Origin of the sequence: Streptomyces sp. NPDC014991 (genome assembly GCF_043080665.1) — a bacterium.
GTDB lineage: Bacteria > Actinomycetota > Actinomycetes > Streptomycetales > Streptomycetaceae > Streptomyces.
In genome coordinates, this window is sequence record NZ_JBIBVY010000014.1 from 128,040 (window position 1) to 184,650 (window position 56,611).

The 56,611-nt window shown below is 72.8% G+C and carries 46 protein-coding genes and 5 pseudogenes (1 of these 51 running past the window's edge); 17 read left to right on the forward strand and 34 right to left on the reverse strand.

Annotation, left to right across the window (positions count from 1 at the left end; all coding sequences use genetic code 11):
* From ACF1BE_RS22480 to ACF1BE_RS22490, 3 genes are all read right to left on the reverse strand, one after another.
* Positions 1-776 carry the 5' portion of an AAA family ATPase gene (locus ACF1BE_RS22480; RefSeq protein ID WP_392200780.1) on the reverse strand. It extends 1,240 nt beyond the left edge of the window, so only the first 776 of its 2,016 coding nucleotides appear in the window; it begins with the start codon at positions 774-776; its stop codon lies off the left edge, out of view.
* Positions 777-928: 152 nt separating this feature from the next.
* Positions 929-2,557, reverse strand: a complete 1,629-nt coding sequence (locus ACF1BE_RS22485) for a hypothetical protein (protein ID WP_392200781.1) — start codon at positions 2,555-2,557, stop codon at positions 929-931.
* Positions 2,554-5,082, reverse strand: a complete 2,529-nt coding sequence (locus tag ACF1BE_RS22490; RefSeq protein ID WP_392200782.1) for a protein kinase — start codon at positions 5,080-5,082, stop codon at positions 2,554-2,556. Before ACF1BE_RS22490 ends, ACF1BE_RS22485 begins: the two co-directional genes overlap by 4 nt.
* A 167-nt stretch (positions 5,083-5,249) precedes the next feature.
* Here ACF1BE_RS22490 and ACF1BE_RS22495 point away from each other — a divergent pair, with 167 nt between their 5' ends.
* Complete coding sequence (locus ACF1BE_RS22495) at positions 5,250-6,428, forward strand: macro domain-containing protein (protein ID WP_392200783.1); 1,179 nt, start codon at positions 5,250-5,252, stop codon at positions 6,426-6,428.
* Here the strand turns inward: ACF1BE_RS22495 and ACF1BE_RS22500 are convergent.
* A complete protein-coding gene (locus tag ACF1BE_RS22500; protein WP_392200784.1) occupies positions 6,403-7,080 on the reverse strand; it encodes a 4Fe-4S cluster-binding domain-containing protein in 678 nt (225 codons plus the stop codon). The genes ACF1BE_RS22495 and ACF1BE_RS22500 overlap by 26 nt on opposite strands.
* 237 nt (positions 7,081-7,317) lie before the next feature.
* Between ACF1BE_RS22500 and ACF1BE_RS22505 the strand changes: the two genes are divergently transcribed.
* The 3 genes from ACF1BE_RS22505 to ACF1BE_RS22515 all read left to right on the forward strand — a co-directional run bounded on the left by ACF1BE_RS22505 (position 7,318) and on the right by ACF1BE_RS22515 (position 10,398).
* Positions 7,318-8,001: a hypothetical protein gene (locus tag ACF1BE_RS22505; RefSeq protein ID WP_392200785.1), complete on the forward strand. Its 684-nt coding sequence runs from the start codon at positions 7,318-7,320 to the stop codon at positions 7,999-8,001.
* 71 nt (positions 8,002-8,072) lie between these two features.
* Positions 8,073-8,828: a hypothetical protein gene (locus ACF1BE_RS22510; RefSeq protein WP_392200786.1), complete on the forward strand. Its 756-nt coding sequence runs from the start codon at positions 8,073-8,075 to the stop codon at positions 8,826-8,828.
* The gene (locus tag ACF1BE_RS22515; RefSeq protein ID WP_392200787.1) at positions 8,803-10,398 is read left to right on the forward strand and encodes a hypothetical protein; all 1,596 of its coding nucleotides are present in this window, start codon (positions 8,803-8,805) and stop codon (positions 10,396-10,398) included. Before ACF1BE_RS22510 ends, ACF1BE_RS22515 begins: the two co-directional genes overlap by 26 nt.
* A 60-nt stretch (positions 10,399-10,458) precedes the next feature.
* Here ACF1BE_RS22515 and ACF1BE_RS22520 read toward each other — a convergent pair whose 3' ends face one another.
* From ACF1BE_RS22520 to ACF1BE_RS22560, 9 genes are all read right to left on the reverse strand, one after another.
* Positions 10,459-11,109, reverse strand: a complete 651-nt coding sequence (locus ACF1BE_RS22520; RefSeq protein WP_392200788.1) for an RES family NAD+ phosphorylase — start codon at positions 11,107-11,109, stop codon at positions 10,459-10,461.
* Complete coding sequence (locus tag ACF1BE_RS22525) at positions 11,109-11,774, reverse strand: hypothetical protein (RefSeq protein WP_392200789.1); 666 nt, start codon at positions 11,772-11,774, stop codon at positions 11,109-11,111. Before ACF1BE_RS22525 ends, ACF1BE_RS22520 begins: the two co-directional genes overlap by 1 nt.
* A complete protein-coding gene (locus tag ACF1BE_RS22530) occupies positions 11,771-15,469 on the reverse strand; it encodes a CHAT domain-containing protein (protein WP_392200790.1) in 3,699 nt (1,232 codons plus the stop codon). The genes ACF1BE_RS22525 and ACF1BE_RS22530 overlap by 4 nt, the downstream gene beginning before the upstream one ends.
* A gap of 207 nt (positions 15,470-15,676) precedes the next feature.
* Positions 15,677-17,200: an NCS1 family nucleobase:cation symporter-1 gene (locus tag ACF1BE_RS22535; protein ID WP_392200791.1), complete on the reverse strand. Its 1,524-nt coding sequence runs from the start codon at positions 17,198-17,200 to the stop codon at positions 15,677-15,679.
* 105 nt (positions 17,201-17,305) lie between these two features.
* Positions 17,306-18,325 carry a TIGR03842 family LLM class F420-dependent oxidoreductase gene (locus ACF1BE_RS22540; protein WP_392200792.1) on the reverse strand — a complete coding sequence of 340 codons (1,020 nt, stop codon included), beginning with the start codon at positions 18,323-18,325 and terminating at the stop codon, positions 17,306-17,308.
* Positions 18,326-18,336: 11 nt separating this feature from the next.
* Positions 18,337-19,779, reverse strand: a complete 1,443-nt coding sequence (gene hydA / locus ACF1BE_RS22545) for a dihydropyrimidinase (protein WP_392200793.1) — start codon at positions 19,777-19,779, stop codon at positions 18,337-18,339.
* 105 nt (positions 19,780-19,884) lie between these two features.
* Positions 19,885-21,177, reverse strand: a complete 1,293-nt coding sequence (locus tag ACF1BE_RS22550; protein ID WP_392200794.1) for an aspartate aminotransferase family protein — start codon at positions 21,175-21,177, stop codon at positions 19,885-19,887.
* Positions 21,174-22,016: a nitrilase-related carbon-nitrogen hydrolase gene (locus tag ACF1BE_RS22555; RefSeq protein WP_392200795.1), complete on the reverse strand. Its 843-nt coding sequence runs from the start codon at positions 22,014-22,016 to the stop codon at positions 21,174-21,176. The genes ACF1BE_RS22550 and ACF1BE_RS22555 overlap by 4 nt, the downstream gene beginning before the upstream one ends.
* A gap of 204 nt (positions 22,017-22,220) precedes the next feature.
* The gene (locus ACF1BE_RS22560) at positions 22,221-23,657 is read right to left on the reverse strand and encodes a hypothetical protein (protein ID WP_392200796.1); all 1,437 of its coding nucleotides are present in this window, start codon (positions 23,655-23,657) and stop codon (positions 22,221-22,223) included.
* 196 nt (positions 23,658-23,853) lie between these two features.
* On the opposite strand from ACF1BE_RS22560, the gene ACF1BE_RS22565 reads away from it, so the two are divergent.
* Both ACF1BE_RS22565 and ACF1BE_RS22570 read left to right on the forward strand, forming a co-directional pair.
* A complete protein-coding gene (locus tag ACF1BE_RS22565; protein ID WP_392200846.1) occupies positions 23,854-24,642 on the forward strand; it encodes a M24 family metallopeptidase in 789 nt (262 codons plus the stop codon).
* A 55-nt stretch (positions 24,643-24,697) separates the two neighbouring features.
* The gene (locus ACF1BE_RS22570; RefSeq protein ID WP_392200797.1) at positions 24,698-27,235 is read left to right on the forward strand and encodes an ATP-dependent Clp protease ATP-binding subunit; all 2,538 of its coding nucleotides are present in this window, start codon (positions 24,698-24,700) and stop codon (positions 27,233-27,235) included.
* A 43-nt stretch (positions 27,236-27,278) separates the two neighbouring features.
* On the opposite strand, the gene ggt is transcribed toward ACF1BE_RS22570, so the two are convergent.
* Positions 27,279-29,081 (reverse strand): gamma-glutamyltransferase, encoded by a 1,803-nt coding sequence (ggt, locus tag ACF1BE_RS22575; RefSeq protein WP_392200798.1) that lies wholly within the window; start codon positions 29,079-29,081, stop codon positions 27,279-27,281.
* Positions 29,082-29,224: 143 nt separating this feature from the next.
* Here ggt and ACF1BE_RS22580 point away from each other — a divergent pair, with 143 nt between their 5' ends.
* Entirely contained in the window at positions 29,225-29,971 is a 747-nt protein-coding gene (locus ACF1BE_RS22580) for a hypothetical protein (RefSeq protein WP_392200799.1), read from the forward strand.
* Between the two features lie 108 nt (positions 29,972-30,079).
* Positions 30,080-31,645 (forward strand): CocE/NonD family hydrolase, encoded by a 1,566-nt coding sequence (locus ACF1BE_RS22585; protein WP_392200800.1) that lies wholly within the window; start codon positions 30,080-30,082, stop codon positions 31,643-31,645.
* Positions 31,646-31,724: 79 nt separating this feature from the next.
* Here the strand turns inward: ACF1BE_RS22585 and ACF1BE_RS22590 are convergent.
* The 6 genes and pseudogenes from ACF1BE_RS22590 to ACF1BE_RS22615 all read right to left on the reverse strand — a co-directional run.
* Positions 31,725-31,933, reverse strand: a pseudogene (locus ACF1BE_RS22590) (amino acid ABC transporter permease); the annotation flags it as partial.
* Positions 31,934-32,144: 211 nt separating this feature from the next.
* Positions 32,145-32,564 carry a DUF6278 family protein gene (locus ACF1BE_RS22595; protein ID WP_392200801.1) on the reverse strand — a complete coding sequence of 140 codons (420 nt, stop codon included), beginning with the start codon at positions 32,562-32,564 and terminating at the stop codon, positions 32,145-32,147.
* Positions 32,565-32,579: 15 nt separating this feature from the next.
* Positions 32,580-33,359 (reverse strand): exodeoxyribonuclease III, encoded by a 780-nt coding sequence (locus ACF1BE_RS22600; protein ID WP_392200802.1) that lies wholly within the window; start codon positions 33,357-33,359, stop codon positions 32,580-32,582.
* Between the two features lie 40 nt (positions 33,360-33,399).
* The gene (locus tag ACF1BE_RS22605; protein ID WP_392200803.1) at positions 33,400-34,035 is read right to left on the reverse strand and encodes an MBL fold metallo-hydrolase; all 636 of its coding nucleotides are present in this window, start codon (positions 34,033-34,035) and stop codon (positions 33,400-33,402) included.
* Positions 34,036-34,074: 39 nt separating this feature from the next.
* Positions 34,075-35,364 (reverse strand): 4-carboxymuconolactone decarboxylase, encoded by a 1,290-nt coding sequence (pcaC, locus tag ACF1BE_RS22610; protein ID WP_392200804.1) that lies wholly within the window; start codon positions 35,362-35,364, stop codon positions 34,075-34,077.
* A gap of 245 nt (positions 35,365-35,609) precedes the next feature.
* Positions 35,610-35,840: a transposase gene (locus ACF1BE_RS22615; RefSeq protein WP_392200805.1), complete on the reverse strand. Its 231-nt coding sequence runs from the start codon at positions 35,838-35,840 to the stop codon at positions 35,610-35,612.
* Between the two features lie 78 nt (positions 35,841-35,918).
* Between ACF1BE_RS22615 and ACF1BE_RS22620 the strand changes: the two genes are divergently transcribed.
* Positions 35,919-37,139, forward strand: coding sequence for a metallophosphoesterase (locus tag ACF1BE_RS22620; RefSeq protein WP_392200806.1), 1,221 nt, complete (start codon positions 35,919-35,921; stop codon positions 37,137-37,139).
* 292 nt (positions 37,140-37,431) lie between these two features.
* Here the strand turns inward: ACF1BE_RS22620 and ACF1BE_RS22625 are convergent, their stop codons facing one another.
* Positions 37,432-37,920: a GNAT family N-acetyltransferase gene (locus ACF1BE_RS22625; RefSeq protein ID WP_392200807.1), complete on the reverse strand. Its 489-nt coding sequence runs from the start codon at positions 37,918-37,920 to the stop codon at positions 37,432-37,434.
* A gap of 161 nt (positions 37,921-38,081) precedes the next feature.
* Between ACF1BE_RS22625 and ACF1BE_RS22630 the strand changes: the two genes are divergently transcribed.
* From ACF1BE_RS22630 to ACF1BE_RS22640, 3 genes are all read left to right on the forward strand, one after another.
* On the forward strand, positions 38,082-38,606 hold the full coding sequence (locus ACF1BE_RS22630; protein WP_392200808.1) for a PadR family transcriptional regulator: 525 nt from the start codon (positions 38,082-38,084) through the stop codon (positions 38,604-38,606).
* Positions 38,603-39,295: an ABC transporter ATP-binding protein gene (locus tag ACF1BE_RS22635; protein ID WP_392200809.1), complete on the forward strand. Its 693-nt coding sequence runs from the start codon at positions 38,603-38,605 to the stop codon at positions 39,293-39,295. Before ACF1BE_RS22630 ends, ACF1BE_RS22635 begins: the two co-directional genes overlap by 4 nt.
* Before the next feature lie 65 nt (positions 39,296-39,360).
* Positions 39,361-41,676, forward strand: coding sequence for an ABC transporter permease (locus ACF1BE_RS22640; protein WP_392200810.1), 2,316 nt, complete (start codon positions 39,361-39,363; stop codon positions 41,674-41,676).
* Between the two features lie 56 nt (positions 41,677-41,732).
* Here the strand turns inward: ACF1BE_RS22640 and ACF1BE_RS22645 are convergent.
* The 6 genes and pseudogenes from ACF1BE_RS22645 to ACF1BE_RS22670 form a co-directional block, all read right to left on the reverse strand.
* Positions 41,733-42,111: pseudogene (locus tag ACF1BE_RS22645) on the reverse strand (flavoprotein); the annotation flags it as partial.
* A gap of 7 nt (positions 42,112-42,118) precedes the next feature.
* The gene (locus ACF1BE_RS22650; protein ID WP_392200811.1) at positions 42,119-43,315 is read right to left on the reverse strand and encodes an MFS transporter; all 1,197 of its coding nucleotides are present in this window, start codon (positions 43,313-43,315) and stop codon (positions 42,119-42,121) included.
* Positions 43,312-43,686 (reverse strand): fluoride efflux transporter CrcB, encoded by a 375-nt coding sequence (crcB, locus tag ACF1BE_RS22655; RefSeq protein WP_392200812.1) that lies wholly within the window; start codon positions 43,684-43,686, stop codon positions 43,312-43,314. The genes ACF1BE_RS22650 and crcB (ACF1BE_RS22655) overlap by 4 nt, the downstream gene beginning before the upstream one ends.
* Positions 43,683-44,030, reverse strand: a complete 348-nt coding sequence (locus ACF1BE_RS22660) for a DUF190 domain-containing protein (RefSeq protein ID WP_392200813.1) — start codon at positions 44,028-44,030, stop codon at positions 43,683-43,685. Before ACF1BE_RS22660 ends, crcB (ACF1BE_RS22655) begins: the two co-directional genes overlap by 4 nt.
* Positions 44,027-44,512 (reverse strand): fluoride efflux transporter CrcB, encoded by a 486-nt coding sequence (gene crcB, locus ACF1BE_RS22665; protein WP_392200814.1) that lies wholly within the window; start codon positions 44,510-44,512, stop codon positions 44,027-44,029. Before crcB (ACF1BE_RS22665) ends, ACF1BE_RS22660 begins: the two co-directional genes overlap by 4 nt.
* Positions 44,513-45,021: 509 nt before the next feature.
* The gene (locus ACF1BE_RS22670; RefSeq protein WP_392200815.1) at positions 45,022-45,678 is read right to left on the reverse strand and encodes a hypothetical protein; all 657 of its coding nucleotides are present in this window, start codon (positions 45,676-45,678) and stop codon (positions 45,022-45,024) included.
* Between the two features lie 211 nt (positions 45,679-45,889).
* Here ACF1BE_RS22670 and ACF1BE_RS22675 point away from each other — a divergent pair.
* From ACF1BE_RS22675 to ACF1BE_RS22685, 3 genes and pseudogenes are all read left to right on the forward strand, one after another.
* Positions 45,890-46,621: pseudogene (locus tag ACF1BE_RS22675) on the forward strand (substrate-binding domain-containing protein); the annotation flags it as partial.
* 340 nt (positions 46,622-46,961) lie between these two features.
* Positions 46,962-48,647, forward strand: a complete 1,686-nt coding sequence (locus tag ACF1BE_RS22680) for a ribonuclease J (protein WP_392200816.1) — start codon at positions 46,962-46,964, stop codon at positions 48,645-48,647.
* A gap of 364 nt (positions 48,648-49,011) precedes the next feature.
* On the forward strand, positions 49,012-50,250 hold the full coding sequence (locus ACF1BE_RS22685; RefSeq protein WP_392200817.1) for a PP2C family protein-serine/threonine phosphatase: 1,239 nt from the start codon (positions 49,012-49,014) through the stop codon (positions 50,248-50,250).
* 53 nt (positions 50,251-50,303) lie between these two features.
* Here the strand turns inward: ACF1BE_RS22685 and ACF1BE_RS22690 are convergent.
* The 3 genes and pseudogenes from ACF1BE_RS22690 to ACF1BE_RS22700 all read right to left on the reverse strand — a co-directional run bounded on the left by ACF1BE_RS22690 (position 50,304) and on the right by ACF1BE_RS22700 (position 51,677).
* A pseudogene (locus ACF1BE_RS22690) lies at positions 50,304-50,853 on the reverse strand (hemolysin III family protein).
* Positions 50,854-50,888: 35 nt separating this feature from the next.
* Complete coding sequence (locus ACF1BE_RS22695; RefSeq protein ID WP_392200818.1) at positions 50,889-51,092, reverse strand: cold-shock protein; 204 nt, start codon at positions 51,090-51,092, stop codon at positions 50,889-50,891.
* Between the two features lie 246 nt (positions 51,093-51,338).
* A complete protein-coding gene (locus tag ACF1BE_RS22700; RefSeq protein WP_392200819.1) occupies positions 51,339-51,677 on the reverse strand; it encodes a MerR family transcriptional regulator in 339 nt (112 codons plus the stop codon).
* A 1,067-nt stretch (positions 51,678-52,744) separates the two neighbouring features.
* On the opposite strand from ACF1BE_RS22700, the gene ACF1BE_RS22705 reads away from it, so the two are divergent.
* Positions 52,745-53,104, forward strand: coding sequence for a hypothetical protein (locus ACF1BE_RS22705; protein ID WP_392200820.1), 360 nt, complete (start codon positions 52,745-52,747; stop codon positions 53,102-53,104).
* Positions 53,105-53,260: 156 nt separating this feature from the next.
* Here ACF1BE_RS22705 and ACF1BE_RS22710 read toward each other — a convergent pair whose 3' ends face one another.
* The 4 genes from ACF1BE_RS22710 to ACF1BE_RS22725 all read right to left on the reverse strand — a co-directional run bounded on the left by ACF1BE_RS22710 (position 53,261) and on the right by ACF1BE_RS22725 (position 55,815).
* Entirely contained in the window at positions 53,261-53,515 is a 255-nt protein-coding gene (locus tag ACF1BE_RS22710; RefSeq protein WP_392200821.1) for an SCO5918 family protein, read from the reverse strand.
* 49 nt (positions 53,516-53,564) lie between these two features.
* Entirely contained in the window at positions 53,565-53,723 is a 159-nt protein-coding gene (locus ACF1BE_RS22715) for a hypothetical protein (RefSeq protein ID WP_392200822.1), read from the reverse strand.
* Between the two features lie 61 nt (positions 53,724-53,784).
* Positions 53,785-55,272, reverse strand: coding sequence for a DEAD/DEAH box helicase (locus tag ACF1BE_RS22720; RefSeq protein WP_392200823.1), 1,488 nt, complete (start codon positions 55,270-55,272; stop codon positions 53,785-53,787).
* Between the two features lie 339 nt (positions 55,273-55,611).
* Positions 55,612-55,815, reverse strand: a complete 204-nt coding sequence (locus ACF1BE_RS22725; RefSeq protein ID WP_073934532.1) for a cold-shock protein — start codon at positions 55,813-55,815, stop codon at positions 55,612-55,614.
* 487 nt (positions 55,816-56,302) lie between these two features.
* Here ACF1BE_RS22725 and ACF1BE_RS22730 point away from each other — a divergent pair.
* Positions 56,303-56,536: pseudogene (locus ACF1BE_RS22730) on the forward strand (arabinofuranosidase catalytic domain-containing protein); the annotation flags it as partial.
* Between the last annotated feature and the right edge of the window lie 75 nt (positions 56,537-56,611).

Below are 56,611 nucleotides of genomic sequence, written 5' to 3' on the forward strand. Positions count from 1 at the left end.
TCGCCGCCGGGGGGCGCGGCGGATCCGTCGCGGGTGCCGTGTCCGGCGTACCGCTCGTAACGCTCGTGGAGGAGCCCGGCCATCGTGGTGCGTTCGTCCGCGTCCGGCGCCGGCACGGCCACCGCGCGGATCCGCTCGCTGCCGGAGATGAGCCAGGCGGGTACGTCCCGCTCCCCTTCGGCGAGCCAGATCACCGGGTTGAACAGGCCCGGCCGGCGCGGTACCAGGGTGGCGCCGTCCCGAGGCGGCAACGGCTGCGCCTCATGAGCCAGTTTGAGACAGGCGAGGAAGAAGTCCCTCTCGTCGGGGGTCACTCGGGACGGGTCCGTGAGGAGGCGCGAGGCGTGGTCGATCACCAGGGCGACACGCAGCGGCCGTTGCCGGCGGCCGTCGCGCACCGTCTCGTCCCGCTGCTGGGCCCAGCCGTTGGTGATGTTCCGCAGCTGCTCCAGAACCGCCTGCCGCTGCGGCGCGGTCTGGCCGGGGAAGTCCAGGGCCCCTCGCAGGAGTTCCTCGACGGCCGCCCGGGCCTCGCCCTCGCCGGCCACCACCCGGAAGCCGCTCACCTGGTCGCAGAGCACCATCGCCTCGTAGCCGTGTTCCCGCAGCGGGTTCCACAGCACGTCGAGCAGCGGGTGGAACCGGTCCCGGCCGCGCCGGTGCACCAGGTGCAGGTCACGGGTGTTGCCGTGCAGGACGTACTGCGCGTGCACACCGAGCGTTCCGATCAGCTCCTCCACGAAGAGCGGGAGCCGGTCGTCCTTGGACAGGTCCATCGTTCCTCCCGATGCGCGCTGTTCGGGGCCGCGCGCCGGCCATGGGTGGGGCGGTGTACTCGGTGCTGCCCGGCTCTCCCGGTGGTGCCCGGCTCTCCTGCGGTGCCGGGTGTCCTCTTCGACGTCCGGTGGGGTCCACGGTGTTCCGCGTCTCAACGGCGTCGGTCGCCGTCGACGGTCCGGTGCCGGGGGGCCTCCCCGGGTACGTCCCGCCGCACGTCGGCCGGCCGGGTCACGGCCTCGTCCAGCAGTCCGTCGAGCACCCAGGCGTCCTCCCCCAGTACCCCCGGCAGGGCCCCCTCGGTGTGTTCCGCCGTGAACGCGAGGTCCAGGCCCAGCCCGCCGGCGATCTCCTCGAACCGGGTGAGCCGCTCCCGTGTCTCGGCGCAGCGCAGGTCGTCCACGGCGCGCTCTTCGCAGGTCCGCTCCCCCGGTGTGCCCCGGTACATGGTCGCCACCCGGAGGGCGCCGTCGACCAGGGTCGCCCGGAGCCAGTGGCCGGGCTCCCAGCCCTCGGGGGTCCAGTCGAGGCGGATCTCCTGCCCGTCGGGCCGTCCGGCCCCGGCCCGGCCGCCGAACGTCCTGGCCAGCTCGGCGACGGCATCCGCGCACTGCTGGCGGACGTAGACGGCTTCCAGGGCGTGCAGACGTTCCTCGACCCGGCGTTCGACCAGCGCGCGTTCGTCCGGGGTCAGCGGGTCGCCGTTGTCCAGGGTCCGGCGCAGCAGCGTCACGGCGTCCGGCGCGGGGGCGAGGTCCTCGGCGCCCTCCGGAGTCTCGTACACGAGGAAGTCGTGGTGCAGCGCGGCGCGTTCCTGCGCCTCCCGGGTCTCCCGCGCCCGCTTGTTGGCGTCCCGGACGAACTTGCGTGCCTCGGTGAGGTGGATGCGTGCCCGGCGGGGGTCGTCGGCGGCGCGGCGCACGGCGTGCCGGACGGCGTCGGCGGCGAGTTCGGCGGTCTCGACGGCGGCGTACGGGTCCAGGGTGCCGAGGATGTCCGCCCCGGTGCGGCGGACCTCGTCCGGGTCGAGCGCGGCGGGGGTGCGGCGGTCGGTGGTCTGCCGGGGCATCTGCCGTGCCTCGGTTTCGGCGGTGCGCTCGGCGGAGAACCGCTGGAGCGTCCGTTGCCGGCTCTCGCGCAGGCCGCGCCGCCAGTCGTCTTCCTGCTCGTCGTCCAGCCGCAGTTCGGCGGTGAGCCGCTGCTGCTCCCACGCGGCCTGCCGGGCCTCCGCGCGGCGCAGCGCCTCCTCGGCGTGGGCCGTCCGCTGCCGCAGGTCGCCCAGCCGTTCCCCGACGGGGGCGAGCGGCGGGGGCACGTCGGGGCGGGGCGGGGGTCCCGGCGGTCCGCCGTGGGCCGCGGCCCGTGCCACCCGGGCCAGCAGGGCGCCGCGGCGGGCGTTGAGCCGGACGGCGGCGAACGCGGCGGCCTCCCACTGCGCCGCGGCGTCGGCGGCCAGCCGCTGCTGCCGCTCCAGGCACCGCTGTTCCTCCGCGGCCCGCACCGCCGCCGCGGCGAGGACGCGGGTGCCGAGCAGGGCGGCCCGGCCGACGAGCAGGACGCCGCTGAGCGAGCCGAGCACCTGGAGCGCCGCGTCGGCTGCCTGGTGGGCCGCGTGCCCGGCCGCGTCGGCGAGGTGGGCGGAGGCCTGACCGGCCGTGTCGTGCAGGTGCAGCAGCCCGGTGTGCGGCAGCGCCTGCGGGTCGAGGGGCGGCGGGGGTGGTGCGAACTGCACGGCGGGTGCCACCGTCTGGATCGTGGGGATGGCGAAACCGGAACTCATGCCTGATCTCCTGTCGTGTCGGTCGTCGTCCCGGTCCGCCGACGGGCCGCCCACCACGCCCGGCACGCACGCCACGGGCGCCGCCGGCCCCAGCCACCACGCGGAGCCACCCACCACGCCCTGGGCGCCTGCCGCCGGGACCGCGCGGCCCGGCCCCGTCGACGGGCCTCCCACCACGCACGCCACGGACGCCGCCCGCCCCAGCCACCACGCAGAGCCGGCCACCATCCGCGGGGCTCATACGGCCTCGGTCGCCCCGCGCGGCCATGGCGGCGGGCGTCTCGGCGGGCCCGGTGGTCGCGCCGCAGGCGTCGTCGGTCCCAGCCGCGGCGGACGCTCCACACCGCGACGGCGGCGGCCGAGGCCAGCGGCCACACCCACGGGGCGGTGGTGACCGCGTACATGCCCAGCAGGCCGGCGAGGACGAGCAGTGCCGCCCCGGTCCAGAGGCCGGCCCGGGTGCGGGCCAGCCGGGCGGGGCGGTCGGCGCTGCGGATCAGCAGGCCCGCCAGCGATCTGCCGGGATGGTAGAAGGGCGGGCCGATGTACACGGCGGTCCACAGTTCCACCACGAGGACGAACGCGGCGGCGGGCAGCGCCTCCAGCCAGGCCGTGACGACCGATGCCTGCGAGGCGCGGCCCAGCACGTCCGCGAGACCGATGACGAAGCTCCAGGGCGCGGTGACGACGGTGGCGCCGAGCAGCGCCCAGCCCAGTGTGGGCAACCGGTCCAACCGCCGCAGCACGGTGAGGAGGTGGTCCTGGTCGGCCGCGAGCAGGCGTTCCTGCTCCTCCTCGGCACGCCGGGCGCCGAGTGTTTCCGACTCCCGCCGGGCACGGTGGCTGAGCCGGTGGGCGGCGACGAGGCGCAGGTCGTCGTCCTGGGCGGAGAGCAGCGCGTCGAACCAGGGCACCCGTTCCGGGAACTGCGCGCGTACGCGCAGCAGCATGTCGGTGAGCCGGTTCCGGGTGCGTTCGGGTTCGCGGGCCAGCTGGAGCAGCCAGGCGTCGACGGCGACGGTGTGCTTCAGGGCCGCCCGGTCCCGTCGTCCGCGTCCGAGTTCCCGGACGGTGGTCTCCCACCGGGCGCGCAGGACGCGCCACGCGTGGACCGTCTCGTCCAGGCCGTGTCCGCCGGGCCGTTGCGCGAGCCGGGTCAGGATCTCGGGGTGGTCCGCCAGGTGCCGGACCAGGGCGACCGCCTCGCCGTCGCCGTCCCGGGCCGCCTGGCACAGCAGGCGCATGTTCCGCACGTCCAGGGGCGTTCCGTGCCAGGAGACGTCCAGGCCGGGGCCGAGCCAGTTCAGGAGTCGTACGACGACGTCGGTGGACGGGGGCCGGGCCAGTTCGGTCCGCAGCTCGGCGAGCCGGCGCAGTTCCTCGGGACTGCGGTCGCCGACGGTCTCGAACTGCCCCAGCCACTCGACGAGCCGGGCTCGGTCGGCGTCGTCGGCGAGCATGCCGGCGGCGCGGCTGTGGTTGCGGTCCAGGTGGACGGCGAGCCGGTCGGTCCCGGTGAACTCCTCGCCCATGAACGGGAAGGGCGCGAGGACGGGGCGGGTGGGGTCGTCGGGGAAGACCCGCCCGTCGGTGCGCGGGGCGATGTCGGGGTCCCTGCCGTCCAGCCAGTCCCCCACCTGCCGGGCCTGCCAGCGGTGTTCGGGGGCCCGGGTCAGCAGGCCCTCGCAGAGCAGGCGGGTCCTGCGGTGCGTGATGCCGGTGACGTCGGGATCGTGTGTGGCGATCTCCGCGAGCACGTCCTCGTCCCGGCGGAACTCGATGGGGTGTCTGCCGAGGGCCAGTTGGGCGACGACCATGCCGAGCGACCACCAGTCGCCGGCCTCGGAGACGGTCTGCCGGAGCAGTCCGGCCTCCGGTGCGAGGTAGAGGGGTTTGCCGCGCCAGTCGGTGCGGGGCTCCAGCGCCTCGTCGGGCCGGTACACGGCGGCGCCGAGGTCGACGAGGACGAGGTCGGCGGTGTCACCGCGGCGGGCCTGCACCATGATGTTGTCGGGGGTGATGTCCCGGTGGACGACGCCCTGTCCGTGCAGGGCGGTGACGGCGGCGCGGAGCTGGCCCACCATGGCGCGCACGGCCTCGGGGGGCAGCCCCTCGGGGTGGTCCCGGTGGTATTTCTCCAGGGTCTCCTCGCCGTGCGACCAGTACAGGTGCCAGGGGTGCCCGTGCGCCTCGCCGGTCTCCAGGAGCCGTTCCAGGTGGGGGGTGGGGCGCTCACCGAGCCGCAGCAGTTCGTGTACGACGTCCGGGCCGGGGGCGTGCAGCCGGTGGTACCACTTGAGGACCAGGGGTATTTCCGCCGGGCCGTGGCGGGCCGTCAGGTCGCGTACGCGCAGGACGACGGCCTCGGCGGGACGCCGCGCCTCGGAGAGCACGGCGACGAGCGGAAAACGGTCGGCGAGTTCGCCGGGTACGGCGTTGCGGACCGGACGTGTCTCGTTGTTCCGCGCATTGCTGAAACCGCCGTCCTCGGGCTCGACATGCCGGGTGGGCTGCGTGGTCGTCATCTTCCGGCCTTCCGGCAGACGCGGCGGGCGGACAGGGCGGCCACGGTCCGCGGCGAACGGGCCCGGCGCGTGCGGCACGGGGCGACGAAGATATCCCGATTCCCTTCGTCCGAGAGGGAGTTTCCCGGATGTTCAGTGGCGGCCCGGGCGGGTCTACGATGCGCAGCATGCACTCCCTGCCCTCGCACGAAAGCCTCGTCGCCGAACTCAGGGAACTGAGGCGTCGCGGCCTGCCCGGCTTGCGCCACTGCACCAGGGACGCGCTGCGCGCGGCTGCCGTCGCGGCCGGCCTGTGCACCGGGGTGGACGACGAGCAGTCGGGCATCGAGGAGCTGCTGGGCTCGGCGGTGCGGCGGCTGGCCGGCGGGCATCCCGTGCGGGACGACGACTCCTGTGATCCGCTGGCCCGTGCCGCCGCCCATTCCTTCGGGCTGTTCGCCGCGCGGCGCGGGGTGCCGGGCACCGACCGGCGCAAGGCCGCGGCGGGTGTCTACGGCGTGACGACCGAGCGGTTCCGCAAGAGCCAGGAGCACGACGTCGTCGCCGAACTCGCGGCGGCGGTCCTGGCCGTGGCCCGGGAGGCGGGCGCCGGCGAGTCGGCCGCCCAACGGGTGGGCGCGGTGGCGGAATCGGCGAGTGCGGCGGCGGTGAGGTCCCCGGTGCACACGCCGGCCGCCGCCGGGCCCCCGCCCCGGCGCCCGGTGCGTCCGGGCACCCGGCCGGCCGGCGCTCCGGCGGGCCGGATCACCGTCCGGGTGGGCCCGATCGAGGAGGTGCGGGACGTGGACATCCTGGTCTCCTCGGAGAACACGTACCTGGAGATGTCCAAGACCTTCCGGCCGACGGTGTCCGGCGCGCTGCGACGGGCCGCCGCCCTGCGGGACGCCTCGGGCGAGATCGTGGACGACGTCCTCTCCCGCGAACTGGGCGTGTGGCTGCGGACGCACGGCAGGACGGGGATGCCCGTGCGGCCGGGCACGGTCGTCGCCACGTCCTCCGGTGCCCTGGCCGCGCAGGGGGTACGGCGCATCCACCACGCGGCGATCGCCGCCCCGGCCGGGGACGGCGGCCGCTATCACGTGTCCCCCGCCGTGCTGGACGAGGCGGTGCGCGCGTCGTTCGAACTGGCCCGCCACGAGAGCGAGTTCCTCTCCCTGCCGATGTCGTCGATCTGCTTTCCGCTGCTGGGCACCGGCCGGGGCGGCCTGACGGTCGAGACGGTGGCCCGCCGGCTGCTCGGCGCGGTCCGGGAGGAGCTGCGCCGGGACCCGTCCTGGGCGGTGCTGCTGGTCACGCCCGAGGAGAGCCACGCCCGCGCGCTCATGGCCGCCAGCTCCGGTCCGTGAAGCCCGTCCCGTCCTGCCCCAGCCGGCGTTCCAGGGCGGCGAGTTCACCGCGCAGCGGGACGCCGTAGAGCCGCAGTGCCCGGTCCGCTCCGGTGGCGGCCTGCAGGCGCGGGCCCTGGGACGTGCGCGTCAGGTGCGGGGCGTAGCGGGCGGCGCCGAGCGGTGTCAGCGGGACGATCCGCTGGTTGGCCGACCCCCGCCAGACCAGCCGGGTCGGTTCCGCGACCCGGAACCGGCCGGTGATCACGGCGTCCGCGCCGCCGAGGGCGGCCCACTGCCCGGGCGTCGCCTCTCCGGGCTCGTACCCCGTGTACACCAGCAGGTCGGCGGGGCGGGGTCCGGCGCTCCCCTCGTGGCGCCGGTCCCCGTCCCTCAGCCGTGCCGCCCCGGTCAGGAGTGCGGCCAGCGCCGCCGCCTGCTGGAGGGGCTCACCGCCGCTGACGGTGAGACCCTCCGCCCCGTCGGCCAGGGCCCGCCGCCACAGCGCGAGCACCTCGGAGACCGGGGTGGCCGTCCCGGCCTCCGGGTCCCAGGTGTGCCGGGACATGCATCCGGCACAGGCCAGCGTGCAGCCCTGCAGCCAGACGCCGAGCCGTTTTCCCGGGCCCAGCGTTTCCAGCGGGTAGTGCGTCCCGTCGAGGCGCAATTCCACGGCATCTCCTCCTCGCACCGGCTTGGAGTATCCAGTGCGTCAACGGGCGCCCGCAATTGCCGGAAGCCTTTCGCCCGGTTCTCCACAGGGCGGGATCCGGTTGTTTTCCGGAACCCCGGGAAGAATGATCAATTCCATTCGAATGAGCGGTCCCTCAGCGGGTTTTGCTCCGCTACTCTCTCCCCATCGCGGCGCCTTCCCACCCGGACCGCCCGCGACGAATGGGGGCACTTCGAAATGATCAGCAGAGGTCGAATAAATGTCCGGGTCCGACGACTGAAAGCCGGACGTCTCTCCTCGGCGGGCGCCCGGTTTCACGGCCGCCGGGACGCCGCCCGGCTCCGGGAATTCCTGGCGGACGCGGCGGCGGGTGGCACAGCGGCCGACGACGACGGCCTGCCGCCCTACGTCCTGGGCCTGCACGCGCAGGTCCGGCGCGGCACCGCACGGCTGCGCTCCCGCACGTTCGCGGCGCACCGCGCGCTGCACATCCGGATCCAGGCCGAGTCGGTGCGGGTGGTGACCCAGTACACCGTGCGTGGGAAGCCGGCGCCGGCCGCGCTCGCCCGGTTCGGGCGGATGGTCGGCGAGTGGCGCTCGGCCGCCTCCGTCTGCCGGCAACAGGCCCAGCAACTCGCTGACGGCGCGAACCAGTTGATCGCCTGCTACTGGGACGGCGTGTGGACGCGCGCCCAGCTCGACGACGAGGCCGGCGGGCCGCGGCCCCTCGGCCGGCTGCCCGGGCGGATCACCCTGGACGACACCTGGAACCGTCTCGACGACGGCCTGCTCAGCGACCGCTGGTACGGCCCGAAGGGGGCCGGGCACGACGCCGACCCGTCGGCCGTCGCGCAGGCGCTGCGCATCCTCGACCACCAGTCGGCGCGCGGCGACGCCCCGAGCGGCGCCCGCCGGGGATGACCGCTCCTCCCCGGCGCACCGCCCGCGCTCCGCTCGCTCCCCGTCTCCCAGGAAGGCCAAGGACCGTCATCGTGCAACACTCGGCCCGGACCGGTCACCGGTCCACCGTCCGCCGGCTCGTCGCCGTCGTCCCGCTGGTGTGCGCGCTCTCCGCGCTCGTCTCCTGCACCGAGCAGGAGAAGGCCCTCAGCACGCCCTGCGGGGTGGTCGTCGACGGTTCCGGATCGGCCGCCGCGGTCAAGGAGGGTTTCGACTCGGAGGCCAAACTCAAGGACAGCCTCGTGGAGTTCCTCACCGACCAGCAGTGCGGAACCGTGGACTTCGCCCCCGTCACCCGCTCCTCGCGCAGCTCGTCCTGCCGGCAGCGCCAGGTCGACCTCGACCCGCCGCACGAGGCGAACACCGACCAGAAGGTCCAGCGGGCCGACGCCCAGCAGGAGGCCGCCGTCGCCGCGCTCGCGGAACTCACCTGCGCCCGCAAGCAGAACGGATCGGACGTCTGGGGGGCGCTGGCCCGCATCGGGGAGGCCGTCCCCGGCCACGGCGGGGCACCGAAGCTGCTCGTCGTGAGCGACTTCGACCAGGCCGACCCGGAGTTCCACCTCTCCCGCCAGAACCTCACCACCGAGGGAAGGCGGGCCAGGGTCATCGACTCGCTCGTGAAGAAGCGGGGTCTGCCCGGTATCAGGGGAATGGACGTCTTCCCCGTCGGGCTCGGCATGCAGTACTCGGCGAAACCCAGCGAAGCCGACGACTTCGAGTCCTTCTGGGTGGAAGCGCTGGAAGGGAGGGCCAAGGCCCATGTCGACAGCCGGTACAAGCGCTGACGGAGCCCAGCCGCGCCGCCGGCGGATCACCCGCCACCTCCCGTTCCCGGGGCGGTCCGCGCGGCAGACCGCCCGGCCCCGGACCGGCCCGGCCACCGGCGGGCTCACCGGCCGCCGGCCGCTGGTCCTGGAGGACGGGGCCGAACAGCGGCTGATCGCCACGGCCCGGAAACGAGGCCGGCAGGCCGCCAGGAGCGGCACGCTGGACCCGTGGATCCTGATCAGCGGCGACCGGGTGCCCTACTTCGCGGAGCTGGCCTCCGTACGGGACAGCGTGCTCCACCGGATCGAGGAGGAGCTGAGTCTGCGGGAGGAGGAGGCACGGCTCGAGGACGCCGAGTCGGCGTCCGACGTGACCGCGGGCGAGGCCGGGACCCGGCTGCTGGACGAACGGGTGCGGGAGGCCGAACAGGACGTGCGGGCGGCCCGCAGCCAGCTCAACCTCCTCGCGCTGCGCTCCTCACGCTGGCTCCGCTTCCGGGACCGGCTGCGTGAACGGGTGGAGGAACGCTGGCTCCGCGCCCGCTTCCCGGACGCGGAAGCACCGCCGGCCGCCCGCACCCATGACCCGGCCGGCCCCGGCCCGGCCGAGGACGGGCCCGGACCGGCGGCCGGCAAGGAGGAGGGCGCCGAGCCGGGCGACGACTGGGAGCCGGTGTCCACCGCGGTCGCCGCCTCGTCCGCCGCGGTGCGGGAGGAGTACCGCGCCGCACGGCGGGAGACCGGCGTCCTCGCCTCGGAGGAGGGCTGGGAGGGACTGCACACCCGCCCCGGGCTGCCCCGGTGGCTCACCCTGGCCCTGCTGGTCGTCATCATGGCCGTCGAGGTGCCGGTGTACTGGGTCGCGTACCAGCCCTTCCACGGGGTCGGCAGCACGGGCGGCGACCTGCTGTCCGGTACGCTCGCCGTCTCCTCGGCCGTCATCATGCTGATCCTGCCGCACCTGGCGGGGCTCATGCTGCGGTGGCGCTCGGCGACGGGATCGCCGCGCACCGGCTGGATCCCGGCCCTGTCACTGCTCGGCGTATGGGGCGTGCTGACCTGGCTGCTCGGGACGCTGCGCGCCAGGTTCGTGATGCAGCACGACGCACCGGCCCACGCCGCCCGGGACGCCGCCGGCTTCCGCGGGCTCGGCGGCTCGTCCACCGGCACCGCGACCCTGGTGGACCGGCTGCACCTGACGACCCAGACGGTGACCTGGCTGTTCTGCGCGCTGCTGCTGCTCTCGGGCGGTGTCGGACTCCTGCTCGGCATGTTCCGGGAACACCCGTTCCTCGACGCCTACCGCACGGCGGTGGAACGCCGGACGGCACTGCAGCGGCAGCGTGAGGAGAGCATCGCCGCCACCGAGCGGGCCCGGGCCGCGCAGCAGACGGCCGAGTCCCGGCAGCAGGACCGCAGGGAGGCCGCGAACGAGCGGATCGCCGCGGCCCGCCATCTGTACGAGGCCGCCGCCCACGAGTATCTGGACGGCGTCATGGCCGGGGCGAAGGACATCGCCGTGAGCGAGTCGGCGATGCGTCTGTCCGGGGACTGGCCGCTGCTGCCGGCATCGGTGAGGGACAGCTGAGCCGCCACGCGACTGCCCCGGCCTCGCCGAGGCCGGGGCAGTCGCGTGTGCGCCCGTCCCTCACTCGTCCGGGACGGAGATGACCGCGTGCAGCGGTGCCAGCAGCCGGTTGACCTTGCGCACGTCGTCCCGCGACGCCAGGCGCAGGTGCTCCCGCGGACGGGGGTCGAGGGGTGTGCCGGGGCAGCGGTCCCGGAACAGCTGGAGCGCCGGGTGCGGCCGGCGGCGTTTGGACGTCCACCACAGGCCCTGCACGCCCGTGCAGCGTTCGCGGATCACCCGTACCCAGTAGCGGGTGCCGGCGTACTCCTCGGTGTCGATCAGCCAGTCGTCCTGCCAGACGGCGGCCAGCCCCTCGGCGGTGGTGAGGTCGGCCAGGGAGAGGTCCGCCGTGGTGCGGATCGCGGAGAGCACGTACCGGGAGGCCTGCGCCCAGGGGATCAGGCGCACCCCCGCGGGCCCGAACTCGACCGATCGGAGCAGGACTTCGGACAGGGCGGTGACCGGGTCGAGGGCGGCGTAGAGATAGGGGTACGGGTCCTTCTCGGTGGGGTCGAAGCGGCTGCCCTTGAAGAACTCGTGCGCGACGTTCGGGTTGAACTCCGCGGCCTCGTACTGCTTCTCGTGGCATCGCCACAGGAGGGTGCCGGCCGGCAGCCGATGCGACAGCGGCCGCATGGGTACGCCCTCGGGCGGGATCTGGCCTGCCATCAGGACGCTCCCACGAGTTCGGCGGCGGCGCGTTCCAGCTCGTCGTCCGGGACGATGCCGAGCAGTTCCGCGGGGACGCCGCCCAGCCACCGGTTGCCGCCCAGCCACCAGTCGGCGGCTCCCCAGGGATCACGGTCCGCGCACAGCAGCCGGTTGACGCGGCGGACGACCGGCAGGGGTTCCGCCGTACCGGGCCGGAACTGGAAGCGGGGGTAGCGCAGACCGTGGTCCGGGTCGCGCAGCCCGATCAGCCCGGCGGACGGATCCGCTCCCGCGGGCAGCGCGGCCCGTTCGTCCTCGGTCAGCGCCGGCGCGGCGAGGAGCCGGTACCGGGCGGCCCGCAGCAGTTCGGCGGGATCGGGCGGCGGGGTGCCCAGTACGCCGATCACCGCGTCGATCGCCGTGAGGGCGGGCAGTTCGCGGGTGCCGGTGGAGTACCGGTGGCCACCGAGTGCCCTGGACACCGGGTGTCCGGGCGGCAGTCCGGACAGGGTGCGCTTCAGGCGGCGCACGGCCCGATCGACGCCCGGGGCGTGCCGGGCTGTGGCCTGCCGCATCATCTCCTGGAGTGTGTCGGCCAGTTGACGGAGTTCGTCGTCGTCGAGTCCGGTGACGACGGTGGGCCAGTGGCGGTGGAGGAGCTGAAGCAGTTCCTCGGGCGTCATACGTCCGCTCCTTCCTGCCGCCCGGCGGGGGTCGCCGCCGGTGCGGGGTTGCCGTGATGGACGAAGGCCGCCCAGGTGTCGGGCCGGTCGCGGACGTCCTCCGCGAGGCGGCGGGCCGGGATGTCCCGCAGTGTGCGGACGGGCGGCCGGTCACCGGGCAGGGTGAGCATCCAGCGCTGGGCGGCACGCAGCGCGTCCGGTGGCGCCAGTCCCCGGGCGAGCGCGTCGTGCAGGACGAGCATGAGCACCTCGGACTGTCCGTCGTCCACCCGCCACCGGGTGCCGATGGCGTCGGTGGCGAGCCGGTGCACCATCACCGAGGTGACGGTCAGGGCTTCGTCGTGGTCGCGGGTGGTGAGGTCCGTCTCGCAGCCGCCGCACACCACCAGTGGGCCGGCCGACCGGAAGGCGTCGCCCTCGGCGGGCGTCTCCAGCAAGGTGCTCAGGGTGAGATCCCCGCCGGTGCCGGGCGGTTCGCCGGCGTCGGCCGGGACGGCCAGCCGGAGGGCGGACCGGGTGGGATCCGGCCCGGCGAGTCCGTGGCAGGCGATGTGCACCAGGGAGGCGGGGGCGGCGGCCCGGCCGCCCAGCAGGGCCAGGACCGTCCCGGGCGTGGCCGGGTCGGCGTCGGGGCGGTGGACCACGGCCCGCGGGTAGAGCACGGCCGCGAGGGTGTCGATCTCCTCCTCGGCCCACTCCAGGTCGGCGCCGCCGTGGAACACGAGGGCCGGCCGGCCGGCGGGTGCCATGCGCCGCCGGGCCGCGGCGCGCAGGAACTCCCGGCCGGACGCGGCGTGGGTGAGGACGGCGACCTCACAGGCCCGTACCGCGCGCGGCACGCCGTACCCGGCGGGCGGGCGCAGGACGGCCGCCTGCCAGGGCACGACGCCCAGGTCACCGCAGGGCACCAGGACGAGGCGTACGGCGTCCGGCGGGGCGGTACCGCCCGGGGTGCCCGCCAGGCCGGCCTCGGTGAGGGCCCGGTCCCACAGGCCGAGGTGGTCCAGGACCGGGCCGAGCACCTCGCCGGCCCACACGCACAGGCCGTCCAGGGCACGCGGCCGGCACTGTTCGGCGCGCTCCCGCTCCCCCGGGTCCGCGGCGGCGTCGTCACCGGCGGCCTCCAGGCTCTGCAGGTGTGCGCCGGCGGCCAGGTACTCCGCGACGGGCTCGCGGCCGGCGGGGGTCAGGCCGGGCAGCGGCAGTGCCTCGGCGGGGCCGTCCGGGGTGACGACCAGGACGGCCCCGTCCGGGCCGTCGACGCCGGGAACCAGATACAGCAGCGCGTCCGCTCCGGTGTCCCGCAGCCCGGCCCGCAGGTCGTCCACGGAGGCGGACACCGGCCGCGCGTCGGCGCCGTCCTGGCCGCGCAGCACGTCCAGCGAACGGCGCCGCAGGTCCCCGGGCAGGCCGGGAGCGCCGGCGCCCGCCGCGGCGAGGACCTCCAGCGGGGAGCGGTCCCGCAGGCCGGCGAGGGCGTCCGGGCCCGCGTCCGCGGACGGGTCCCGCGGGGGGCGGTCGTCGCCCTGCTCCCAGGACGGGCCGGCGGTGGCGCTGCGCCACTGTTCGGCCAGCGCGCTCTCACCGGCGGCGGCGAGGCGGTCGGCGACCCCCGCCGAGACGGCCGCCGCGCCGAGCACCAGGGAACGGCCCTCCTCCAGACACCCGATCGCCTCCTCGGCGCGTCCGGCGCGCAGCGCCCAGAACGCCGCCCTGCGGCCCCGGTGGGCCGTCGCGCGCGCGATGCGCAGTCCGCGGCCGACGCCCTGCTGGAGCAGGACGTCGTCGGCGGCGAGCCGCAGGGAGGTGCGGGCGAGGCCGACGGCGGCCCGCAGTTCGCCGTCGGCCTCGGGCGCGTCCGCCCGGAGGGCGGCCCGCTTGGCGCGCAGCTCGGCCAGGTCCCAGGTGAGCCGGGCCCCGCCCGGGCCGCCCTCGGGCAGTTCCGTCAGCGCCTGCGTCAGTTCGGCGATCGCCTCGTCGAGCGCCCCGGGGTCGCCGGTGAACACGTGCAGGGTGTCGAGGGCGATGGCGATGCCGCCGCGTGCCCTGGGCCGGAAGTCGGCGGCGAACCCGGGGCTGTCCAGCGCGGCCCTGGCCCGCCGGACGCCCTCGGCGATACGGCCCGGGTCCGATTCGGCGATCGCCGTCAGGGTGATCAGCGGGGCCCAGGTGATGTCGAGGAGGCCGCGCAGGGCGGGCATGTCCACCGATGTCTCCACGGCCCGCTCCAGGTGGTGCACGGCGGCGCGCAGATGGGTGTTGCGGTCGTCCGCCGACGTGGCGAGCACGACACGGCCCAGGCACGCGCTGCCGAGTACGTAGCCGGTCAGGGCGCCGGTCCAGTCCTCGGCGCCGTCGTAGGTCTCGTCCAGTTCCAGTTCGCACAGTGCGTCGATCACGTCCTCGACCGCCGCGTCGTCACCCCGGTCCAGGGCGGACGTCAGGCGTGCGTGCAGCCGTGCGGCCTCCCCGCACAGGCGCAGGGTGGCGGCGAGGCCGCTCGACGGGTCGTCGTCCCACCGCTGCGCCTCCAGCAGTGCCAGGGCCATGTCCTCGTCCTGGAGGCTGCCACCGGCGAGGGACGCCCCGACGAGCAGTCCGGGCACGACGGTGCGCAGCCATTCACGCTGCACCCGGCTGTCCAGTTCCCCGTCGGCCGACGCCTCGTGCATCAGCCGGAGCGCCTCCCGGAACCCCTCCATGTCGCCGGTGCGGGTGGCGTGGGCGGTGTGGAAGAGGGCGGCGACCATCCTGGACGGCAGGGGGGCGCGGCCGTCCTCCCCCGCGGGGGCGGCCCGTCCCTGCGACAGGTCGGCGAGGAGTCCGGGCAGGTCCTGCGGCGGGAGGGTGCCGGGTGCCATCACCTCGGCCATGGCGAGGAACTGGGCCAGTGTGTCCCGGACCTCGTCGAAGTCGTCGGGGCCGTCGGCCGGTGGGTCGCCGGTGCCCTCCGGCTGCGGGGGGAGGGTGCCGAGGGACTGCTCCATGAGGCGGAGAAGCAGGGGCAGCAGGGTGCCGAGCGACGGTGGCAGGGCTTCGCTGTGCAGGGTGCCGGCCATGTTCCGGGCCAGCTGGACGACCGTCTCCGTCTCGCCGCCCACCAGTGCCTCGGACAGCTCGCCCACCGAGCGCAGGCGGTCGCGGAGTTCGGGGGTCATGCCGTCGTGTTCCCGTTCGAGCAGCAGCCGTACGAGCAGGCCGGTGTCCTCCACCAGGCCCGAGCCGCCGTGAGTGAGCGGCGCGCCCACCGTGAACAGGTATCCGAGCTGGTCGATGGTCGGTGTCGCGTCGAGCCCGGCCGGGGCTTCCCGGTTCAGCCGCACCATCCGCGATCCGAGCAGCGTCACGAGGTCCCGGCGCGCGGCCTCCCGGTCCTCGGCGCCGAGCGTGACCGACGTGCGCGCGGACTCCAGCAGCCGCAGGGCGCGTTCCCGGTCGCCGGGAGCGTCGGCAAGGACGAACCGCAGGGCGAGGCAGCGGCCGAGCCGAGCGGCGACCGTCGCGGCCGTCGCGGCCTCGCCGTTCCCGTCCGTCAGCTCTTCGAGGACCGAGTCCAAGTCGTCGGTGAGCGCGTCGAGTTCCGGTCCCCGCACGCCCTGGTACGACTCCGGGTCGAACGGTACGGACACGCCGGCCGTGCGCGCGAGCACGGCGGCGGCACGATCGGCCGCTGATACGGCACGGGTCTCACTCATATGTCGCCCCCTCCGCTCCCAGCGTGCCCGGTGCGCCGGTCCGGCGGGCGGGTCCGGCGCACCTGACCGGCATCCTGCCGGACAACGCCCGGCCGTCGGCCGGTTTCCGCCCGATCCGCCGTCGCGGGAAACGGTGCGGCCCGGCGTGCCGGGCGCCCGGCCGGGAGACACCCGCACCGACGCCCGGGAAGCGAACAGCCCGGCCGGTCAACCGGTTCGCGCCTCCCGGCCCGAGAGCACGGCCGGCGCCGCGTACAGCATCAGGGAGGTGCCCAGGCCCACCGCCCAGCCGTAGTCGGCGAGCGGGGACAGCGCCGGGATCGCGCGGCCGTCGGCCAGCGGTTCGAGGTGGGCACCGCCGACCGCGAGGACTCCCCCTCCCAGGAAGGCGACGACCGCCCGCCAGTTCCAGCCGCCGGTGTACCAGTACCGGCCGCCCGCGCGGTACAGGTCGGCGAGGTCCAGGCGGGTGCGGCGCAGCAGCCAGTAGTCGGCGACGAGGATGCCCGCGACCGTGCCGAGCAGCCCGCCGACCAGGCCGAGCCAGGTGAAGATGTAGCCCTGCGGGTCGGAGTACAGCCGCCAGGGGCGGATCAGCACGGCGAGGACCGCGGTGATCAGGGCGCCGGTACGGAAACCGACCTTCCTGGGCGCCACGTTGGAGAAGTCGAAGGCCGGGGAGACCAGGTTGGCCGCGATGTTCACGGACAGGGTCGCCACCAGCACCGTGACCAGGGCGTAGAGCAGGCCGGCCGCGTTGTCGGTCTTCGCGGCGAGCTGGACCGGGTCCCAGACCGGCTTGCCGTACACCGCCTGCGAACCGGACGTCACGAGCACGGACAGGAAGGCGAAGAGGGTCATCGTGGTCGGCAGGCCCAGGGCCTGCCCCCAGGTCTGCGCGCGCTGGCTCTTTCCGTAGCGGGTGAAGTCGGGGATGTTCAGTGACAGCGTGGACCAGAAGCCGATCATGCCCATGAGGGAGGGCCAGAACAGCTTCCAGAAGCCGCTGCCCCAGCCCACCCGGGACGGCTGGCCGAAGAGCGGGCCGACGCCGCCGGCCTTGGCGCTCATCCACCACAGCATCACGAGGGCACCGACGAGCACGAAGGGCGCGGCCCAGTTCTCGAAGCGGCGGACGGTCTCCATGCCGCGGTGGATGACGGCGACCTGGAGGAGCCAGAACAGCGCGAAGGACAGCCACATGGTCCAGGCGTGGCCGCCGATGCGCGAGGCGTCGGACCAGCTGTGGCCGACGAGTTTCCCGGCGAGGAAGTAGATCGCCTCGCCGCCGATCCAGGTCTGGACGCCGAACCAGCCGCACGCCACCATCGCCCGCACGATCGCCGGCAGGTTGGCGCCGCGTACGCCGAAGGAGGCACGGGCGAGGACGGGGAAGGGGATGCCGTACTTGGGGCCCGCGTGCCCGGTCAGCAGCATCGGCACGAGCACGATCAGGTTGGCGAGGCCGATGGTGAACACCGCCTGCTTCCAGTCCATGCCCACCGCGATCAGTCCGGAGGCCAGGGTCCAGGACGCCGTGTTGTGTGCCATGCCGACCCACAGGGCCGAGAAGTCGTACGTCGTCCAGGTGCGGTCGGCCACCGGGACCGGGAGCAGGTCGGCGTTGGCGTAGGGGCCGTCGGGCCGGGGCGCTCCGGGAGTCGTCTCCACCCGGCCGTCGGGGAGGGTGACCTGGGTCGGCGGTATGTGCGGGGGAGCGGTGTCGGTCATGGGCCGGCCGATCGGGGAGGAGGGGTCGGGAACGGCTGTGCGGGCACCGGCCCCCTCCCCGGGACGGCGGGGAGGAGGCGACCGGGAGGGGCGAGGCGGTGGCGGTCAGGCGTTGACGGCGGGGATGATCCGGCTGCCGTAGGCGTCGATCGTCGTCTCCTGCGCGTCGTGCATGTCGTACACGGCGAACTGGTCGACGCCCAGGGCGCGGAGCGCGGTCAGCTTCTCGATGTGCTTCTCCGCGGGGCCGATCACGCAGAACCGGTCCACGATCTCGTCGGGCACGAACCGGGTGTCCGGGTTGTCGCTGCGCCCGTGGTGGGCGTAGTCGTAGCCCTGCCGGGACTTGATGTAGTCGGTGAGTTCCTCGGGGATCCGGCCGGAGTGCTCGCCGTACCTGGCGACCAGGTCGGCGACGTGGTTGCCGACCATGCCGCCGAACCAGCGGCACTGCTCGCGGGCGTGGGCGAGGGCCCCGGGCGAGTCGTCCTCGGTGACGTAGGCGGGCGCGGCCACGCAGACCGTGACCTCGCGAGGGTCTCGTCCGGCGGCGGTCGCCGCCTCCTTGACGGCCTTCACCATGTACTCGGTCAGGTAGAGGTCGGACAGCTGGAGGATGAACCCGTCGGCCTCCTCGCCGGCCATCCTCAGCGCCTTCGGGCCGTAGGCGGCCATCCAGACGGGGAGTTCGGCTCCCTCCCCGACCCACGGGAACCGGATCCTCGTGCCGCCGAGGTCGGCCTCCTCGCCGCGGCCGAGGGCGCGGATCACCTTCATGGCCCCGCTGAGCCGGGCGAGGGTGCCGGGTGGGCGGCCGGCGACGCGCATCGCGGAGTCGCCGCGGCCGATGCCGCAGACGGTGCGGTTGCCGAACATGTCGTTGAGGGTGGCGAAGGTGGAGGCGGTGACCTCCCAGGCGCGGGTGCCCGGGTTGGTGACCATCGGGCCGACCTTGAGTCTGGAGGTGTTGGCGAGGATCTGGCTGTGGATCACGAACGGCTCCTGCCACAGCACGGCGGAGTCGAACGTCCAGCCGTAGCGGAAGCCGTTGCGTTCGGCCCGCTTCATCAGGCTGATGACGCGGGAGGCCGGCGGGTCGGTCTGCAGGACGAGGCCGAAGTCCATGGGCGCCACTCCTAGGCGAGGTACTGACAGGTGGAGCGCGGGGTGTAGACGCCGTGTCCGGCGCGTCCGGTGTACTCCCGCCGGTCGATGACGAGTTCGCCCCGCGAGAGGACCGTCTCGACGCGGCCGGTGACGCGCCTGCCCTCGTACGCCGAGTAGTCGACGTTCATGTGGTGGGTCTCGGCGGACAGCACCTGTTCGGCGTGCGGGTCGTAGATGACGATGTCCGCGTCGGCGCCCGGGGCGAGGGTGCCCTTCTTCGGGTACAGGCCGAACATGCGGGCCGGGGCGGCGCATGCGATCTCGATCCAGCGGCGCCGGGAGATGTGCCCGTCGACGACGGCCTGGTGCAGCAGGTCCATCCGGTTCTCCACGCCCGGCAGACCGTTGGGGATCTTGGAGAAGTCGCCGCGGCCCAGCTCCTTCTGGCCGGCGAAGCAGAAGGGGCAGTGGTCGGTGGAGACCACCTGGAGGTCGTTGGTGCGCAGCCCCCTCCACAGGGCGGCCTGGTGTTCCCTGGGCCGCAGCGGGGTGGAGCACACGTACTTGGCGCCCTCGAAGTCCGGCTCGGCGAGGTTGTCGGTGGACAGGAACAGGTACTGCGGGCAGGTCTCGCCGAAGACGTTCAGCCCCTCGTCCCGGGCCCGGGCCAGCTCGGCGACCGCCTCCGTGGCGGAGACGTGCACGACGTACAGGGGGGCGCCGGCGACCTGGGCGAGGCGGATGGCGCGGTGGGTGGCCTCGGCCTCCAGCAGGGCCTTGCGGACCTCGCCGTGGTGGCGGGGATCGGTCTCGCCGCGGGCTAGGGCCTGTTCGACCAGGACGTCGATGGCGATGCCGTTCTCGGCGTGCATCATGATCAGGCCGCCGTTCTCGGCGGAGCGCTGCATGGCGCGCAGGATCTGGCCGTCGTCGCTGTAGAACACGCCCGGGTAGGCCATGAACTGCTTGAAGCTCGTCACCCCCTCCTCGACCAGCAGGTCCATCTCCTTGAGCGTCTCCTGATTCACATCGGAGACGATCATGTGGAAGCCGTAGTCGATCGCGCAGGTGCCCTCGGCCTTGGCGTGCCAGGCGTCCAGGCCCTCGCGCAGGGTGCGGCCGACGCTCTGCACCGCGAAGTCGACGATGGTCGTCGTACCGCCCCAGGCGGCGGCCCGGGTGCCGGTCTCGAAGGTGTCCGAGGCGAAGGTGCCGCCGAAGGGCAGCTCCATGTGGGTGTGGGCGTCGACACCGCCCGGGATGACGTACTTCCCGGTGGCGTCGATGACCCTCCCCCACCCTCCGGCCGGGGGCGCCCCCGTCTCGCTCCGCTCGGCGGTGAACGCGCCGGCCGCGGGCGTACCGGAGGCGGCGAGGGCGGCGACGCGGCCGTCCTCGACCAGGACGTCGGCGTGGATCTCGTCCGACGCGGTGATGACGAGACCGCCGCGGATGACGGTACGGCTGCTCATGCTGCTCCCTCGGTCGACGGTACGGTCAGGGCGTGGTCAGCGGCGAGCCCGCCGGGGGGCGGCGGTCGTCTCCGTACACCCCTCGGCCGCCGCCGGTGGCGCTTGTCAGCGGCTGTCGTCCGCGCTTCTCAGCGCCTGTTCCAGGATCGCCGCGCCCTCTTCGGCCTCGGCGACGGTCAGGGACAGCGGCGGGGCGATGCGCAGGGCGCTGGTGTTGTGACCGCCTCCCTTGCCGATGAGCAGCCCGCGGTCGCGTGCCGCCTCCAGCACCGCGGCGGCGGCCTGCGGGTCGGCCTCGTCCGTGCCCGGCTTGACCAGTTCGACGCCGATCATCAGCCCCCGTCCGCGTACCTCCCGCACTCCGGGCAGCGGGGCGGCGACCGTCCGGAGCCGCTCGATGAGCAGTCCCCCGACCCGCCGGGCGTTGCCCTGGAGGTCGTGTTCGAGGAGGTGGGTGAGGTTGGCGAGGGCGGCGGCCATGGTGATCTGGGTGCCGCCGAAGGTGGAGATGCTGTTGGCGTCCAGGCAGTTCATGATCTCGGCGCGGGCGACGACTCCGCCGACGGACATGCCGTTGCCGATGCCCTTGGCGAAGGTGACGATGTCCGGCGGGCCGCTGCGGGCGTGCGCCTGCCAGCCCCAGAAGTGGTCGCCGGTGCGGCCCCAGCCGGTCTGCACCTCGTCGGCGATCCACAGGACCCCGTGGGCGGCCAGGACTTCACGGAACGCCGCGTACAACCCGTCGGGCGGCGAGGTGAACCCGCCGACGCCCTGGACTGGTTCGGCGATCAGCGCGGCGGGCGGCCGGGTGTGGCCGAGGACGTCCCTCAGATCGGCGACGCACGCGTCGATGAACGCGCGGTCGTCCAGCTCCGCGTACGGCCCCCGGGTGCGCACGCCGCCGTGGACGTACAGGGTGTGCAGCGGGGACAGCGAGGTCGGTGACCAGCCGCGGTTACCGGTGATGCCGACCGTGCTGAAGGAGCGGCCGTGGTAGCTGTTGCGCATGGCCAGCACGGTGTTGCTGCGTCGGTAGGCGGTGGCGAGCAGCAGGGCGGTGTCGTTGGCCTCGGTTCCGGAGGTGGTGAAGAACACGCGGGCGTCCGGGATGCCGCTCACCTGGGCGATGCGCTCGGCGAGTTCGACCATCGGCCGGTTGAGGTAGAGGGTCGAGGAGTGGATGATCCGGGCGGCCTGCTCGCTGACCGCCTTGGTCACCTCGGGAAGCGCGTGCGCGGTCGACGTCGTCAGGATGCCGCCGAAGAAGTCCAGGTACCTGCGGCCGGCGGAGTCCCAGACGTACCGGCCCTCGCCGTGGGTGATCTCGATCGGGTCGTCGTAGTAGAGGGCGAGCCAGTCGGGCAGTACGCGGCGGTGACGGGAGTAGAGGTCGCTCACGGCCGCACCAGCCCTTCGTAGGCGTCGGGGCGGCGGTCGCGGTAGAAGGCCCACTGCTGACGCACCTCCTCGATGAGGCCGAAGTCGAGGTCCCGGACGACGAGTTCCTCGGTCTTGTCGTCGGCGGTCTCCCCCACGAAGCGTCCTCGCGGATCGACGAAGTACGAGGTCCCGTAGAAGTCGTTGTCCCCGTACTCCTCCTGCCCCACCCGGTTGATGGCGGCGACGAAGTACTCGTTGGCGACGGCCGCGGCGGGCTGCTCCAGCTGCCACAGGTGGGCGGACAGGCCGCGGTGGGTGGCGGAGGGGTTGTAGACCAGCTGGGCGCCGTTCAGGCCGAGTTGCCGCCAGCCCTCCGGGAAGTGCCGGTCGTAGCAGATGTAGACCCCGACCTTGCCGACGGTGGTGTCGAAGACGGGCCAGCCCAGGTTGCCGGGTTTGAAGTAGTACTTCTCCCAGAAGCCCTTGACCTGTGGGATGTGGTGCTTGCGGTACTTGCCGAGGTAGGTGCCGTCGGCGTCGATCACGGCCGCGGTGTTGTAGTAGAAACCGGACTGCTCGACCTCGAAGACCGGGACGACGATCACCATGCCGGTCTCACGGGCGAGGTCCCGCATCCGGCGGACGGTCGGCCCGTCGGGCACCGGCTCGGCCCACCGGTAGTGCTCCGGCTCCTGCACCTGGCAGAAGTAGGGGGCGTTGAAGACCTCCTGAAAGCCGATGATCTGTGCGCCCCGGCGAGCCGCCTCGCGGGCGTGCTCCTCGTGTTTCGCCACCATGGACTCGGTGTCGCCGGTCCAGGTGGCCTGGACCAGAGCGGCGCGTACGACGTTGGCCATGAGCTGCTCCTTCGACGCGGCCTCAGAGCCTCTACGCCCGTAGAGCAGGCCGTAGAGGGACGAACGTAAGCCTCCGGGAGGCCCTTGCCAAGACCATCGTCGTCAACCCGCGAAGTCGATCACGTTTCGCACTCCGGTGGGTGAGCGGATCCGCCGGCCGGGGGCGGACCGGGGCAGACCGGGACGTGCTCCCCCCGCCGCCGGTCACGGACCGTGGCCGGCGACCCGCAGCGCGTGCACCAGGTCCCAGTGCCGCTCGTCGGACACCCCGAGAGCGGCCCGTAGCAGCAGGGGCACCAGACGCCCCGGACCGACGGCGGCGCACCGGGCGGCCTCCTCGGGCGTACGGACGCGCACACAGGCGTCCAGCAGGGCCCACGCCTCCCGGTGCCGGCCCGCCGCGTCCAGCCGCAGCACGGCCGCACCGATCTGCTCCGCCGGCCTCGCCACGCCCTGACGCAGCATCTGCCGCGCGTCGGCGTCCCGGCCGGCCGCGGCGAGCGCGTCGGCGACGGCGACCAGCCCCTCGGCGGGCAGCGAGGCGGCCTCCCACAGCAACGTGGCCCAGTCGGCCCCGAGGCCGGCCCGGTGCAGCGCGTCCGCGAGCGGCGGCAGCCGGCCGGCGGGCCACCGCGCGGCCTCGGCCAGCAGGACGTGCGCCTCACCGCTGCGCCCCTCGGACCGCAGCCACGCGAGCCGCTCCACGGTCCCGGCGACCGCCTCGCGGGCCCCTTCGTCCACCACCGCGGCAGCCACCGGCGCCGTCACGGCCGGCCCCTCGGCCCCGGCGAACCGGGCCCCGCGAGGCGCACGGCCCCCGGCGCCGGTACCCGGCCCGGAGGCCTGCGGCACGACCACCGGGGCGTCCGCCTCCCCCTCGCCCATCCCGGCGAACCGCGCACCACCACGACGACGGCCGCGGGTTCTGCGAGAAGGGGCGGCGGGTGGCGGGTCCGCCACGGGCGGGGCGGGGTTCACCGGGGGCCCGGGGGCCACGGAGGTGGGCACCACCGGTGACTCGGGGGCCACCGGCGGGTACCGAGGCGCGCTGCCGGAAGCGGAGCCGGCAGCGGGGGGACGAGCCGGGGGCGTCGTACGGGGCGGGTCCTCCCAGCGTGCCGTGCCCGGTGGCGCCGGCCGGTCCAGTTCGGCGATCCGGGCACGTAGTTCGGCGCAGCGTGCGGTGGCGCGTTCGTGGTCGTCGCGGGCCTGGGCGAGGCCGAGGCGGAGGGTCCCGGCGCGCGCCCCGGACACCGGCGCGGACAGCAGACGGCTCAGTTCGGCGTGGCGTTGCGCGGCGTACCGCTGCTCGCGGAGCATGACGTCGAGCCGGTCGGCCAGGACGTCCCGGGCGCCGGGCCGGGCGTCGTACGCGGTGAGCGCGGCGGCGTGCAGCGTGCGGGCCCGTTCCCGCTCGGCCGCGGCGACGACGGGACCGTAGGCCGCGCCGAGGTCCTCCAGCAGGGCCTCGACCACGTCCCAGGGGGGAATCTCGCGCCCGTCCAGGCAGGCCCGCATGCCCTCGGGGTCGCGGTGCCAGAAGACCGCGCTCCAGCCCCCGCCCTGGCCGAGACGCGCCAGGAGTCCGTCCAGGTAGCTCGCGAACTCCCGTACGCGGCCGGGGAGTCGATCCATCGCCATCGCCCCGCTCCCACCCGGCTGCCAGCACTCCGTCCGACAGGCAACACCCGTCGTGTTACGGACTCGCTACGGAGGGTTTTCCGGCAGCGAGCGAACGGCTCATCGCGAGACCTCGGCCCTCGTGCGACCGGCCCCGCCCCGCCGGCGCGGCGACGGCGCTCGCTGCGGGCCGGGGCATCGGGTGGACCTGACGGCGGTGATCCGCGCCTCGACGAACGACACGATCGTGCACGGCATCCCGACCGGCTGCCGGCTCTCCGTCGACCGCGGCGCGGAGCCGGCCGGCTGGGCCGGTGACTCGGCGGCCGGCGTCGTGGTGGGCCACGCGCGCCCGGCGGACCTCCGGCTCATCGACACCTCCGGGCGCGCGCCGGCGGCCGGCATCGAGGCGGCCGTGCCCGGCCGTCGCGTCGACGGCATCGCCCACGCCGTCGGCCGGGTCCGCCGTACGGCCGGCTACGGCATCCCGCGTGGCTTCGCGGCCACGGCGTGGGCCGCCGCATCCACGAGGAGCCCTCGTCGCCATGGAGCCCGATGGCTAGGCCCTCTCGTTCGGATCATGCCGGGCTCGCGGGTCCTGCCTGATCCGAACGAAAGACCCCAGCGCGAGCGCCGGGAACCCCCGCGTCGAGGCGACCGGGCTGGACCCCGCGCACGAGCGACGGCTCCCACGCGGCCCACGCCGGGCACACGGTGGCCGCCGCGGAGAACGCCCCCGGATCCCACGGCACGGAAACCCGCCCGAAGGGGCGCGAGGAACCGCGCGGGTCACCACGGACACCCCGTACCACCCGACACCAGCACCCACCCGACACCCCGATCCCACCCCACGGAAGCCCACCCGAAGGGACACGAGGAACCGCGCGGGCGACAAGATCACCGCGCACCTGCCGGCGCACAGCAACCTGTTCCCCGCCACGCCCCCCGGCCACGGACACCGTGGCGAACATGCCCGCCCCCAGGGTTCGTGTCATCGTGGGCATGAACCGCCCCACCCGGTTACCCGGCGGAGCCAGTCGTCAGCGAAGGAACGCAACGCCATGACCAACGGCTACCCTCCTGACCCCTTCGGCGAGTTCCTGGCCCGCTTCTTCGGCGGCACCCCTGGCGGTGCCCCCGGCCCTCGCCACATCGACATCGGCCGCCTGCTCAGCCAGCCGGCCCGTGAGCTGGTCAGAGGGGCCGCGCAGTACGCCGCCGAGCACGGCAGCCGGGACCTGGACACCCAGCACCTGCTGCGCGCGGCGCTGGCCACCGAGCCCACCCGGAGTCTGCTGAGCCGGGCGGGCGCGGACCCGGACTCGCTCGCCACGGAGATCGACGGCCGGGCGGGCCCGGCGCAGCACGGACCGGGCGAGGCTCCGCCGCCGACCTCGCTGTCGCTGACCCCGGCGGTCAAGCGGGCCCTGCTGGACGCGCACGACCTGGCACGGGCGAGCGGCGCCGGGTACATCGGCCCGGAGCACGTGCTGAGCGCGCTGGCCGCGAATCCGGACTCGGCGGCCGGGCACATCCTGAGCGCGGCCCGGTTCTCGGGGGGCTCCCTGCCGCCGGAGGCCCCGGAGAGCAGCCAGCCCCGCCCGGAGCGGCAGCGGCCCACCGGCACGCCGACCCTGGACAAGTACGGCCGTGATCTGACCGAGCTGGCCCGGCAGGGCCGGGTCGACCCGGTCATCGGCCGGGATGCGGAGATCGAGCAGACCATCGAGGTGCTGTCGCGGCGCGGCAAGAACAACCCGGTGCTGATCGGTGACGCGGGCGTCGGCAAGACGGCCGTCGTGGAGGGCCTGGCCCAGCGCATCGCGGACGGTGACGTCCCGGATGTCCTGGCGGGACGCAGGGTCGTGGCCCTGGACCTCACCGGGGTCGTGGCCGGCACCCGGTACCGAGGTGACTTCGAGGAGCGCCTGAACAACATCGTGGAGGAGATCCGCGCGCACTCCGACCGGCTGGTCGTGTTCATCGACGAACTGCACACCGTCGTGGGCGCGGGTGCCGGCGGCGAGGGCGGCGCGATGGACGCCGGGAACATCCTCAAGCCGGCCCTCGCCCGGGGCGAGCTGCACATCGTGGGCGCGACCACGCTGGAGGAGTACCGCCGGATCGAGAAGGACGCGGCGCTGGCCCGCCGGTTCCAGCCGATCCTGGTGCCGGAGCCGACGGCAGGGGACACCATCGAGATCCTGCGCGGGCTGCGCGACCGCTACGAGGCCCACCACCAGGTCCGTTACACCGACGAGGCGCTGACCGCCGCCGTGGAGCTGTCGGACCGGTATCTCACCGACCGGCGGCTGCCCGACAAGGCGATCGATCTGATCGACCAGGCGGGTGCGCGGGTCCGGCTCGGTGCCGGCACGAAGGGCACGGACGTGCGCGCGATGGAGCGCGAGGTGGAGCAGCTGGTCCGGGACAAGGACCAGGCGGTCGCGGACGAGGACTACGAGCAGGCCAAGCAGCTGCGCGACCGGATCACCGAGCTGAGGCAGCGGATCACGGAGGCCGGCGGCGACGGGACGGCCGACGAGGGGCAGCTGGAGGTGACGGCGGAGGCCATCGCCGAGGTGGTGTCCCGCCAGACCGGCATCCCGGTCAGCAGGCTGACGCAGGAGGAGAAGGAGCGCCTGCTCGGCCTGGAGGAGCACCTGCACCAGCGGGTCGTCGGCCAGGAGGAGGCCGTCGGCGTGGTGGCCGAGGCGGTGCTGCGCTCCCGCGCGGGGCTGGCCAGCCCGCACCGGCCGATCGGCAGCTTCCTGTTCCTCGGTCCGACCGGTGTCGGCAAGACGGAGCTGGCCCGGGCACTCGCCGAGGCCCTGTTCGGCAGCGAGGACCGGATGGTCCGGCTCGACATGAGCGAGTACCAGGAGCGGCACACCGTCTCTCGGCTGGTGGGCGCCCCGCCCGGGTACGTCGGCCACGAGGAGGCGGGGCAGCTCACCGAGGTGGTGCGCCGGCACCCCTACTCGCTGCTTCTTCTCGACGAGGTGGAGAAGGCGCACCCGGACGTCTTCAACATCCTGCTCCAGGTGCTGGACGACGGCCGGCTGACCGATTCCCAGGGGCGGACCGTGGACTTCACCAACACGGTCATCGTGATGACGAGCAACCTGGGTTCCGAGGTGATCACCCGGCGCGGCGGTGGGATCGGGTTCGGGCCGGGCGGGGCGGACGCGGACGAGGAGGCGCGGCGGGAGCGGATCCTGCGGCCGCTGCGGGAGCACTTCCGGCCGGAGTTCCTCAACCGTGTCGACGAGATCGTGGTCTTCCGGCAGCTGACGAGCGAGCAACTGCGGCAGATCACCGACCTGATGCTGGAGGGCACCCGGCGGCTGCTGCACGGGCAGGGCATCACGGTGGAGTTCACCGCCGCGGCCGTCAACTGGCTCGCCGAGCGGGGCTACCAGCCGGAGTACGGCGCCCGGCCGCTGCGGCGCACGATCCAGCGGGAGGTGGGCAACCAGTTGTCCCGGCTGCTGCTGAACGGCACGATCGCCAAGGGCAGCCGGGTGACGGTGGACGCGGAGGACGGGCGGCTGGACTTCCGTACGGACGAGGCCCGGCCCCCCGCACCCGAGTTGTGAGAGTGCCCCCGGCTCCCCGGGGGCACTCTCTGCCTGCTGCCGGCTACGGTGCCGGGTCGACCACCATCGCCGAGCCGCCGCCGCGCCGGACCTTCTCGGCGGCGGCCAGCCACTTGCCGTCCGGCAGCCGTTGCACGCCGGTCGCCGCGCCGATCTCCGGGTTCGACTTGAACCTGTGCCCGAGGGCCTCCAGCCGCGCCCTCATGTCACTGTCGTACAGGGCGGGTTCGAGTTCGGTCTGGGCCGCGTTGCGCTGGCTGGCGCGCGGGGCGGCGATGGCGTCGACCAGTGGCAGTCCCCGGTCCAGGAACCCGGTGAGCGTCTGGAGCACGGTGGTGATGATGGTCGCGCCGCCGGGCGAGCCGAGCGCCACCACCGGTTTGCCGTGCCGGTCCAGGACGATCGTCGGGGAGATCGAGGAGCGCGGACGCTTGCCCGGGCCCGGCAGGTTGGGATCGTGCACGGCCGGGTTGGCCGGCGCGAAGGAGAAGTCGGTCAGCTCGTTGTTGAGCAGGAAGCCCCGGCCCGGGACGGTGATGCCGCTGCCGCCGGTCTGCTCGATGGTGAGCGTGTAGGCGACGACGTTGCCCCACTTGTCGGCCACGGTCAGGTGGGTGGTGTTCTCGCCCTCGTAGGTCGTCGGGGCCGCAGTGCCGCCCTTGCCACAGGCCGCGGGGTGGCGCGGGTCGCCGGGTGCGAGCGGGCTGGTGAGGACCGCGTCGCTCCGGATCAGGCAGGCGCGCGAGTCGGCGAACCGCTGTGACAGCAGCTGCTTCGTCGGGACGTCCTCGGAGGCGGGGTCACCGACCCAGCGTCCGCGGTCGGCGAAGGCGATGCGGCTGGCCTCGATGTAGCGGTGCAGGTACTGCGCCTTGCTCGCCTTGGAGAGGTCGCTGTTCTCCAGGATGTTGAGCGCCTCGCCGACGGTGGTGCCGCCGGAGGAGGAAGGGGCGATGGAGTACACGTCCAGCCCGCGGTACGACGTCCGGGTGGGCGCCTGGAACTTGGCGTGGTAGACGGCCAAATCCTTCTCGGCCAGCTTGCCGGGGCGCGCGTTCCAGTGGGAGGCGGGGTCCACGGGCGGGTGTTCCACCGTGCTGACGATGTCGTCGCCGATGTCCCCGTGATAGACCGCGCCGACGCCCTTGCGGCCCAGCTCCTCGTAGGTCCGCGCGAGTTCGGGGTTCTTGAACGTGGAGCCGACGACCGGCAGCCGTCCGCCCGGCAGGAACAGCTTCGCCGTGTCCGGGAAGTAGCGGAACCGGGTCTCGTTGGACGCGGTCTGCGAGCGGAAGGTGTCGTCCACCGTGAAACCGGCGCGGGCGATCCGCTCGGCCGGTTTCAGCACCGTGCCGAGCCTTCTGGTGCCCCACTCCCCCAGCGCCCGCTGCCAGGTGGCCGGGGTGCCCGGCGTGCCGACACTCAGGCCGCTGCTGACGGCGTCGTCGAAGGCGAGCGGTCTGCCCTTCTCCAGGAACAGTTCGGAGTCGGCGCTCAGCGGCGCGGTCTCGCGCCCGTCGATGGTGTGGACGGTGCGGGTCCGGGCGTCGAAGTAGACGAAGTAGCCGCCCCCGCCGATGCCGGCCGAGTACGGCTCGGTCACGCCGAGCGCGGCGGCCGTGGCGACGGCCGCGTCGACCGCGTTGCCGCCCTTCTTGAGCACCTCGATGCCGGCGGCGGAGGCGTCCGCGTCGACGCTGGCGACCGCGCCGCCGTACCCGACGGCCACCGGAACCTTCGTGGCCGTCCCGCTCGTTGTCGTGCCGGGCGGGGCCGCCGCCCCCACCGACACCATGGCGGCCGAGACCGCCAGTACCGCCAGTTTCCGCGTGCCAGGACGACCCATCCGTACCTCCCGTCGGGACAGTCCGCGCAGCGTAACCAGATTGCCGTAGTACTGACAGTACGCCTCGGCGGTCCGCCACACGAACGTCACACATCGAACACCGGTACGTACGTCTACCCTCGGGCCCGCTAGCATGCGCGGCCATGAACGACGACGTGCGCAACATCGTCCTCGGTGTCATGGCGGCAGGTGTCAGTGCCGCGCTGGGCTGGCTCGCCCGCACCTTCCTGTGGCGGCGGGGGCTGCGCCGCAAGCAGGCCTTCTTCGGGCTGCCGGACCACTCCGAGTCGCTGCTGGTGGTCAACCGCAACGCGGGCGGCCCCGAACTGGCGGTGATGCGGCACGACGTGTTCGCCCTGCTGGAACTGTCCGCCCTCATCAAGGACTGTCACGCGCACGCCCAGGTCGTCGCGCACGACGCGGCCCGGCAGGGTTTCGGGGAGCGTACGGAGTTCTGCCTCGGCGGCCCCGCCTCGAACCACCGCACGGCGGCTCACCTGTCCTCGTTGCTGCCGGGCGTACAGGTGAACGTGGAGGCCGAGCCCGGTCCGGAGCGCGGGGCCTTCCGGATCGACGGGACCGACTACCGCGGGGAGCACGGCCGGAGCGAGTACGTGCTGCTCGCCCGGCTCACCGCGGGCGAGCGGCGCGACTCCCGCCCGGTGTTCCTCTTCTGCGGCCAGAGCGCCATCACCAACCAGGCCGCCGCCCGCTATCTCGCCCGCCACCACGAGCGGCTGGCCCGCAGGTACGGCACCGGTTCCTTCGTCCTGCTGCTGAAGGTGGTCAACTCGCGGGCTTACGGACCCGATGTGGTGGAGCTGGTGGCGGACGTGACGCGGGCGGCGCGGACACCGCTGCCGGAACCCGTGGCCGGCGACGACGAGTGAGCCGTCAACAATCTTTACCCGTACGTAACTTACCGACGGGTTACTTACGGTAAGGAGGCGCGGTTACCGTCGGGTCACTTTGCACGGAACCAGTGAAGGAGTGACCCCATGGGACCCAGTCGCGCCGCTCTGCGCACCTCCGCGGCGGCAGCCGTCTCGGCGGCCCTGATCGCCGGCACCGTGACCGTCCTCGCGCCGGCCGCCGAGGCCGCCCCGTCCGTCCGCTTCGTCGACATCACCGGCGACGGCGGCACCGTACTCAAGGCCAACGTCCTCACGCCCGCGGGCGCCGACGCCTCGGCCCGCTACCCGCTCGTCGTGCTGCCCACGAGCTGGGGCCTGCCCCAGGTGGAATACCTCGCCCAGGCGCAGAAGCTCGCCGACTCCGGCTATGTGGTGGTCGGTTACAACGTGCGCGGCTTCTGGCAGTCCGGCGGCCGGATAGAAGTGGCCGGTCCGCCCGACACAGCGGACGCCTCCCGGGTCATCGACTGGGCCCTGGCCCACACCCCGGCCGATCCGCGGCACATCGGGATGGCCGGGGTGTCGTACGGCGCCGGGATCAGCCTGCTCGCCGCCGCGCACGACAAGCGCGTCAAGGCCGTGGCCGCGCTCAGCGGCTGGGCGGACCTCATCGACTCCATCTACTCGGGCCGCACCCAGCACCTCCAGGCGGCGGCCGTGCTGGACGGCGCGGCCACCCTCACCGGCCGCGAGAGCCCCGAACTGCGCGCCATTTTCGACAACCTGTACTCCTCGAACCTGTCCAAGGAACAGGAGATGATCGACTGGGGACGGAGACGTTCCGCCGTGACGTACACCGACCAGCTGAACGCGAACGGCGCCGCGGTCATGCTGGCCAGCGCCTGGGGCGACACGGTCTTCCCGGCGAACCAGTACGCCTCCTTCTACGAGAAGCTGACCGGACCCAAGCGGCTGGAGCTGCGCCCCGGCGACCACGCGACCCCCGAACTGACCGGCCTGTTCGGGCTGCCCAACGACGTGTGGACGGACACCGAGCGCTGGTTCGACCACTACCTCAAAGGCGCCGACAACGGCATCGAGCGCGAACAGCCGGTCCGGCTGAAGTCCCGTAGCGCGGGGGGATACGAGGGCTACCCGGACTGGAAGTCGGTCGGCGCGACCCGGCGGAACATCGCACTGGCGGGCTCCCCCACGATCCACGCGAACGTCGACTCCGGCGCGGACGGCGGCATCGTCTTCCTCTCCAGCATCCTGGACCAGGTCGCCCAACTGCCGCCCGTCGCCTCGATGCCGCTGCTGCCGCGCCGCTGGGCGGCCGTCTGGCAGTCGGAACGCTACGGCAGCGCCCAGCGGGTGCGCGGCACGGCGACACTGCACACCACGCTCACCCCGACCGCGGAGAGCGGCACCTTCGTCGCCTACCTGTACGACGTGGGTCCGCTCGGCATCGGCAAGCTCGTCACCCACGCGCCCCGCACCTGGCACGGGCGGACGCCCGGCGAACCGTTCACCGTCGACCTGGACCTGTTCTCCACGGCCTACGACGTCCCCGCCGGGCACCGCCTCGCGCTGGTGGTCGACACGGTCGACCCGCTCTACCTCGAGCACAACCCGTCCGGCGCGCAGCTGACCTTCTCCTCGCCGGTGGACGACCCGTCGTACGTGTCCGTCCCCTTGCGCGAGCAGTGATCTCCGGCTGCCGCCGGACGAGCCTGGCCCGTGTGGTCTGCTGCCCCCTTGCGGTCCCGGGGCCATGGGGGGGCTCCCCACCCGGCAGCAGCGTCCCAGGGCCGGCCGCGGCGACCGCCACGGCCGGCCCTGGGACTGCGCTGCTCACGGCGGGACACCCGGCCGGCGAACCACGAGAGCAGCAGGCACATCCCGATGTGGATCGGCGGTCACCATCACCACGGGGATGAACGGCAAATCGTAGTCGAGGTTGGCGGCAACGCGATTCCCGGCGTGGGGGAACTCCTCACGCAACTCGCGCATGCCGACCGCGAACGCGGCCTCCCAGCGGCCGGATCCGCCGGTGACCCCACCCGTGCGACAGGCCTCGGCGCTCACTCCCGGCGGCGCCGTGGCCGGCGCAATCTGCCCGGACGGCAGGGGAGTTGACCGGCGACCCGCACCGTCCGGACCTGAGCCCCAGGTACGCCGGCGGGGCGACCGGACGGTTCCCCGGCAGTCAAACCTCGGCGATCTCCGCGTACAGTTGGGACAGCTCGGGGACCCCGCTGACCGCCCATTCCTGCCCGGCCGGCACCACCTCGACGGTGCGGCCGGAGGCGAGCCGCACGACGGGCTCGCCGTCGGACGTGATCTGCCAGGCGGCGCCGGGTACGGTCCGCACCACGACGGTGCCCAGGTACAGCCCGGCGTCGTGGCCCAGCCAGGGCAGCAGCTCGGCGTCGTCACGCCAGCGCGGCACCAGCTGGTCCAGGGCCTCCAGGGAGGCCGGGGTGTCGTCGAGGTGGACGCCCGCCCGGACCGCCTGCGAGCGGAGCAGCTCGCACTCGGAGAGCAGCGCTGCGACCGCCCCGGGGTCGGCCGGGAGCGCCGCGTCACCGTTCTTCTTGTGCCGGGGGCCCAGGAACGGAAGGTGCATGGACCCAGCGTGGCATCACACGTCCAGGTCGACCACCACCGGCGCGTGATCGGAGGCCCCCTTGCCCTTGCGCTCCTCGCGGTCGACGTAGGCGTCCTTGACGGCACGGGCGAACGGCTCGTTGCCGTACACCAGGTCGATGCGCATGCCGCGGTTCTTGGGGAAACAGAGCTGGCGGTAGTCCCAGTAGGTGAACGGGTGGTCGTACTTCAGCGGGCGCGGCACGACGTCGCTCAGTCCCGCCTCGCGCAGCGCCGCCAGGGCCGCGCGCTCGGCCGGGGTGACATGGGTGGAGCCCTCGAAGGCGGCCCGGTCGAATACGTCGTCGTCCGTCGGCGCGACGTTGTAGTCACCCAGCACCGCGAACGGGCGGCTGCCCTGCGCGTCGCCCTGCACCGCCGCTCTCAGGGCCTCGAACCACTGGAGCTTGTACGCGTAGTGCGGGTGGCCGACCTCGCGGCCGTTCGGCACGTACACCGACCAGACGCGGACCGGACCGCAGGTAGCCGAGAGGGCGCGCGGCTCGGTCACGCCGTCGTAGCCGGGGTCGCCGGGCAGGCCCTTGAGCACGTCCTCGATGCCGACGCGGGAGAGCACCGCCACGCCGTTCCACCGGCCGGTCGCGTGGACCGCCGCCTCGTAGCCCAGCTCGCGCAGCTGGTCGGCCGGGAACTGCTCCTCGGCGACCTTGGCCTCCTGGAGGCACAGCACGTCGGTGCCGCTGGTCTCCAGCCAGGCCAGCAGCCTCGGAAGGCGGGCGGTGATCGAGTTCACGTTCCAGGTGGCGATGCGCATGTCCCACAACCTACCCGGCGGGTGTGACAACCGGCCGTGCTCACAGGTCGGCGGAGGCTCCCGGGGGCAGCCGCAGGTGGTCCGTGCCGCCCAGGGCGCCGATCTGGCGGTCGTAGATCGGCCGGGCGAGGTCGGTGAGCAGCGCGTCGTGGACGTCGTAGGCGCGCTGCGGTTCGACCTCGCGAACGTAGTCGATGACCTCGGAGATCTTGCTCCAGGGCGCCATCACGGGGAGCATCAGGGTCTCCACCGGCCGGCCGGGGACGGTCAGGGCGTCGCCGGGGTGGAAGACCCTGCCGCCGTCGATCAGGTAGCCGACGTTGGTGATCCGCGGGATGTCCGGGTGGATCACCGCGTGCAGCTCGCCGTGGACCTCCACCTCGAAACCGGCGGCGGTGAACGTGTCGCCGTGGCCGACCGTGTGCACACGGCCCGGGAAGGCCGCCGCGATCTGGTCGGCGACGGACTTCGGCGCCCAGACACCGGCGGCCGGGTTCGCCTCCAGGGCGGCCCGCAGCCGGCCCTCGTCGAAGTGGTCCGCGTGCTCGTGCGTGACCAGCACGACGTCCGCGCCGACCGCCGCGTCCTCCTCGGAGAACCCGCCCGGGTCGATGACGAGGGTGCGCCCCTCCTTGTCGAGGCGGACGCAGGCGTGGGACTTCTTCGTGAACTTCATGGCTCACCATCCTGCCGCGTACGGCCGCCCCGCGGGGCCCTACTCGGCGGGCGTGGTCTCCTCCCGGATGACCTCCCGGGCCACCCGGAACGCGCGGTTCGCGGCCGGCACCCCGCAGTAGACGGCCGACTGGAGCAGTACCTCCGCGATCTCGTGCGGGGTCAGTCCGTTGCGCAGGGCCGCGCGGGTGTGGGCCGCCAGCTCCTCCTGATGACCGCCCGCGACCAGCGCGGTGAGCGTGATGCAGCTGCGGGTCCGGCGGTCCAGGCCCGGACGGTCCCAGATCTCGCCCCAGGCGTAGCGGGTGACGAACTCCTGGAAGTCCCCCGAGAACTCGTCGGCCTCCGCCAGCGCCCGGTCCACGTGCGCGTCGCCGAGGACCTCCCGGCGGATCTTCAGCCCGGTCCCGTACCGGTCGGGCTGCCCGGCGGCCTGCGCCGGTACGGCCGCCGGGGCGATCTCGGCGACCGGCGCGGCCTGCGGCGGCACGGCCGGGACCGGGACGACCGGGACGTTCGGCAGGGCGCTCTGGCCGGTGTCGAAGGGCTGCTGCCAGGCGCTGGAGAAGTGGTGCACCAGCAGGTCGGTGACGGCGGCGGGCTGCTCCACCGGGACCAGGTGGGAGGCGCCGGGTACGACCGCGAGGCGGGCGTCCGGGATGCCGGCGACCAGGGTGCGGGCCTCGGCGGGACCGGTGACCTGGTCGTCGGCACCGACCAGCACCAGGGTCGGCACGCCGACCCGGCCCAGTTCCGGCCGGACGTCGAACCCGGCGAGGGCCTCGCAGGCGGCGATGTAACAGCCCGGGTCGGTGGTCCGGACCATCTGTACCGCCCACTCGGTGATCGCCGGCTGCGCGGCGGCGAACCCGCCGGTGAACCAGCGGTCCGGCGCGGTCCGGGCGATCGGGTCCAGCCCGTTGGTGCGGACGATCACCCCGCGCTGCCGGAACTCGTCCGCCGTGCCGAACCGGGGCGAGGCCGCGACCAGCGCGAGGGAGGCGAGCCGCTCGGGGTGACGCAGGGCGAGCTCGATGCCGACGGCGCCGCCCAGCGCGCAGCCCGCATACCCGAACCGCTGCACTCCCAGCGCGTCCAGCGTCACCAGCAGCCGGGCGGTCAGCTCGGCGACCGAGCCGGCCGGATGGGCGGGGGCGCCGCCGTGGCCGGGCAGATCGAAGCGGAAGACCCGCCACTGCTTGGTCAGCTCCGGCACCTGGCGGTCCCACATGTGCCACGTGGTACCCAGTGAGGGACCCAGGATCAGGACCGGGGCCTCTTCTGGCCCGTCGAAGCGGTATTGCAGGGGGTTCGGCGGTGTCTCACTCACGCCCCAGACCCTCTCACGTATCACGGACGCCCCCATAACGGGGGGACGCCGGACACCGTCCTGACCAGGTTGAAAAGTACGCGGGCGGCGTATCGCTCGAGGCGTCGGACGATTTCGCGTCGGGTCCGGCCCTCCTTGCTGCGGCGTTCGCAGCAGCCCTGGGTGCGCGCGTCGACGCGCGGGCGAGTCGCGCAATCCGGTGCAGCGTTCGCCTGCCGATCACCGCCGCGGTCGAGGCGGCGGTACTACCGCCTGCCGGAGGAGCGCTCGACGGGGCTGACCCCGCACAAAGCGGCAAAGGACGCCTCACCTCCCGGACGTCCCGGGTTGTCCCCCACCGTGATCAGCAAGATGACGGCCGCGCCCGGTCCCACCCCGACCGGCGCCTGATCGGTATGCCGTTCGCAAGGGTGTGCGGCCACGGCCGACGCCGGCAGGATCGGGAGGCCACCTCGCCACAGGGGGCTGCCCACCATGAGCACCCCGTCCGTCCGGCCCGGGACGGCCGGATACAGTGCGCGCGACGGCAGCCTGGTTGCTCAAGGAGGGGAAGCGTGACCGACACCAGCGAAACCCGATCCGCCGACAGCGCGGCGCACGCGACCCAGCGGAGCCGACTGCACCGCCTGATGCGCTACCTTCCCCTGATCGCCCCCGTCCTGCTGTGGACCGTGCCCTGCTGGCTGCTGCTGCACACCGGCCAGCACTGGCCGCTGCCTGTCACGCTCGCCGGCACCGCCCTGTTCGCCCTCGGCCTGATCGGTATGCCGCTCGCGATGGTGCGCGGCCACGGCCGACGCCAGCAGGACTGGGCGGCGATCGTCGGAGACACCCTGCTGGGCATCATCTGGACCCTGTTCACCTGGTCCGTCGTGCTCGGCGTCCCGCTGCGGCTCGCCCTGACCGTGACCGGCGTCGGCGACGGCCAGGACCGGGCCCGGATCGTCACCTGGGCGGTCCTCGGCGCAGCCACCGTGCTGCTCACCTGGGGGTACGCCGAGGCCCGCCGGGTACCACGGGTACGCCGCCTGGACGTGCGACTTCCGCGCCTGGGGGCCGGGTTGGACGGCACACGCGTCGTCCTCATCACCGACACCCACTACGGCCCGCTCGACCGCGCCCGCTGGTCGGCGCGGGTCTGCGAGACGGTGAACGCTCTGGAGGCCGACCTGGTCTGCCACACCGGAGACATCGCGGACGGCACGGCCGAACGCCGCCGCGCCCAGGCCGCTCCGCTCGGCACCGTGCAGGCCACCCGGGCCCGGGTCTACGTCACCGGCAACCACGAGTACTACAGCGAGGCCCAGGGCTGGGTCGACCTGATGGACGAGCTGGGCTGGGAGCCGCTGCGCAACCGCCATCTGCTGCTCGAACGCGGTGGCGACACGCTCGTGGTCGCCGGCGTGGACGACGTCACGGCCGAGTCCTCCGGCCTCGCCGGCCATGGCGCCCACCTCGCCGGAGCCCTGCACGGCGCCGACCCCGACCACCCTGTCCTGCTCCTGGCCCACCAGCCCAAGTTCGTCGACCGGGCGGCAGCCGGCGGCGTCGACCTCCAGCTCTCCGGCCACACCCACGGCGGCCAGATCTGGCCCTTCCACCACCTGGTCCGCATCGACCAGCCCGCCCTCGCCGGCCTCAGCCGCCACGGCACGCGTACCCTCCTCTACACCAGCCGTGGCACCGGCTTCTGGGGCCCGCCCTTCCGCGTCTTCGCCCCGAGCGAGATCACCCTGCTCGTACTCCGCTCCCCGCAGCGGCCCCCCACGCCGTAGCGCTGGGCGGGCCGGCGGTTCCGCCTGGGGACGCCGCCTTCCAGGAAGAGCGGGCGGCGAAGAAGGACATCGCACCCCGGACCCTCCGGCCGGACGCCGCCGCGGACTCCCCACCGGCTACGACTCCGGCGACCTGCGGTCGGCCTACGGCCTGACCTCCGCCGCCTCCGCCGGCGGGTAGTCACAGCCCCTGCCCCGTGAAGCTCGGCCGACCGGCGTAGGTGCGGTCCACGGTGGAGCGGATCACGGGTGTTCGAACGCGAAGCCGGCGCCCCGCCGACCGGCACGCGCGTCATTCCGGAGTAATGCGAAACTCGAACTCGGGACGGTCCCACGGCACGGCGGGCGGGTTCGCGAACGCGGTCCCGGTCCGCACCGCACCGACGCGGTGGTAGAAGTCCTCGGCGGGAAGATGCGACACGACCTTGAGACGGTCGATCCCGGCGGCACGGGCCTCGGACCGCATGTGCGCGACGAGCAGCCGTCCGATACCCCGTCCTTGCACTTCGTCGGCGACGAACAGCAGGTCGAGCTCCGGTGGAGCGAGGACGAGCGAGTAGAACCCGAGGACCCGGCCGTCCTGCTCGTCGGCGCCGACGGCCACAAAGGCGCGGTGGGCCTCGATGTAATCAGGACCGACCCGGTAGCCCGCGACCGCGGCTGCGTACTCACCCCGGTAGGCGCCTGAGCCACGCACGAGCCGCGTGAGCCGTTTGGCATCCCGCGCGACGGCCCTCCGTATCGTGATCGGCTGGCTGGCCAGGGAAGTGCGTGAACTCATCCGGAGAGTATTCCGTACCGGGGAGCGCCTCCGTGCGGCGGGTCGACTGCTCGGGCAGGGCGATCCCGCACCGCTCCCGCACACCCCGCCACAAACCGCACACTCGGTATATACACTCCGTGTATACACGTCGCGTATACACAGTGTGTAGAGTGCGGGTCATGTCCATCGGTCACACCCTTTTAGGGCTCCTGGAAACCGGCCCGCGCCACGGCTACGACCTCAAGCGGGCCTTCGACGAGAAGTTCGGTCACGACCGGCCGCTGCACTACGGCCAGGTCTACTCGACGATGTCCCGGCTGCTGAAGCACGGCCTCGTCGAGGTCGACGGGATCGAGGCGGGCGGCGGCCCCGAGCGCAAGCGCTACGCGATCACCGAAGCCGGCGTCACCGACGTACAGCGGTGGCTGGCGACCCCGGAGAAGCCGGAGGAACACCTCCAGTCGACCCTCTACACCAAGGTCGTCCTCGCCCTGCTCACCCGGCGCGACGCCGCCGAGATCCTCGACACCCAGCGCTCCGAGCACCTGCGCAGCATGCGGATCCTCACCGACCGCAAGCGCACGGGCGACCTGGCGGATCAGCTGATCTGCGACCACGCCCTGTTCCACCTGGAAGCCGACCTGCGCTGGCTGGAGCTGACCGCCGCCCGGCTCGACAAACTCCGTAAGGCTGTGACCCGATGACGACTTCTCCCCCCGGTTCCCTGCTCACCGCGCGCGACCTGCGCAAAGCGTACGGCCCGACCCACGCGCTGGACGGCGCCGAGTTCTCCGTACACCCCGGCGAGGTCGTCGCCATCATGGGCCCCTCCGGGTCCGGCAAGTCCACACTGCTGCACTGCCTCGCGGGGATCGTGCCGCCCGACTCCGGGTCGATCACCTACAACGGGCGTGAACTGACGAAGATGACCGATGCCCGGCGCAGCGCGCTGCGCCGCTCCGAGTTCGGCTTCGTGTTCCAGTTCGGTCAGCTGGTGCCCGAGCTGACCTGTGTGGAGAACGTCGCCCTGCCGCTGCGGCTGAACGGCTCCTCCCGCAAGGACGCCGAGCGGACCGCGCTCGGCTGGATGGAGCGCCTGGAGGTCGACGACCTCCGGGCCAAGCGTCCCGGCGAGGTCTCCGGCGGCCAGGGCCAGCGGGTCGCTGTGGCCCGCGCGCTGGTCACCGGACCGCGCCTGCTGTTCGCCGACGAACCCACCGGCGCGCTCGACTCCTTCAACGGCGAACGCGTGATGCAACTGCTGACCGAAGCGGCCCGCTCGACCAGCGCCGCCGTCGTCCTCGTCACCCACGAGACACGCGTGGCCGCATACTCCGACCGCGAGATCGTCGTCCGCGACGGCAGGTCCCGCGACGTGGAGCGCGCCGTATGAGTCCGCGCAGGGGGCACCTCCCAGGCGAGCGAAGCCGAGCATGGGGGAGGGCCAGAGACCTGGCCATGGGGGCCCGTTTCGCCGTCACCGGCGGACGCGAGGGCTGGATCCGGATGACGCTCACCGCCGTCGGCGTCGGCCTCGGTGTGGCACTCCTCCTGCTGTGCACCGCCCTGCCCAACGTGTTCGCCGCCCGCCAGAAGGTGGAGGACGCCCGCTACGACAACACGTACTCCGACAAGGCCCCGCCGAAGGCCGACAACACCTTCCTGATCGCCGACACCGACACCACCTGGCACGACGACGACGTGCGCGGCCGGCTCATCGAGCCCGAGGGCAGGCGGGCGCCGCTGCCCCCGGGTGTCGACAGCTTCCCGGGCAAGGGCGAGATGGTGGTCTCCCCCGCGCTCAAGGACCTGCTCGCCTCGGACGGCGCAAAGCTGCTGCGGGAGCGGCTGCCCTACAGGATCACCGGCACGATCGGCGAGAGCGGACTCATCGGCTCCCACGAACTGGCCTACTACGCGGGCGCCTCGGGGCTGGAACTCACGGACTTCTCCCCGGTGCACCGGCTGACCGGGTACGGCAAACCGGACGCGACACCCGAGAAGACCGACCCGGTGCTGCTGCTCATGATCCTGGTCGTGTTCGTGGCGCTGCTGACCCCGGTCGCCGTGTTCATCGCCGCCGCCGTCCGCTTCGGCGGCGAGCGCCGCGACCGCCGGCTGGCCGCGCTGCGCCTGGTCGGCTCGGACAGCCACATGACCCGGCGGATCGCGGCGGGCGAAGCACTCGCCGGAGCCCTGCTCGGCCTGGTCGTCGGCACCGGCTTCTTCCTCCTCGGCCGTCAGACGCTGGGATCCACCGAACTACTGGGCGTGAGCGTCTGGCCCAGCTACCTCGATCCCTCCCCCGCGCTCGCCGCGCTGGTCGCGGTGGCGATCCCGGCCGCCGCCCTGCTCGTCACGCTGCTCGCGATGCGCGGCGTGGTGGTGGAACCGCTCGGCGTCGTACGCGCGGCCAAGCAGCGCCGCCGCCGGCTGTGGTGGCGGCTGCTGCCGCCGCTGGGCGGCCTCGCGATGCTCTACCCGATGATCGGCAAGGGCCGCAAGAACGGCGACTTCAACCAGTACCTCGTCATCGGCGGCGTGCTGCTGCTGCTGGTCGGCATCACCGCGCTGCTCCCCTGGGTCGTGGAGGCGGTCGTCGTCCGCCTCGGCAAGGGCCCGCTGTCCTGGCAGCTCGCGGTACGGCGGCTGCAGCTGAGCAGCGGAACCGCCGCACGCATGGTCAACGGGATCGCCGTCGCCGTGGCCGGAGCCATCGCCCTGCAGATGCTGTTCACGGGAACGCAGAGCCAGTACACCAAGGCCACCGGCAAGGACCCCGGCCGGGTCCAGATGCAGGTCACCTTCAGCGACCGCAAGCCGCTGTCCGGTGTCGAGCGCGAATTCACCGGCACCAAGGGGGTACGGGCCGCAGTGGCCCTGGCCATCTCGCAGTACGGGGACGCGCGTCGCGACCCGAAGAACACCAACGGCCTGACCGTGGGTGACTGCACCGCCCTGCGCGAACTCGCCACGCTGCCCTCCTGCAAGGACGGCGACGTGTTCGTCACGCGAACGAGGAGCGGCTACACCTCCCCCGACAACGCTGACGAGATCGCCGTGGTGAAGCCCGGTCGGCAGCTCTACATCGACCCGTCGTACGACGACGCGACCGAACGCGGCATCGAGGTCCCCTGGACCGTTCCGGCGAACGTGCGGGTGGTGGACGCGCGCAAGGACGCACTGCAGGACTCCAACAGTCTCCTGGTCACCCCCGCCGCCCTGCCCGCCGGGGCCGCGCCCGCGTTGTTCTCGGACGGGGTCTACCTGCGTCTGGACCCGTCGGTGCCGGACTCACGCGAGTACATACGCAACGTCGTCGCCCGGATCGACCCCCTGGCACGTACCTACAGCTGGTCGGCGACCGAGGAGGACGTCAAGTACACCTCCATCCGCACCGGCCTGTTCGTCGGATCCGCCTTCGTGCTGGCACTGATCGGCGCGAGTCTGCTGGTCTCCCAGCTGGAGCAGCTGCGCGAGCGCAGGAAACTGCTCTCCGCGCTGGTCGCCTTCGGTACCCGGCGCCGCACGCTGAGCCTGTCGGTGCTGTGGCAGACGGCCCTCCCGGTCGGACTCGGCCTCGTACTGGCCACAACGGTGGGCATCACCCTCGGCTCGGTGCTGCTGAAGATGACCCGTACACCGGTGGCCATGGACTGGGCGAGCGTCCTGACCATGACCGGCGTGGGCGCGGCCGTGGTCGGCGTGGTCACGCTGCTCAGCCTGCCGCCGCTGCTGCGGATGATGCGCCCGGAGGGCCTGCGCACGGAATAACCCCTCCCGCCTCTCCCGAAGTGGGCTCCTCCTGCCAGGAGGAGCCCACCCCGGCACGCAGGGCAAGCCCGGTCGCGCGTCAGCCGGACCTCGGAGAGGAAGGACAGGTCGGGGCGGAGGCCGGTGAGGACGATGACCTCGTCGACCGGGTCAAGGCGGCGGCCGTCCTCGGCGACGAGGACCAGCCGGTCGCCGTCGCGGTCCACGGCCTGGGTGCGGAAACCGGTGACCGCGCCGGCGTGGCCGCCCTCGACGGCGGCCTTGACGCGCAGACCGAGGGCGCCGCGGGCGGGCAGTTGGTCGGCCTCGCCGCCGCCGTAGGTGGAACCGGTGATGCCGCGGCGCAGGATCCAGACCGCGTGCGTGCCGTCCCCCTACCTCGGCCGGTTCGGCGAGGTGGGCGAGGGCGGTGAAGGCGGAGGTGGATCCGACTCTCCCGGGTTCAGCGCCACGTGGCTCGCGTGGCGGCCAACAGCACCAGAGCGAGGATCTGGACGGCGACCACCACCGTGATCAGCACGGGGATCGAGTAGCCGTACAAGCCGCCGGTCAGCGCCCCACCGGCCATGCTCGCCGCGCCGACGACACCGGCGAACAGGCCATAGGCGGTCGCCCGGCGTCCGCTGGGCACCAGATCCGCGACCACGGCGCGCAGCGTGGACTCCTGGACGCCCATGGCCGCGCCCCACACCAGTGACCCGGCCACCGCGACCGCGACCGTGTCCGTGAACGCCAGCACGGCGACCGCGGCGGTCAAGGGCGGCAGCGCCATCAGCACGCGAGCGCCGTGGCGGTCGTACAGCCGACCTGTGGCGAGCGCGGCGACGGCGTCGACGGCCATGGCGGCGGCGTAGAGCACGGGCACCCAGGCCGCTGCCATGAGGTGCCGTTCGACCAGGTGGTAGGACAGCACGCCGAACGTGGCGGACCCGGCAGTGGTGGCGGCGGTGAACGCCGCGTACGTCCAGAACGCGGCGGGCAGACGGCCGTCCGGCGCGGGCTCGTCCTCGCGAGCCACCGCCTCCCGCTCGTACGCCTCCGGGTCGGGCACCCGGGCCCGCAGCCACACCAGCAGTCCCAGCACCGCGACTCCGGGGATGGCGAGCACGCCGAGCGCGGGTCCGTAGTCCCCTGCGGTGATGGCCAGCATGCCCGCCACGACGAGCGGCCCGACCAGAGCCCCGACCTGGTCCATCGCCTCGTGCACGGCGAAGCCGCGCCCGCGTCCGGTCGCGGCGGTGGCGTGCGACAGCATGGTGTCCTTCGCCGGCGAGCGCACCGCCTTGCCCACCCGCTCGGCGACCACCAGCGCGCACGCCGCCCACAGGGCTCCCACGACGCCCAGCAGCGGTACGGAGACCACCGTCAGGGCGTATCCGGCGATCGCGAGGCCCCAGAAGCGGCGGGTACGGTCCGCGAGCGGGCCGGAGACCAGCCGCAGCCCCAGCGCCGCCGCCTCACCGGCTCCCGTCACCACGCCCACCACCAGCGCCGACGCGCCCAGCGAGGCCAGCAGCGGGCCGGTGATCGAGCGGGCGCCCTCGTACACGAAGTCCGCGAGCAGACTGACCGTGCCGAACCACACCACGAACCGCCACGCCCGCATCCCGCCCGGCTGCCGGGCAGTAGCGCTGGTCACATCCACAACGCCTCGGCGAAGGCGACCCCGACGAACACGGCGCCCAGTGCGGCGACCACGCTCGCGATCACGTTGGCGGCGGCGAAGAGCCGCGCCCCGTCCTCGGCCAGCCGCAGCGTCTCGTAGGAGAACGTCGAGTACGTCGTCAGTGCCCCGCACAGCCCGGTGCCCAGCAGCAGCTGCACCTGCGAGGACGCGGCACCTGCCACCACCGCCCCGCTCAGCAGGCCCAGCACGAAGCTGCCCAGGACGTTCACGGTGAGGGTGCCCCACGGGAAGACGGTGTCGTGCCGCTTCTGCACCGCGCGGTCGGTCAGGTAGCGCAGCGGGGCGCCCATCGCGCCGCCGACGACGACCAGCAGCCAGTTCACGCCTCGTGCCCCCTGCCCACGTACCGGATGACCTCGCAGTCGTCGAGGATCACCAGCCCCTCGCCGACGAGTTCGTCGAGCTGCGGCAGAAAGGCGCGCACCGGCTCCTCGTCGTCCACGATCACGATGGCCACCGGCAGGTCCTCGCTCAGCGACAGCAGCCGGGAGGTGTGGATCAGCGACGACGCCCCGAAGCCCTCGATGCCCCGGAAGACGGAGGCGCCGGCCAGTCCGGCCCGGTGCGCGCGGTGCACGATCTCCGAGTACAGCGGCTTGTGATGCCAGGTGTCGTTCTCCCCGATGAAGACCGTCACCCGCACAGCCCTGCCTGTCAGCCTCGTCATCCCTGCCTCCATGCCACAACGCGGCGCGTCGCCGTCACCGCGAGCCATACGGCGGCCAGCGCTGCCGGCAGCGTCGCCGCGAGATAGGCCAGACCGGTGCGGGCGTGGCCCGCGTCCACGAGCTTCTGGATGTCGACGGCGTACGTCGAAAAGGTCGTGAAGCCGCCCAGCACACCGGTGCCGAAGAACGGACGCACCAGCCGGTGCGCCGCCCACACATCCGTGATCACCACCATGAACACGCCGATCACCGCACAGCCGGCCACGTTGATCCACACGGTGGTCCACGGGAACGACCCCGCCGCGGCGGGCCACAGGAGCGAGGCCCCGTACCGGGCGCAGGCGCCGGCGGCTCCGCCGAGCGCCACCACCGCCACGATCGGCCCCTGCGTCCGCCAGGACCGCTGCCACTGGGCGCGCAGATGGAGACCGACGTCGGGGTCCGTGGGGTCGCCCACCGCCTGGGACTTCGGGGCTGTCATGAGCACACGTCTCCTACTCGCCGGGGCCCGCACGCACACGGGCACACACCACCGCAAGTAGGGACTGTCGGCGGCACCGGTGCCGCGGTTCGGGTACGGCGAGCCCCACCGCCGTCGGCAGTCGTCGTGGACGACAGCCGAGGAACAGCGTAACCCCGGCGGCCCCGCAGCTCACGGCCGTCCTGCCCGGCGCACTCGCGACAGGCCACGCGTTGCCCATCGCCGGGTCGATGACCTGGGAGGTCACCTGGGCGCTGATCCTGGGCTCACAGTCCCTCACTCACGCCCCGGACCCTCTTGACGTGTCACGACTGCCTCTGTGACGGGGGGCATGACTGTGTGGGCCTGACCAGGTGGACGGCCTTCGCCCCTACGCCGGAACCCCCGAGACGGGGGTGACGGCCCCCCGAACGGGCGGCACTCCCTGGACGACCCGATGGCCGTGCGGGCGAGGCGGTGGGTGATGCCACGCCGGCGTGACCGTCGGCGCGGATGACCGCACGGTCCGCCTACGGGCAGGCCTCGCCGAACTTGACCGCGGTGAGCGTGACCGGCCGGCCGTTCGACACGCCGCCGGCTGCGGGCGTCTGGGTGCAGACCTGCCAGTTGCTCTCCATCAGCACCCATCGGTCCTGCGTGGAGGCGTCCTTGACCGTGATCGACGTCCCCGAATCCAGTGCCGCCCGCGCCGCCTTCACCGACTTGCCCTTGAAGTCCGGCATCCTGCCGCCCGAGGCTGTCGGCTCCTTCTGGTCCTTCGCGGGGCAGGACTCCTCGAGCTTCACCGCCCCGAAGTCCAGCGTGGTGTCCGCCGGCACGGTCTTGCCCGCTGCCACGTTCTGGGAGCAGACCTTCCAGTTCCGGTCGAACGCCTGCATACGGCCGCGGCCGAGCGCGTCATGCGATGTCAGCGAGTAGAACCCGTTGGCCTGTGCGGCGTCCTGCGCGGACTGCAGGCCCATCCCGACGAAGTTCCGCACCGCCTTCGGAGCGGCACCAGCCGGCTTGTCGCCCTCGGACGGGGCACTACTGCTGGGTACGGCCGACGAGCCGCTGCCGGCCGACGAGCCGCTGCCGCCCGTGCCGGAGCCGTCGTTCGGCTGGCAGGCGACGGTCAAGCCGGCGGCGGCACAGAGCAGGGCAGCACTGATGATGCGGGTACGCACGGATCTCCCCGGGTGGAGCGAGTACAGGCGGGACACGCTAGACCACACGTGACGCAAACGTGAACGTCCGTCACCGGGCTGTGACACGACAACGCCCCCGCCCCTGCCAACCGGCAGGAACGCAGGCGTAGTCGACCGGGCTGCTCGATCGGCCGGTGATACGTACGCTCGTGCTCGGCGATGCCGGCAGGCGCCCCTCGGTGGCCGGGCCCGCTGGCGGGCGCTCACGGACAAGTTCCTCGCCCGCCGCGTCAGCATCCTGATGGTCGTGCCGTCCGTCGGCGCGGACCACTCCCACCTCAAGGCCCATCGCGCCGCCGGCCTGCCCGTCGTCTTCATCGACCGTCCGGGAGCGGGACTGTCCACGGACAGTGTCGTCAGCTCCAACCGTGCGGGCGCCCACGACGGCGTCGCCCACCTGATCGCCCACGGCCACCGGCGCATCGCCTTCATCGGTGACCTTCCCACCAAGCTCTACACGCGTCGGGAACGTCTGGCGGGATACCGCTCGGCCCTCCAGGAAGCCGGTCTCCCCCACGACCGCTCCCTGGTCACCAACGCCCACGACCAGGACGGAGCCGCCAGTGCCACCTGTCGGCTCCTGAATCTGGCGGATCCCCCCACAGCCCTGTTCGCCGGCAACAACATCGTCGCACTGGGAATCGTCACCGAACTGGCGCGCAGCAAGCGGAAGGACGTCGCCGTCGTCGCCTTCGACGACGTGCCGCTCGCCGAGGTGCTCGATCCGGCCCTGACCGTCGTCGCCCAGAACCCCGAGGAAATCGGCAGGACAGCGGCCGTCGCCGCCCTGGCACGCCTCGACGGCGACCGCTCCCGCGCCCGCACCATCACGGTCCCCACACGACTGATCGCCCGAGGCTCGGGGGAGTGTCCTGCCCCCGCGGTACCGGAAGCCCGTGGAGTGCGGCGGCCCGGAGCCTGACCCACCGTGCCGACTCCCCGGAGCGGTGCCCTTCAGCCGGCAGCCCCCTCCAGGACGGCCCGCACCGTGGCACGACGGCCTGGACACCACCAGCTGTGCCCGGCGAAGCGAGCGGCTTCCGGGTCCGCTCGGCCCACCTCGTCCTGAGCACCGACGGCACCCGCTTCCCGACAGCGGTCCTGGGGCCCGCCAGGCGGCGGCGAACGCCGGGGAACCGTACCGGCCACCGGCGTGATCCGGTCGTACCGGGGCATCCACGGCGGGTGTCCCGCCGCGTCGGGAAGGAGAGATCACACAGCCGATGGATCAGCCCGTCCCGCTCTCCGGGTAACGTCAAGGTATGAGTCATCCGCACCCCGAGCTGAAAGCCGCCCCGCCTCTTCCGAAAGGAGGGCTGCGGGTCATCGCCCTTGGCGGCCTAGGTGAGATCGGCCGTAACATGACCGTCTTCGAGCACGCCGGCAAACTGCTCATCGTCGACTGCGGCGTGCTGTTCCCCGAGGAGACCCAGCCCGGCGTGGACGTGATCCTGCCGGACTTCACCTCGATCCGGGACCGGCTGGACGACATCGTGGCCGTCGTACTCACCCACGGCCACGAGGACCACATCGGCGGCGTGCCGTACCTGCTGCGCGAGCGGTCCGACATCCCCGTCGTCGGCTCCAAGCTGACGCTGGCGTTCCTGGAGGCCAAACTCAAGGAACACGGCATCCGGCCGCGTACGGTGCGGGTGCGGGAGGGCGACCGACGTAGTTTCGGGCCCTTCGACTGCGAGTTCGTGGCGGTCAACCACTCCATCCCGGACGGCCTCGCGGTCGCGATCCGCACCGGCGCCGGGATGGTGCTGCACACCGGCGACTTCAAGATGGACCAGTTCCCTCTCGACGAGCGCATCACCGATCTGCGCGCCTTCGCCCGCCTCGGCGAGGAGGGCGTGGACCTGTTCCTCACCGACTCCACCAACGCCGAGGTACCCGGCTTCACGACCTCCGAGCGTGAGCTGAACCCGGCGATCGAGCAGGTGATGCGCACCGCGCCGCGCCGGGTCATCGTCTCCAGCTTCGCCAGCCATGTGCACCGCATCCAGCAGGTCCTCGACGCCGCCCACCAGCACGGCCGCAAGGTCGCCTTCGTCGGCCGGTCGATGGTCCGCAACATGGGCATCGCCCGTGACCTGGGCTATCTGAAGGTCCCGTCCGGTCTGGTCGTGAGCACGAGGGAGCTGGAGAAGCTTCCGGACCACAAGATCACTCTGGTGTGCACCGGCTCCCAGGGCGAACCGATGGCCGCGCTGTCCCGGATGGCCAACCGCGACCACATGATCCGCATCGGCAAGGGCGACACCGTCCTGCTCGCCAGCTCCCTCATCCCCGGCAACGAGAACGCCATCTTCCGGGTGATCAACGGACTCACGCGGTGGGGCGCCCACGTCGTCCACAAGGGCAACGCCAAGGTGCACGTCTCCGGGCACGCCAGCGCCGGCGAACTCGTCTACTGCTACAACATCGTCAAACCCCGCAATGTCATGCCCGTGCACGGCGAATGGCGCCACCTGCGGGCCAACGGTGATCTCGCCATCCGTACCGGTGTCGACCCGGACCGGGTCGTCATCGCCGAGGACGGAGTCGTCGTCGACCTCGTCGACGGGCGCGCCTCCATCACCGGCAAGGTCCCCGCCGGCAACGTCTACGTGGACGGCATGGAAGTCGGCGGCGCCACCGAAGCGTCCCTCAAGGACCGCCTCACCCTGGCCGCCGAAGGCGTGGTCACGGTGGTGGCGATCGTCGACGCGGACACCGGCGCCCTCGCCGAGGCCCCCGACTTCCTGGCCCGTGGCTTCGTCCACGACGAGACCACCTTCGAGCCGGTCATCCCCGTCATCGAGAAGACCCTGTCCACCGCGGCCGAGGAAGGCGTCGGGGACGCGCGCCAACTGGAACAGCTCCTCGCCCGTGCCGTGGCGAACTGGGCGTTCCGCACCCACCGCCGCAAGCCGCTCATCATCCCTGTCATCATCGACGCCTGAGCCGCGGCCCGGCAGCACCGTCCCCGGTCGCGGCCCCGCGAGCATCGAGTTCGACGGGGTGTCCCGCATCGGGGACGGTCCCGGGGGTGTCCGGAGCGTCGTACGAGCGTCACGGTCACGCCGGGCGAGGGTGTGCGGGACCTCGCCCACCTGCACACCGTCGGCGCTCGGCCGGCAGGCGAACCGTTCAGGGCTCTGTGGTGCAATGACAGCTGCCCGGCACCGGGTCCGGCGCGGTCGCACCCGGGACCGGACCCTGAGCACCAGCGAGCGGCGAGGAGTCACGGTGACCGTATGCGGGCCTGACGGGGACGATGGGCCGACCACCCGTACTCCGGGAGACGAGGATGGCCGGGCCGCGGCGATGACCTTGGCGGAAACGCTGGCGGCGGCGGAGGCCGCGGCGCCCGTGGAGTCGCTCGACGTGGTCGCAGGCATGCTCAGGGAGCACCTCGGAGCCGCGTCGGTGTCGTTCCTCATCACCGACTTCACCGGCGGCTCGGTCGTCCGGCTGGGGGCGGCGGGCAGCGTCGAGACCGATCAACCCGCCCGGCGCATCGCGCTGCGGGGCACCGTGTACGACGACGTGGTCCGTACCCAGCGGCCATGCGTGGAGCACAGGGCCGAGGACGCGCTGGTTCGGGTCGTCGCCCCGGTGACCAACCGCGGGGATGCCATCGGGCTCCTCGAACTGTTCCTGCCCGCGGCGCCGGACGCGGAGGTGATGCGGGAGATCGGCGAGACCGCGCACGCCCTGGCGTACATCGTCATCGCGAACCGGTCCTTCACCGACGTGTACCAGTGGGGCCGCCGTACGCTCCCGCTGAGCCTGGCCGCCGAGATCCAGCACCGGCTCCTCCCGGCGTCACTGGCGTGCGAGGCGGCGCAGTTCACGGTCGCCGGGGCGCTGGAGCCGGCCGACCACGTCGGGGGTGACACCTTCGACTACGTGATCGACCGGGACACGGTCGAGCTCTCCGTCACCGACGCCATGGGTCACGACGTCGACGCCGCGCTGCTGGCCACCCTCCTGGTGGGCGCCCTGCGCCGGGCCCGGCGGGCCGGTGCCGATCTCGCCGAACAGGCCCGCCAGGCCGACCGGGCCATGCGCGAGCACGGCCGCCAGAGCTACGTCACCGGCCAGCTCCTGCGTATCAGCCTGATCGACGGCAGGACCGAGTTCGTCAACGCCGGGCACCCCTGGCCGCTGCGGATGCGGGACGGACAGGTGCGGGAGATCGTTCCGGAGATCGATATGCCGTTCGGCTTCCATGCCCCTCACAGTTACCGGGTCCAGTCGCTGGACCTGCGTCCGGGCGACCGGCTGGTGATGCTGACCGACGGCATGCTGGAGCGCGACGCCAGGAGCCTCGATCTGTCGGACCTGATCGTCCGCACCCGCGCGCTGCATCCCCGTGAGGCCGCCCGCACTCTCATCGCGGCGGTCGTCGACGCCCACCGAGGTCACCTCCAGGACGACGCGACCGTCATGTGCCTGGACTGGCACGGCGTCGACAACTCCCGGCGGGATGCCGACACCGGCGCCGACCTCGCCGAGGCCTCCGCCCCGTCGCGGACGGGGCGGACCGTTCCCGGGCGATGACTCGGGGACCTCTCCGGGCGATGAGCGGCACGGGCCGGAACACGGTCGCGGGATCATCGGATGGCGAGGGAAATGGCGGCGTAGTGGGCGGGGAAGGCTGCCTCGGTCAGGGCGTGGAACACCTCGTGGTGGGCGAACCAGCGGGGTGAGGGGTCGGGCCGCCGGAGAGCGTGGACGACCGCGCCCGCGCTGTGGAGAAGTGCGCCGGCCACGATCAGGACGGCTGCGGCCGCTCCGCCGGTGCGCAGGAAGTCGGGCAGGCAGCGCACCGGCGCCCACCCGAGGGCCAGATAGCAGGGGTGTACAGCCGGCGTGGAGCGCCGCCTCACGGGTCCCGGAACGCGATGCCGGCCGACGCGCCCGCCCGCACGACCCACAGCGGTACGGACCGCTGGTCCGGCGGGAGGAGGGGCTCGGTCAGGGGGTGCGGGTACCGGCGATGATCAGGAAGATGTCGGCGTGGTCGAGACGTCGTAGCAGAGCCTCACCCAGCGGCCCCCAGGTGCCGCGGCGGTAGGTGGCGCTCGTCGCGAGAGAAGATCCGGGGCCGCGCAGCAACGGCTGCGCGGCCCCGGATCCTGTGCCCGCCCGGCACGAGAGCAGGCGCCTTCGTCCGGGTGGGCGGCAGAGCTACGAGGTCAGGCCGGGGTGATGTTCTCGGCCTGCGGGCCCTTCTGGCCCTGGGTGACGTCGAACGTCACGATCTGGCCCTCCTGGAGCTCCCGGAAGCCCGTGGAGTTGATCGCGGAGTAGTGCGCGAAGACATCCGGGCCGCCGCCGTCCTGGGCGATGAAACCGAAGCCCTTCTCCGCGTTGAACCACTTCACAGTACCCGTTGCCATGTCTTATGCCTTCCAGTCGATGAACGCCTTCCACTCCATGTGGCAGGCGGAGGTGATCGCCCTGGTCCCTGCGGCACAGCACAGCAAAACGCCCACACCGAAGGCGCGGGCAAGAGGGAGATCCGAACCACGACAGCTGACGCAGACGCTACACGTCCGCACGCCGCGTCACCAGAGGAAAACGATCACACCGCAGACCGGGGACGGTGCACGCGGTGCCCGCCGACGCGGCCGGGCACGCTCAGCTCATGCTGCTGCGGTCGGGTTCGCTGATTCGGCGGCGCGGCGATATTCGGCGTTGAGGCGCTGGGCTTCCTCGAGTTGGTCCTCGAGGATGACGATCCGGCAGGCGGCCTCGATGGGGGTGCCCCGGTCGACGAGTTCCCGGGCGCGGGCGGCGATGCGCAGCTGGTAGCGGGAGTAGCGGCGGTGACCGCCCGCGGAGCGGAGCGGGGTGATGAGGCGGGCTTCACCGACGGCGCGGAGGAAGCTCTGGGTGGTGCCGAGCATCTCGGCGGCCCGGCCCATGGTGTAGGCGGGGTAGTCGTCGTCATCGAGACGGCCGAACAAGTCGTCTGCGGTCATCGCACCTCTCTGTGTAACGGGTCGAGGGGCCCCGGCGCCGCACCGGCACCAGGGCCCCGAAGGAACTGCTACACCATCCGCCGGCCCTGATACTGCGCCGGCCTTCTGTTTCCGCGGACCCGACCTGAACGCTGTCGGGGGCGCGGGGATCGCGGTTGCTCGACCGGAGACCACCTCACTATCGATGTCCTGCGGTACCCGGGTCCAAGATTTCCTCCCGGGCGATCCTGATGGCGCGGGGCTCCTCCGTTCTTCCCTCTTGATCAACTACTCACTTACGGGAACTGCGTACTGCTGGGTGCTACGAACTGCTGGTGGCCTCGAACAGCGCCACTCTTCGACAGCCGGCCTCATCGCCCGTCCTGCTACTGCTCCGGCTCAGAGCCCCACTGCCGAACTTCCCGGCGCGCGCGCCCGCAGCCCGACGCCTTCACCGAGGAACCACTTGTCCTGCACTGCTGGTACCGCGAACCGCACTTACGGAACTACTGCTCACGGCGGCCCCTGATCACTGCGGGCCACCCGGTCCGGTCGTCAGTCCCGTCACCGTCCTGCAACCGCTCTGGCTTCGGAACTCCACCACCGCACCGTCCTGCGCACTGCGAACTGCGTGTACCACTGCCCGGCAGTTCATCTCTGCCGGGCCTCGCTCGATCTCGACTACGAGAGAAACCATAACCACGCCACCACCCAATGTCTACCTTGGCGGGGACAGATTTCCGAACACTCGAAGGTGAGGTAATCGGCCCCGGCCGCTCCACGGGTGCTTCGATCAGCTCCCAGGTCCGGTCCGGCGCCCGGGCGCCGCACAGCCGTGGAGAGCGTCGGGCGGTGCCGCAGTCCCGCTGCCGCGTCGGTGGCACTGTCGCTCCGCCGGGTCGGTGGGTGGGGGCGGGCACCGGGGCGGGGCAGGCACGGGCCGGGCACGGACGATGCAGAGACCGGGGCGACCGGGACGACACGATGACCGTCAGCGCCGCGGCCGTCCGTTCCACGACAGAGCGCCTGCCCTGCCCGGTGGCGTCACCGCTCAAGCAGCCGGATGGCCGGCAAATATAATCGGCCTCATGTCGAAGCCTGACGAGCTGCTCGTTGACGTCGCCGCACTGGTGGAGTCCGGGCAGAGCAATCAGATGTCCCTGACCGTAGTCACCGGTGGCGCTGTCATCACCGGTCGACTGGCCCCCGAAGCAGTGTGGAGACAGCGGGTGTCGGACGTGCTGACGGACTCCGCCCGCCTGGGGGAGTTCTCCGCCGTCTTCGACACCCCCGCGAAGAAGGACGGGCCGCCCACGCATCTGCACTTCCATGTCGCCCGCATCCTGCAGGGCACCGTGGGGATCCCGGAGACGGGCGGGATGTACCGGGTGGCGATCGAGGACGTCAGCGCCTGGACCGTGGGCGACTTCAGCTATTCCGACCACTGAGCGAGCACTGCGGCGGGAACCCGGGCGCATTGAGGTGTGGGTCCGGCCGGCGTGTGCCGGCCGGACCCACACCGCTGTCCGGAGTCGGGCTCGTGCCTGTCACCCGGTCAGACCTCGACGGGGGCGCCGAGCATCGCGGCGGCTTGCCACTACGGGTCAGGAAGGCGTAGGGGTGCCGCGCAGGGAGCGGCAGGTGAAGCCGAGCTGAGCCATGGCCCGGAGGACTTCGGCGGCGCTGAAGTCACGGCGGTCCTGGCGGGTGATGACCTGGCCGACCTGTTTGGCCGGGTAGTGACGACGGCCGATGATCACGGATTCGTCGACGACCGGTTCGGGCTTGACGCCTTTCATCGATTCCAGCACGCCACCCTTGGTGAGCTCGAAGGGGAAGCGGGCGATGACGCAGCGCATGCGGCCTCACAGAGAGAAGGGGAGAACGGTCCGAGCAGGGCTGGGCGTGTCAGTGGGAGAGGGCGAGGACGCCCGGCGCGCCGCCTTGCTCGTCGACCATCGGCAGGGCACCGAGCCGACGGGGGTCCGTCGCGTGGTCGGATCCGGCCATCGCGGTCACGGGTGACGTGAACGGGCCGAAGTCACCGGGGGTCAGCTTCCTGATCACGGGGTTCTAGGGTCTTTCGTTCGGATCGGGCGCGAGCCCGGCATGATCCGAACGAGAGGGCCTAGGCCGCCGCGTCGAAGGCGGACTGGCGTACGGGAGCGCGCCGGGTCGCCGAGGAGGGGCGGCGCCGGCCCCGGGAGGAGGCGCCGCGCTTGGGGCGTTCGGTCACCGGTGCGGTGATGACGACCGGGATGCCGGACGGGGCCTGGGCTCCGGTGATCCGGCTCAGGGCCTCGTCGCCCGAGCGGATCTGGGTGGTCTGCGGCCGGATACCGGCGTCCGACATGAGGCGGACCATGGCGCGGCGCTGGTTCGGCGTGACGAGGGTGACGACGCTGCCGGACTCGCCGGCGCGGGCGGTACGGCCGCCGCGGTGGAGGTAGTCCTTGTGGTCGGTCGGCGGGTCGACGTTGACGACCAGGTCGAGGTTGTCGACGTGGATGCCGCGCGCCGCGACGTTGGTCGCCACCAGCACGGTGACGTGCCCCGTCTTGAACTGCGCGAGGGTGCGGGTGCGCTGCGGCTGCGACTTGCCGCCGTGCAGTGCGGCGGCCCGTACCCCGCTGTTGAGCAGGTCCTGGGTCAGCCGGTCGACGGCGTGCTTGGTGTCCAGGAACATGATCACGCGGCCGTCGCGGGCGGCGATCTCCGTCGTGGTGGCGTGCTTGTCGGCGCCGTGGACGTGGAGCACGTGGTGCTCCATCGTCGTCACCGCACCGGCCGAGGGGTCGACCGAGTGCACGACCGGGTCGGTCAGATAACGGCGCACCAGCAGGTCGACGTTGCGGTCCAGGGTGGCGGAGAAGAGCATCCGCTGCCCTTCCGGGCGCACCTGGTCGAGCAGGGCGGTGACCTGGGGCATGAAGCCCATGTCGGCCATCTGGTCGGCCTCGTCCAGGACGGTGATGCGCACCTGGTTCAGCCGGCAGTCCCCACGGTCGATGAGGTCCTTGAGCCGTCCGGGCGTCGCGACGACGATCTCGCTGCCGGTGCGCAGCGCGCCGGCCTGCCGGCCGATGGACATCCCGCCGACGACCGTGGCCAGCCGCAGCCTGACGGAGCGGGCATAGGGTGTGAGCGCGTCGGTCACCTGCTGCGCCAGCTCACGCGTCGGTACGAGGATCAGCCCCAGTGGCTGGCGGGGCTCGGCACGCTGTCCGGCGGTGCGAGCCAGCAGGGCGAGGCCGAAGGCGAGGGTCTTGCCGGACCCGGTGCGTCCCCGGCCCAGGACGTCACGGCCCGCCAGGGAGTTGGGCAACGTCGCGCCCTGGATAGGGAACGGTACGGTCATCCCCTGCTTGCCGAGTTCGGCCAGGAGCTGCTCGGGCATGTCGAGATCGGCGAACGCCTCGGCGGCGGGCAGCGCGGGAGTGACCGTCCTGGGCAGCGCGAACTCGCCCCGCGCCGCGGCGGGACGGCGGCCGTGACCACCGGAACGGACGGGCCCTGCGGAACGGCGCGGTGCCTGCGAGCCGGAGCGGCTGCCGCCCTTTCCGGCGTCGGCACTGCCATTACGTGCGTGGGTGGGGCTCGTGTGTGCGCGGTTCATACGGAACCTTCCTCGATGTGGCACATATCAAGGAATTCCCGCAGCGACGAGCGGCATGGAGAATCACGAGAATGGACCGTAGGCAAAAGAAAGCGGACCTGGTCGGCGGAATTCTCCGGGGACACAGATGCTGAAAGGGGTGACGCGATGGGGGCGTCAGGTCCGGGCGTCGGCTGCGGTGCAGATCTTGGGGATGCGTCTGCGCCCTGATACGGGAACCGCCGAGGGACCGCGGACTTCTTCGCGTCGTCCCGCGGGTGAAACCGCCGCGGGAAAAGCGTACAGCTGGGGCCCGCACCCCGAAGGATGCGGGCCCCAGCTGCAGAATGTGCGCCGGCGTCAGGCCAGAACGATGTTCTCGGCCGTCGGACCCTTCTGGCCCTGCGCGATGTCGAAGCTCACCTTCTGGCCTTCGAGCAGCTCACGGAAGCCCTGCGCGGAGATGTTCGAGTAGTGGGCGAACACGTCAGCGCCGCCACCGTCCTGCTCGATGAAGCCGAAGCCCTTTTCCGCATTGAACCACTTCACGGTACCAGTAGCCATGTCATATCTCCTTTGGGGCAGTACAGCGGAATCCACACCTTGCGGACGCCGTGTCGCCGCGATGATTACCCCGCCCGGAAAATGACCGGAAATACAAAAGCGCTCCCGATCGGCAGAAGCCTGACGGGGGCACTTGAAGTTTTGGGAACCACAACTGCAACTGAGATAGACAGTAGCACACCGGAACGGTCTGTGCGTGGCGAATAGCCGCGCCTTGCCCGGGGCGGCAAAAACCTTTACGGCACGGTTCGTCAAACTCTCACGTCACGGGAACAGATTTGAATCATTCGGCGTGCAGTGTTTCCGGGAGGAGCGGCGTCGCCGGGCGCGACAACCTGCGCGGCTGGCCGTGAGATCACCTTCAGCGGGCGTCCAGCACCGCGTCACAGCGTGCCGCCGCGGGGCACGGCCCTCCCGCCCGAACTGAACAGTGTCGCCGGGTTGAGCTCCGTTCCCCTCCCCACGTCATCGGGAGGAGGGCGCGTACATGGTGGCCAGCGGCACGCACGTGGGATCCGCCTGCTGCTTCGACTACGGCAACGCCGAGAGCACCCCGGCCGACACCGGGAACAACAGCCCGTTCGTGACGGCCTTGCTGAAGAACGACGGGCAGACGACATATGTTTTGAAGGGCGCCAACGCCCAGTCGGGCTCGCGTACGGGCGGCGACAACAGCAACTGGAACATGGGCACCTTCTTCGAGGGCGTCATGGTCGCCGGCCACCCGAGCGACGCCGCCGAGAACGCCGTCCAGGCCGACGTCGTCTCGGCCGGCTGCTCGGCCGCGCAGCGGTTC

Excerpts from the sequence above, each read along its gene's own strand:
- ACF1BE_RS22505 (WP_392200785.1), top strand. The coding sequence starts at position 7,318 with ATGATCAGCAGAGGTCGAATAAATGTCCGGGTCCGACGACTGAAAGCC.
- ACF1BE_RS22710 (WP_392200821.1), bottom strand. The coding sequence starts at position 53,515 with ATGCGCTGCGTCATCGCCCGCTTCCCCTTCGAGCTCACCAAGGGTGGC.
- ACF1BE_RS22515 (WP_392200787.1), top strand. The coding sequence starts at position 8,803 with ATGTCGACAGCCGGTACAAGCGCTGACGGAGCCCAGCCGCGCCGCCGG.
- ACF1BE_RS22595 (WP_392200801.1), bottom strand. The coding sequence starts at position 32,564 with ATGCACCTTCCGTTCCTGGGCCCCCGGCACAAGAAGAACGGTGACGCG.
- ACF1BE_RS22720 (WP_392200823.1), bottom strand. The coding sequence starts at position 55,272 with ATGAACCGCGCACACACGAGCCCCACCCACGCACGTAATGGCAGTGCC.
- ACF1BE_RS22525 (WP_392200789.1), bottom strand. The coding sequence starts at position 11,774 with ATGACGCCCGAGGAACTGCTTCAGCTCCTCCACCGCCACTGGCCCACC.
- ACF1BE_RS22580 (WP_392200799.1), top strand. The coding sequence starts at position 29,225 with ATGAACGACGACGTGCGCAACATCGTCCTCGGTGTCATGGCGGCAGGT.
- ACF1BE_RS22615 (WP_392200805.1), bottom strand. The coding sequence starts at position 35,840 with ATGGTGGGCAGCCCCCTGTGGCGAGGTGGCCTCCCGATCCTGCCGGCG.
- ACF1BE_RS22600 (WP_392200802.1), bottom strand. The coding sequence starts at position 33,359 with ATGCGCATCGCCACCTGGAACGTGAACTCGATCACCGCCCGCCTTCCG.
- ACF1BE_RS22570 (WP_392200797.1), top strand. The coding sequence starts at position 24,698 with ATGACCAACGGCTACCCTCCTGACCCCTTCGGCGAGTTCCTGGCCCGC.
- ACF1BE_RS22495 (WP_392200783.1), top strand. The coding sequence starts at position 5,250 with ATGCACTCCCTGCCCTCGCACGAAAGCCTCGTCGCCGAACTCAGGGAA.
- hydA (WP_392200793.1), bottom strand. The coding sequence starts at position 19,779 with ATGAGCAGCCGTACCGTCATCCGCGGCGGTCTCGTCATCACCGCGTCG.
- ACF1BE_RS22585 (WP_392200800.1), top strand. The coding sequence starts at position 30,080 with ATGGGACCCAGTCGCGCCGCTCTGCGCACCTCCGCGGCGGCAGCCGTC.
- ACF1BE_RS22490 (WP_392200782.1), bottom strand. The coding sequence starts at position 5,082 with ATGACGACCACGCAGCCCACCCGGCATGTCGAGCCCGAGGACGGCGGT.
- ACF1BE_RS22660 (WP_392200813.1), bottom strand. The coding sequence starts at position 44,030 with ATGACGAGGCTGACAGGCAGGGCTGTGCGGGTGACGGTCTTCATCGGG.
- ACF1BE_RS22520 (WP_392200788.1), bottom strand. The coding sequence starts at position 11,109 with ATGGCAGGCCAGATCCCGCCCGAGGGCGTACCCATGCGGCCGCTGTCG.
- ggt (WP_392200798.1), bottom strand. The coding sequence starts at position 29,081 with ATGGGTCGTCCTGGCACGCGGAAACTGGCGGTACTGGCGGTCTCGGCC.
- ACF1BE_RS22705 (WP_392200820.1), top strand. The coding sequence starts at position 52,745 with ATGTCGAAGCCTGACGAGCTGCTCGTTGACGTCGCCGCACTGGTGGAG.
- ACF1BE_RS22635 (WP_392200809.1), top strand. The coding sequence starts at position 38,603 with ATGACGACTTCTCCCCCCGGTTCCCTGCTCACCGCGCGCGACCTGCGC.
- ACF1BE_RS22725 (WP_073934532.1), bottom strand. The coding sequence starts at position 55,815 with ATGGCTACTGGTACCGTGAAGTGGTTCAATGCGGAAAAGGGCTTCGGC.
- ACF1BE_RS22625 (WP_392200807.1), bottom strand. The coding sequence starts at position 37,920 with ATGAGTTCACGCACTTCCCTGGCCAGCCAGCCGATCACGATACGGAGG.
- ACF1BE_RS22555 (WP_392200795.1), bottom strand. The coding sequence starts at position 22,016 with ATGGCCAACGTCGTACGCGCCGCTCTGGTCCAGGCCACCTGGACCGGC.
- ACF1BE_RS22685 (WP_392200817.1), top strand. The coding sequence starts at position 49,012 with ATGACCTTGGCGGAAACGCTGGCGGCGGCGGAGGCCGCGGCGCCCGTG.
- ACF1BE_RS22605 (WP_392200803.1), bottom strand. The coding sequence starts at position 34,035 with ATGAAGTTCACGAAGAAGTCCCACGCCTGCGTCCGCCTCGACAAGGAG.
- ACF1BE_RS22630 (WP_392200808.1), top strand. The coding sequence starts at position 38,082 with ATGTCCATCGGTCACACCCTTTTAGGGCTCCTGGAAACCGGCCCGCGC.
- ACF1BE_RS22680 (WP_392200816.1), top strand. The coding sequence starts at position 46,962 with ATGAGTCATCCGCACCCCGAGCTGAAAGCCGCCCCGCCTCTTCCGAAA.
- ACF1BE_RS22540 (WP_392200792.1), bottom strand. The coding sequence starts at position 18,325 with ATGGACTTCGGCCTCGTCCTGCAGACCGACCCGCCGGCCTCCCGCGTC.
- ACF1BE_RS22530 (WP_392200790.1), bottom strand. The coding sequence starts at position 15,469 with ATGAGTGAGACCCGTGCCGTATCAGCGGCCGATCGTGCCGCCGCCGTG.
- ACF1BE_RS22535 (WP_392200791.1), bottom strand. The coding sequence starts at position 17,200 with ATGACCGACACCGCTCCCCCGCACATACCGCCGACCCAGGTCACCCTC.
- ACF1BE_RS22700 (WP_392200819.1), bottom strand. The coding sequence starts at position 51,677 with ATGACCGCAGACGACTTGTTCGGCCGTCTCGATGACGACGACTACCCC.
- ACF1BE_RS22695 (WP_392200818.1), bottom strand. The coding sequence starts at position 51,092 with ATGGCAACGGGTACTGTGAAGTGGTTCAACGCGGAGAAGGGCTTCGGT.
- ACF1BE_RS22560 (WP_392200796.1), bottom strand. The coding sequence starts at position 23,657 with ATGGCGATGGATCGACTCCCCGGCCGCGTACGGGAGTTCGCGAGCTAC.
- ACF1BE_RS22485 (WP_392200781.1), bottom strand. The coding sequence starts at position 2,557 with ATGAGTTCCGGTTTCGCCATCCCCACGATCCAGACGGTGGCACCCGCC.
- ACF1BE_RS22640 (WP_392200810.1), top strand. The coding sequence starts at position 39,361 with ATGGGGGCCCGTTTCGCCGTCACCGGCGGACGCGAGGGCTGGATCCGG.
- crcB (WP_392200814.1), bottom strand. The coding sequence starts at position 44,512 with ATGACAGCCCCGAAGTCCCAGGCGGTGGGCGACCCCACGGACCCCGAC.